The organism is Cryobacterium sp. TMT3-29-2 (assembly GCF_004564305.1).
Taxonomy (GTDB): domain Bacteria; phylum Actinomycetota; class Actinomycetes; order Actinomycetales; family Microbacteriaceae; genus Cryobacterium; species Cryobacterium sinapicolor.
Genome location: NZ_SOGK01000107.1, coordinates 1 through 46123, shown reverse-complemented (window position 1 = coordinate 46123; position 46123 = coordinate 1). Strand labels below are relative to the sequence as shown.

Annotated in this window: 48 protein-coding genes, 1 tRNA gene, 1 other RNA gene and 1 pseudogene; 22 read left to right on the top strand and 29 right to left on the bottom strand. The window is 66.9% G+C overall.

Translation table 11 applies throughout. The annotated features are described in order from the left end of the window. Positions 1-1054 (top strand): 2-oxoglutarate dehydrogenase, E2 component, dihydrolipoamide succinyltransferase (gene sucB / locus E3O67_RS12110; RefSeq protein WP_135102810.1); only part of this gene is annotated, 1054 nt, incomplete at its 5' end. 29 nt (positions 1055-1083) lie between these two features. Here the strand turns inward: sucB and E3O67_RS12105 are convergent. Then, a complete protein-coding gene (locus E3O67_RS12105) occupies positions 1084-2622 on the bottom strand; it encodes a protein kinase (protein ID WP_167726613.1) in 1539 nt (512 codons plus the stop codon). A 220-nt stretch (positions 2623-2842) separates the two neighbouring features. Here E3O67_RS12105 and lipB point away from each other — a divergent pair, with 220 nt between their 5' ends. Genes lipB through E3O67_RS12090 form a run of 3 tightly spaced genes read left to right on the top strand, consistent with a single transcriptional unit; the run spans position 2843 to position 5223 of the window. Beyond that, a complete protein-coding gene (gene lipB, locus E3O67_RS12100) occupies positions 2843-3478 on the top strand; it encodes a lipoyl(octanoyl) transferase LipB (RefSeq protein WP_134429208.1) in 636 nt (211 codons plus the stop codon). Then, on the top strand, positions 3475-4464 hold the full coding sequence (lipA, locus tag E3O67_RS12095; protein WP_134429206.1) for a lipoyl synthase: 990 nt from the start codon (positions 3475-3477) through the stop codon (positions 4462-4464). Before lipB ends, lipA begins: the two co-directional genes overlap by 4 nt. Positions 4465-4512: 48 nt before the next feature. After that, on the top strand, positions 4513-5223 hold the full coding sequence (locus E3O67_RS12090) for a DUF4191 domain-containing protein (RefSeq protein WP_134429204.1): 711 nt from the start codon (positions 4513-4515) through the stop codon (positions 5221-5223). A 39-nt stretch (positions 5224-5262) separates the two neighbouring features. Here the strand turns inward: E3O67_RS12090 and E3O67_RS12085 are convergent, their stop codons facing one another. After that, a complete protein-coding gene (locus E3O67_RS12085; protein ID WP_134429202.1) occupies positions 5263-5703 on the bottom strand; it encodes an RDD family protein in 441 nt (146 codons plus the stop codon). Positions 5704-5846: 143 nt separating this feature from the next. Here E3O67_RS12085 and glnA point away from each other — a divergent pair, with 143 nt between their 5' ends. Beyond that, positions 5847-7271, top strand: a complete 1425-nt coding sequence (glnA, locus tag E3O67_RS12080; RefSeq protein ID WP_134429200.1) for a type I glutamate--ammonia ligase — start codon at positions 5847-5849, stop codon at positions 7269-7271. A gap of 104 nt (positions 7272-7375) precedes the next feature. Here the strand turns inward: glnA and E3O67_RS12075 are convergent, their stop codons facing one another. Then, positions 7376-10411, bottom strand: a complete 3036-nt coding sequence (locus tag E3O67_RS12075) for a bifunctional [glutamine synthetase] adenylyltransferase/[glutamine synthetase]-adenylyl-L-tyrosine phosphorylase (protein ID WP_135102808.1) — start codon at positions 10409-10411, stop codon at positions 7376-7378. Positions 10412-10431: 20 nt separating this feature from the next. Continuing rightward, on the bottom strand, positions 10432-11769 hold the full coding sequence (locus E3O67_RS12070; protein ID WP_134363788.1) for a glutamine synthetase family protein: 1338 nt from the start codon (positions 11767-11769) through the stop codon (positions 10432-10434). A gap of 101 nt (positions 11770-11870) precedes the next feature. Between E3O67_RS12070 and panB the strand changes: the two genes are divergently transcribed. Continuing rightward, positions 11871-12743, top strand: coding sequence for a 3-methyl-2-oxobutanoate hydroxymethyltransferase (gene panB / locus E3O67_RS12065; RefSeq protein ID WP_135102807.1), 873 nt, complete (start codon positions 11871-11873; stop codon positions 12741-12743). An 18-nt stretch (positions 12744-12761) separates the two neighbouring features. Here the strand turns inward: panB and E3O67_RS12060 are convergent, their stop codons facing one another. After that, entirely contained in the window at positions 12762-12950 is a 189-nt protein-coding gene (locus E3O67_RS12060) for an SPOR domain-containing protein (RefSeq protein WP_134429194.1), read from the bottom strand. 12 nt (positions 12951-12962) lie between these two features. On the opposite strand from E3O67_RS12060, the gene map reads away from it, so the two are divergent. Both map and ppgK read left to right on the top strand, forming a co-directional pair. Then, positions 12963-13829: a type I methionyl aminopeptidase gene (gene map, locus E3O67_RS12055; RefSeq protein WP_134429192.1), complete on the top strand. Its 867-nt coding sequence runs from the start codon at positions 12963-12965 to the stop codon at positions 13827-13829. 19 nt (positions 13830-13848) lie between these two features. Then, positions 13849-14613, top strand: a complete 765-nt coding sequence (ppgK, locus tag E3O67_RS12050; RefSeq protein ID WP_134429190.1) for a polyphosphate--glucose phosphotransferase — start codon at positions 13849-13851, stop codon at positions 14611-14613. 50 nt (positions 14614-14663) lie between these two features. Here the strand turns inward: ppgK and rnpB are convergent. The 7 genes from rnpB to E3O67_RS12015 all read right to left on the bottom strand — a co-directional run bounded on the left by rnpB (position 14664) and on the right by E3O67_RS12015 (position 20093). Next, positions 14664-15041: RNase P RNA component class A (gene rnpB / locus E3O67_RS12045), an RNA gene on the bottom strand. Positions 15042-15085: 44 nt separating this feature from the next. Next, positions 15086-15823: a zinc ribbon domain-containing protein gene (locus E3O67_RS12040; protein ID WP_135102806.1), complete on the bottom strand. Its 738-nt coding sequence runs from the start codon at positions 15821-15823 to the stop codon at positions 15086-15088. Between the two features lie 68 nt (positions 15824-15891). Next, positions 15892-16713, bottom strand: a complete 822-nt coding sequence (locus E3O67_RS12035; protein ID WP_134429186.1) for a Nif3-like dinuclear metal center hexameric protein — start codon at positions 16711-16713, stop codon at positions 15892-15894. A gap of 44 nt (positions 16714-16757) precedes the next feature. After that, positions 16758-17672, bottom strand: a complete 915-nt coding sequence (locus E3O67_RS12030) for a DMT family transporter (RefSeq protein ID WP_241982156.1) — start codon at positions 17670-17672, stop codon at positions 16758-16760. Continuing rightward, positions 17669-18172, bottom strand: a complete 504-nt coding sequence (locus tag E3O67_RS12025; protein ID WP_135102805.1) for a DUF427 domain-containing protein — start codon at positions 18170-18172, stop codon at positions 17669-17671. Before E3O67_RS12025 ends, E3O67_RS12030 begins: the two co-directional genes overlap by 4 nt. After that, positions 18169-18852, bottom strand: a complete 684-nt coding sequence (locus tag E3O67_RS12020; protein WP_135102804.1) for a response regulator transcription factor — start codon at positions 18850-18852, stop codon at positions 18169-18171. The genes E3O67_RS12025 and E3O67_RS12020 overlap by 4 nt, the downstream gene beginning before the upstream one ends. Next, a complete protein-coding gene (locus E3O67_RS12015; RefSeq protein WP_134429180.1) occupies positions 18849-20093 on the bottom strand; it encodes a sensor histidine kinase in 1245 nt (414 codons plus the stop codon). Before E3O67_RS12015 ends, E3O67_RS12020 begins: the two co-directional genes overlap by 4 nt. 141 nt (positions 20094-20234) lie before the next feature. Here E3O67_RS12015 and E3O67_RS12010 point away from each other — a divergent pair, with 141 nt between their 5' ends. Next, positions 20235-21149, top strand: coding sequence for a universal stress protein (locus E3O67_RS12010; RefSeq protein WP_135102803.1), 915 nt, complete (start codon positions 20235-20237; stop codon positions 21147-21149). Here the strand turns inward: E3O67_RS12010 and E3O67_RS12005 are convergent. The 8 genes from E3O67_RS12005 to E3O67_RS11970 all read right to left on the bottom strand — a co-directional run bounded on the left by E3O67_RS12005 (position 21127) and on the right by E3O67_RS11970 (position 25677). Then, positions 21127-21645, bottom strand: coding sequence for a hypothetical protein (locus tag E3O67_RS12005; protein WP_135102802.1), 519 nt, complete (start codon positions 21643-21645; stop codon positions 21127-21129). The two genes, E3O67_RS12010 and E3O67_RS12005, sit on opposite strands and share 23 nt — an antisense overlap. A gap of 41 nt (positions 21646-21686) precedes the next feature. After that, complete coding sequence (locus tag E3O67_RS12000; RefSeq protein ID WP_134429174.1) at positions 21687-22079, bottom strand: hypothetical protein; 393 nt, start codon at positions 22077-22079, stop codon at positions 21687-21689. A 25-nt stretch (positions 22080-22104) separates the two neighbouring features. Further along, entirely contained in the window at positions 22105-22821 is a 717-nt protein-coding gene (locus E3O67_RS11995) for a GAF and ANTAR domain-containing protein (RefSeq protein ID WP_135102801.1), read from the bottom strand. Between the two features lie 9 nt (positions 22822-22830). Further along, a complete protein-coding gene (locus E3O67_RS11990; protein WP_134429170.1) occupies positions 22831-23541 on the bottom strand; it encodes a GAF and ANTAR domain-containing protein in 711 nt (236 codons plus the stop codon). A 249-nt stretch (positions 23542-23790) separates the two neighbouring features. Further along, positions 23791-24525 (bottom strand): 5'-methylthioadenosine/S-adenosylhomocysteine nucleosidase, encoded by a 735-nt coding sequence (gene mtnN, locus E3O67_RS11985; RefSeq protein WP_134429168.1) that lies wholly within the window; start codon positions 24523-24525, stop codon positions 23791-23793. After that, entirely contained in the window at positions 24522-24974 is a 453-nt protein-coding gene (locus tag E3O67_RS11980) for an S-ribosylhomocysteine lyase (protein WP_134429273.1), read from the bottom strand. The genes mtnN and E3O67_RS11980 overlap by 4 nt, the downstream gene beginning before the upstream one ends. 91 nt (positions 24975-25065) lie before the next feature. Then, positions 25066-25138: transfer RNA gene (locus tag E3O67_RS11975), tRNA-Val, on the bottom strand. A 71-nt stretch (positions 25139-25209) separates the two neighbouring features. Continuing rightward, positions 25210-25677: a peroxiredoxin gene (locus E3O67_RS11970; protein ID WP_134429166.1), complete on the bottom strand. Its 468-nt coding sequence runs from the start codon at positions 25675-25677 to the stop codon at positions 25210-25212. A 255-nt stretch (positions 25678-25932) separates the two neighbouring features. Here E3O67_RS11970 and aceE point away from each other — a divergent pair, with 255 nt between their 5' ends. From aceE to E3O67_RS11940, 6 genes are all read left to right on the top strand, one after another. Continuing rightward, positions 25933-28659 carry a pyruvate dehydrogenase (acetyl-transferring), homodimeric type gene (gene aceE / locus E3O67_RS11965; RefSeq protein WP_135102800.1) on the top strand — a complete coding sequence of 909 codons (2727 nt, stop codon included), beginning with the start codon at positions 25933-25935 and terminating at the stop codon, positions 28657-28659. An 8-nt stretch (positions 28660-28667) separates the two neighbouring features. Beyond that, on the top strand, positions 28668-29873 hold the full coding sequence (locus E3O67_RS11960) for a CdaR family transcriptional regulator (RefSeq protein ID WP_134429162.1): 1206 nt from the start codon (positions 28668-28670) through the stop codon (positions 29871-29873). 105 nt (positions 29874-29978) lie between these two features. After that, a complete protein-coding gene (locus E3O67_RS11955; RefSeq protein WP_135102799.1) occupies positions 29979-30905 on the top strand; it encodes an ACP S-malonyltransferase in 927 nt (308 codons plus the stop codon). Between the two features lie 12 nt (positions 30906-30917). After that, on the top strand, positions 30918-31922 hold the full coding sequence (locus E3O67_RS11950) for a beta-ketoacyl-ACP synthase III (RefSeq protein ID WP_134429158.1): 1005 nt from the start codon (positions 30918-30920) through the stop codon (positions 31920-31922). Positions 31923-31985: 63 nt separating this feature from the next. Then, positions 31986-32234 (top strand): acyl carrier protein, encoded by a 249-nt coding sequence (locus E3O67_RS11945; protein WP_134429156.1) that lies wholly within the window; start codon positions 31986-31988, stop codon positions 32232-32234. A gap of 90 nt (positions 32235-32324) precedes the next feature. After that, a complete protein-coding gene (locus E3O67_RS11940) occupies positions 32325-33560 on the top strand; it encodes a beta-ketoacyl synthase (RefSeq protein ID WP_135102798.1) in 1236 nt (411 codons plus the stop codon). Between the two features lie 86 nt (positions 33561-33646). Here the strand turns inward: E3O67_RS11940 and E3O67_RS11935 are convergent, their stop codons facing one another. After that, entirely contained in the window at positions 33647-34168 is a 522-nt protein-coding gene (locus tag E3O67_RS11935) for a DUF3145 domain-containing protein (protein ID WP_134429152.1), read from the bottom strand. A gap of 229 nt (positions 34169-34397) precedes the next feature. Here E3O67_RS11935 and E3O67_RS11930 point away from each other — a divergent pair, with 229 nt between their 5' ends. Beyond that, positions 34398-35012 (top strand): PadR family transcriptional regulator, encoded by a 615-nt coding sequence (locus tag E3O67_RS11930; protein ID WP_135102797.1) that lies wholly within the window; start codon positions 34398-34400, stop codon positions 35010-35012. A gap of 43 nt (positions 35013-35055) precedes the next feature. On the opposite strand, the gene E3O67_RS11925 is transcribed toward E3O67_RS11930, so the two are convergent. Together E3O67_RS11925 and E3O67_RS11920 are read right to left on the bottom strand one after the other, a co-directional pair. Beyond that, positions 35056-36795 (bottom strand): bifunctional 3'-5' exonuclease/DNA polymerase, encoded by a 1740-nt coding sequence (locus E3O67_RS11925; RefSeq protein WP_135102796.1) that lies wholly within the window; start codon positions 36793-36795, stop codon positions 35056-35058. Between the two features lie 58 nt (positions 36796-36853). Continuing rightward, the gene (locus E3O67_RS11920; protein WP_135102795.1) at positions 36854-37543 is read right to left on the bottom strand and encodes a phosphoribosyltransferase; all 690 of its coding nucleotides are present in this window, start codon (positions 37541-37543) and stop codon (positions 36854-36856) included. 68 nt (positions 37544-37611) lie between these two features. Between E3O67_RS11920 and E3O67_RS17265 the strand changes: the two genes are divergently transcribed. Then, the gene (locus E3O67_RS17265) at positions 37612-37818 is read left to right on the top strand and encodes a hypothetical protein (RefSeq protein WP_206750566.1); all 207 of its coding nucleotides are present in this window, start codon (positions 37612-37614) and stop codon (positions 37816-37818) included. 393 nt (positions 37819-38211) lie between these two features. Here E3O67_RS17265 and E3O67_RS11915 read toward each other — a convergent pair whose 3' ends face one another. Further along, the gene (locus E3O67_RS11915) at positions 38212-39165 is read right to left on the bottom strand and encodes a hypothetical protein (RefSeq protein WP_135102794.1); all 954 of its coding nucleotides are present in this window, start codon (positions 39163-39165) and stop codon (positions 38212-38214) included. A 285-nt stretch (positions 39166-39450) separates the two neighbouring features. Here E3O67_RS11915 and E3O67_RS11910 point away from each other — a divergent pair, with 285 nt between their 5' ends. After that, positions 39451-40386: a 5'-3' exonuclease gene (locus E3O67_RS11910; RefSeq protein WP_134429271.1), complete on the top strand. Its 936-nt coding sequence runs from the start codon at positions 39451-39453 to the stop codon at positions 40384-40386. Between the two features lie 56 nt (positions 40387-40442). Here the strand turns inward: E3O67_RS11910 and E3O67_RS11905 are convergent. Continuing rightward, a pseudogene (locus E3O67_RS11905) lies at positions 40443-40894 on the bottom strand (DUF2252 family protein); the annotation flags it as partial. A gap of 363 nt (positions 40895-41257) precedes the next feature. Here E3O67_RS11905 and E3O67_RS11900 point away from each other — a divergent pair. After that, complete coding sequence (locus E3O67_RS11900; RefSeq protein ID WP_134429142.1) at positions 41258-42016, top strand: hypothetical protein; 759 nt, start codon at positions 41258-41260, stop codon at positions 42014-42016. Between the two features lie 222 nt (positions 42017-42238). Here E3O67_RS11900 and E3O67_RS11895 read toward each other — a convergent pair whose 3' ends face one another. The 4 genes from E3O67_RS11895 to E3O67_RS11880 form a co-directional block, all read right to left on the bottom strand. Then, positions 42239-42361 carry a sigma-70 domain-containing protein gene (locus E3O67_RS11895; protein WP_166786951.1) on the bottom strand — a complete coding sequence of 41 codons (123 nt, stop codon included), beginning with the start codon at positions 42359-42361 and terminating at the stop codon, positions 42239-42241. 35 nt (positions 42362-42396) lie between these two features. After that, positions 42397-42591, bottom strand: a complete 195-nt coding sequence (locus E3O67_RS11890; protein WP_241979209.1) for a three-helix bundle dimerization domain-containing protein — start codon at positions 42589-42591, stop codon at positions 42397-42399. 149 nt (positions 42592-42740) lie between these two features. Continuing rightward, positions 42741-44534, bottom strand: coding sequence for a bifunctional diguanylate cyclase/phosphodiesterase (locus E3O67_RS11885; protein WP_135102793.1), 1794 nt, complete (start codon positions 44532-44534; stop codon positions 42741-42743). 167 nt (positions 44535-44701) lie between these two features. Beyond that, a complete protein-coding gene (locus E3O67_RS11880; RefSeq protein ID WP_134429134.1) occupies positions 44702-44899 on the bottom strand; it encodes a hypothetical protein in 198 nt (65 codons plus the stop codon). Between the two features lie 100 nt (positions 44900-44999). On the opposite strand from E3O67_RS11880, the gene E3O67_RS17635 reads away from it, so the two are divergent. The 3 genes from E3O67_RS17635 (at position 45000) to E3O67_RS11875 (ending at position 46011) form a co-directional block, all read left to right on the top strand. Further along, positions 45000-45122 (top strand): hypothetical protein, encoded by a 123-nt coding sequence (locus tag E3O67_RS17635; protein ID WP_255575864.1) that lies wholly within the window; start codon positions 45000-45002, stop codon positions 45120-45122. A gap of 319 nt (positions 45123-45441) precedes the next feature. Next, entirely contained in the window at positions 45442-45582 is a 141-nt protein-coding gene (locus E3O67_RS17495; protein ID WP_241982154.1) for a hypothetical protein, read from the top strand. A 27-nt stretch (positions 45583-45609) separates the two neighbouring features. Then, positions 45610-46011 carry an isochorismatase family protein gene (locus E3O67_RS11875; RefSeq protein WP_241982152.1) on the top strand — a complete coding sequence of 134 codons (402 nt, stop codon included), beginning with the start codon at positions 45610-45612 and terminating at the stop codon, positions 46009-46011. Positions 46012-46123 lie beyond the last annotated feature (112 nt).

Below are 46123 nucleotides of genomic sequence, written 5' to 3'. Positions count from 1 at the left end.
CGCCCCCGCACCCGTCGCAGCCCCCGCACCCGTCGCGGCACCCGTGTTCGCGCCGGCACCGGTCGCGGCACCCGTCGCCGCCCCGGCACCCGTTGCAGCCCCGGTTGCAGCCCCCGTTGCGGCGCCGGAACCGGCCGTCGCCCGAGGATCGCACGCGGGGACATCCGGCTACGTCACCCCCATCGTCCGCAAGCTCGCGAACGAGGCTGGCGTTGATCTCTCCACCGTGGTCGGAACCGGTGTCGGTGGACGCATCCGCAAGGAGGATATCGCGCTCGCCCAGGCCGGCGCTCCCGCCGGCACGCCTGCAGCAGCGGCTCCGGCCGTGGAGGTCTCCGCCCTGCGCGGGACCACCCAGCCCATGTCCCGTCTGCGCAAGGTCGTTGCCGAGCGAGCCGTCATCTCGATGCAGTCGTCCGCTCAGCTGACCACCGTGGTCGAGGTCGATGTCACCCGGGTCGCGATCCTGCGCGACGCGGTGAAGGCCGAATTCCATGCCAAGACGGGCAACAAGCTGTCCTTCCTGCCGTTCTTCGCTCTCGCCGCCGCCGAGGCGCTCCAGGCCAACCCGATCATCAACGCCACCATTGACGGTGACACGATCGTGTACCCGAGCCAGGAGAACATCAGCATCGCGGTCGACACCGAGCGCGGCCTGTTGACCCCCGTGGTGCGCAACGCGGGCGACCTCGATCTGGCCGGCTTCGCCGCTCAGATCGCCGACCTCGCCCAGCGCACCCGCGACAACAAGCTCAAGCCCGACGAACTATCCGGTGGCACATTCACGCTCACCAACACCGGTTCGCGCGGCGCACTCTTCGACACCCCGGTCGTCTTCCTGCCGCAGAGCGCCATCCTCGGCACCGGTGTCGTCTACAAAAAGCCCATCGTCGTCAGCCAGGGTGGACTCGATGCGATCGCGATCCGCTCGACCGTGTTCCTTGCGCTGTCCTACGACCACCGCATCATCGACGGAGCGGATGCGTCACGTTTCCTCGTCACGATGAAGCAGCGTCTCGAGGAAGGTGCCTTCGAGGCAAACCTCGGTCTCTAGTCGATATCACCAGACGACGGACGCTGTGACTAGTAGTCGAAAATCTCCCTGATTCGCCAGCCGGCCTCGCCCTTGACCACAAGGACCGAGGCCGGCTGTCGTTCTAGGTCGTGGGCCTGGAGCGATACGAGCGCGACGTCCCCCGTGCGCTCCACCAAGACCGCCGACCACAACGAGACGTCCTCGGCTTCGGGGGCGTCGCCGCCCTGGTGCATCATTCGCAGGGTGTGGCTGTCGGCGGTCAGGGCCGCCGATTGCGACTGGTGCACAGCATCAAGACAGACCACCGAGACCTCGTCCAGGCACCAGGCCCGGAGCCGCAGAAGAGCCGGAACCGCTGTCGCCGGGTCGTCACTGGCCGTTGCGGCTCTATCGGCGTCACGGTCGCCGGCACCTGATGCGTCCGACTTCGCCGGGTCGGACGACGGCAGGGCGGTGGCTCCGGCCGGCGCAGTGGAGGTTTCCGGCCGCACTCCCGCAGTCACCGCGGATCCACCCGGACCCCGTGCATTCAACGCGAGTCCGGTGCTCGCCACGGCGAAAATAGCGGCAAGGAGCAGCGCTCCACGGCGGACGCGGAACCGCCTGCTCAGCACAGCTTTCAGCCCACCGGCTGGGTGGACTCCCCGCAGTCGACGGACCCCTGCAGATGTGCGGGACGCTAGAGTGCCGAGCAGTCGTTGGGCCCGCACCTCCCCCGAGGCGACGCGAACCGTCAGCGCGGCTGCGCGCCCGGAGGGATCGTCCGGAACAGGTCGCCTGAGCCAGTCGCCGGCCGTTTGCGGACCCCTGCCGTCGTCGCCGGTCCGGCTGAACGTCACCGGTTCGGCCTCGGCCCAGGCGAACAGGAAGTGCTCGAGCTGGCTTGGGGCTGTGGCCGCCGGCCGGGCGGACCGCCCCGCGCACCACCGGTCCAGGTCACGGAGGGCCGCCTGAGCCGGCACAACCGGATCGACTTGATCGAGCACCGCTCGGACGACCTGCGCGAGTCTGTCGTGCATCATGGCGAGGGCCTCGGTTCGCCCACGACCGGCGTCGGGGAGCTCTTGGAGCTCCCCCAGTCCGGTCAGGACCGGGCGCCCGAAGGAGTCGAAAAGAATGGTCGATAGGCTCACGGCCGGATGCACCAGGCCGATGGTCTGCAGTTCCGCCAGCGCGGCCGCGACGGGGGCCAGGATCGTGACCGCCTCCCCGGGAGGGAGATGCCGGCGGTTCTTCAGGAAGCCGCTCAGCGCCCCACCCGTCAGCTGTTCCAGGACAAGGCAGGTGCGGCCATCAGGCAGGGTGCCGACATCGACGAGCATGGTCAGTCGTCCGGGAGTCAGAGCGGTCAGGGCACGAACTTCGCGTTCAACCGCCAGGTCCTCCGTTCCCGGACGGAAAACCTTGAGCACAACGGATGTCCCGGAGAAACCAGGCACCTTGCCGTGGACCTCACTCTCGGGTGAGGTCGACAGTGCCGGAGCCACGCCCACGTACAGGTCCGCCCGGTCACTCGACGCCAGGCGCCGCAGAACCCGGTACCCGGCGATCAATGCCTGGCCGCCGCCGACGGGCACTGGTGCCATCGACAGCACAGGTTCCGTCGACAGCACAGGTTCCGTCGACAGCACAGGTTCCGTCGACGGCAGCAGGGATACCGGCTCCGGATCCCGAACGCGTCGACCGCGACTTCTCATGTCGCCAATGCTGGCCGGGCCGCCCTCGTCCGGGCCGCCCGGGTTGCGGTTCGGGGACAACCAGTCCGGCATCCCCCTGGGGAGGAACGCCGGGGTTTAGGATGGCAACATGCTCGACTTTGTCGTCGCGGGGCTAAGCGCCAACTCCGTGCCGTATGTTGAGGGCCTTGAGCTCCAACGCGCAGTCCACCGTTCCGTCGTCTCCGGGGAGAGGCCGGACACCGTCATCTTCCTCGAACATCCGAGTGTGTACACCGCCGGGAAGCGCACAGCTCCCGAGGAGCGGCCCAGCAACGGAACCCCCGTGATCGACGCGGACCGAGGCGGGAAGATCACCTGGCACGGCCCCGGCCAACTGGTCGGGTATCCGATCACTCGTCTTCACGAGCCCGTGGACGTGGTCGGCTACGTGCGCCTGCTCGAGGGGATCATCATCGACGCCCTGCTCGGCTTCGGCATCGTCGGTTTTCGGGTCCCGGGCCGTTCCGGAGTCTGGGTCGGCCCGGACGGCCACGTAGACAAAATCGCTGCCATCGGAATCCGCGTCGCGGAAGGAGTGACCATGCACGGCTTCGCCCTCAACTGCAACAACTCGCTCGAGCCCTATGACCACATCATCGCCTGCGGGATCAGGGATGCCGGCGTCACCACCATGTCGAGGATGGTCGGTCGCGACGTTACCCCGGCCGATCTCATTGCGCCCATCACGGCCCAGTTCGAGACCGCCTGGGCGGTGTCCGTATGAGTGCGGCACCCGAGGGGCGGAAGATGCTGCGCCTCGAGATACGCAACATGGAGACCCCGATCGAACGAAAGCCCGCCTGGATCAAGACGGTGGCGAAAATGGGACCGGAGTACCGCAAGCTCCAGAACCTGGTGAAGGGCGAAAACCTGCACACGGTATGCCAGGAGGCCGGCTGCCCCAACATCTTCGAATGCTGGGAAGACCGTGAGGCGACCTTCTTGATCGGCGGGTCGCAATGCACCAGGCGGTGCGACTTCTGCCAGATCGATACCGGCAAACCCGCCGAGTACGACACTGACGAGCCGCGCCGGGTCGCTGAATCCGTTGTCAAGATGAATCTTCGTTACGCCACGGTGACGGGCGTCGCCCGCGACGATCTGCCCGACGAGGGCTCCTGGCTCTACGCGGAGACTATCCGGCAGATTCATCAGCAGAGCCCCGGGACAGGTGTCGAGATCCTGGTCCCGGACTTCTCCGGCAACCCGGACCACCTCGGCGAGGTCTTCTCCGCCCGGCCCGAGGTCTTCGGCCACAACGTGGAGACCGTCCCCCGCATCTTCAAGCGAATCCGGCCGGCATTCCGCTACGAACGTTCCCTCGACGTGCTCACGCAGGGACGGGATGCCGGATTGATCACGAAGTCGAACCTGATCCTGGGCATGGGTGAGGAGCGTGCGGAGATCAGCCAGGCGCTTCAGGACCTTCACGACGCCGGGACCGACATTGTTACGATCACCCAGTATTTGCGACCGAGCGCACGGCACCTGCCCGTGGCCCGCTGGGTGAAGCCGGAGGAGTTCGTCGAGCTCAAGGACGAGGCCGAGGCCATCGGTTTCCTCGGTGTGCTCTCCGGCCCGCTCGTGCGTTCGTCGTACCGGGCCGGCCGACTGTGGGCTCAGTCCATGCTGGCGACCGGTCGCGAGGTTCCGCCGCAACTGCGCCACCTGGCGGATGCCTCGCTCGGGTTCGCGCAGGCGGTCTCCTGATCAAAAATCGGTCACGAGACATTCAGGTGACTCGGTAGTCTTGGAACTATGGCACGCAGCAAGGACAAGACTCCCCGCCCCCCCAAGAAGCCCGGCCGCATGAAGCAAATGTGGCAGGTGTTCCAGATGACACGTCGCTACGACAAGAAGATCGTGTTGTTCATGGTTCTCGGCTTCGTGGTGCCCGTCGCCGTCGCCCTGGGCCTGGCCCTCCTGTTGTCCCCCGGGAGCATCCTCAACCTTGTGTTGTGGACGATCTCGGGCGTGCTCGCCGGCATCCTCGCCATGCTCATCATCCTGGGCCAGCGGGCCGAGAAGGCCGCGTACACGCAGATCGAGGGCCAGCCCGGCGCCGTAGGCGCCGTGCTGCGCGGTTCGCTCAAGCGCGGGTGGGTGGGCAGCGAAATGCCCGTCGCCGTCAACGGCAAGACTCAGGATGCCGTCTACCGAGCCGTCGGTCGCGGTGGCGTCGTCCTGATCAGCGAGGGGCCGCGCACTCGCACGGCCCGCATGCTCGAGGAAGAGCGCCGGATGGTGACCAGGCTCGGCGGAAGTATCGCCGTCACGATCATCAGTGTCGGCCCGGACGCCGACGCCGTGCCGCTGCACAAATTGGCTCGGCGCCTCACCCGGATCAAGCCCACCCTGACCAAGGCCGAGGTGCTCGCCGTGAACAACCGGTTGAACTCCATGACCAAGAAGCTGCCGATCCCCAAGGGCGTCGACCCGATGAAGGCCCGCCCACAGCGCGGAAACTAGCCGTTCAGCCACGCCGGACAGGCCGGCCTGCCGAACAGGCTAGCTGCGGATGAGGACGGTTCCCGCGACCTTGTCGTGGAAACCGCGCTGGTCCGAGTCCCAGACCAGCGCGGGGACCGCCAGGCCCAGCAGCAGGGACCGCACGACGGGGCGCCACAGCCCGACCCAGCCCGGCTGGAGCGGGACGACGCGAAGCCCGACCAGGCGATGCCCGATGCTGCCGCCGATCGTCGGGACGAACACGATCTGGAGCCCCACGAAAATGGCTGTCACCGCGAAACCGTTGATGACGCCGTCCGTGCTGAAGAACAGCGCCGCCGCCCCGTAGGCCAGTGCCCAGTCCAGCGCGAGGGCGCCGATTCGGCGTCCGACGCGCCCCACGGACCGAGGCCCCTCATTCGGCAGACCGAGGCGCTCCCCCGGCCAACGGCTCGGCGGAAGCTGTCCGAAGGGGATTGAATTCGAGGCTGCGGCAGGCACGGAGTGAGTCTACCGAGCGGGCCCCGCTGTAACATGTGTGAAACATAAGCGTCACTGCCGGGTAACGGTGCCCCAGTAGCCTCAATGGAGCCGCAGTGCGCGACTCACAGTTCTACCCCCACGTCGTTTGGAGAAAACACCGCATGTTCCGCGATTCGTCAGAAGTGCTCAAGTTCATCAAGGACACCGACGTCAAGTTCCTTGACATCCGTTTCACCGATTTGCCGGGTGTGCAGCAGCACTTCAACATCCCCGCGTCGACGGTCGATGAGGAGTTCTTCACGGTCGGGCAGATGTTCGACGGTTCGTCGATCCGCGGCTTCGCGTCGATCCACGAGTCCGACATGCAGCTGATCCCGGACGTGACCACGGCTTACGTCGACGCGTTCCGCACGGAACGCACCCTCATCATGCTCTTCGACATCTACAACCCGCGTAACGGCGAGATCTACTCCAAGGACCCGCGCCAGGTTGCCAAGAAGGCCGAGAAGTACCTGGCTTCGACCGGGATCGCAGACACCGCCTTCTTCGCTCCCGAAGCCGAGTTCTACATCTTCGACGATGTTCGCTACGAAGTGAACCAGCACTCCAGCTTCTACTCCGTCGACTCCAGCGAGGGTGCCTGGAACTCCGGAAAGGAAGAGGTCGGCGGCAACCTCGCCAACAAGACCCCGTTCAAGGGCGGCTACTTCCCCGTCAGCCCGGTCGACCAGCACGCCGACCTGCGCGATGACATCTGCCTCAAGCTGATCGACGCCGGACTCATCCTGGAGCGCAGCCACCACGAGGTCGGCACCGGCGGCCAGGGCGAGATCAACTACCGCTTCGACACCATGGTGCACGCGGCCGACGACCTGCTCAAGTTCAAGTACATCGTCAAGAACACCTCGGCCGAGTGGGGAAAGACCGCCACCTTCATGCCGAAGCCGCTGTTCGGCGACAACGGTTCCGGCATGCACACCCACCAGTCCCTGTGGGCCGACGGGAAGCCCCTCTTCTACGATGAGGCCGGCTACGGCGGTCTGTCCGACGTCGCCCGCTGGTACATCGGCGGTCTCCTCAAGCACGCGCCCGCCGTGCTCGCGTTCACGAATCCGAGCGTCAACTCCTACCACCGCCTGGTGCCCGGCTTCGAGGCTCCCGTGAACCTGGTCTACTCGGCCGGCAACCGTTCGGCATCCATCCGCATCCCGATCACGGGCACGAACCCGAAGGCGAAGCGCATCGAGTTCCGAGCCCCGGATGCCTCGGGCAACCCGTACCTCGCCTTCGCCGCCCAGCTGATGGCCGGCCTGGACGGGATCAAGAACCGGATCGAACCGCACGAGCCGGTCGACAAGGACCTCTACGAGCTGCCGCCCGAAGAAGCCAAGAACATCCCGCAGGTTCCCGCGTCGCTCGGCGAGGCCCTCGTGGCTCTCGAGAACGACCACGACTTCCTGCTGGCCGGCAACGTCTTCACGCCCGAACTGATCGAAACCTGGATCGACTACAAGCGCGAGATGGAGATCAAGCCGTTGGCGCAGCGTCCGCACCCGTTCGAGTTCGAGCTCTACTACGGCGTCTAGGCCGTCAGGCACCCCGGCAGCCACTCGGCCACCGACGATAGGACCGCAGCCCCCATGGGGATGCGGTCCTGTCGTGTTCGTGCCCGCCCGCGATCGAGCCGTGCCTAGCCGCCGAACGGGCCGGAGCGTTCCACCGGACCGTAGAATAGCCGCTCGAACACCGCCCGGGATCGGCGGGTCACCGACAGGTACTCCTCTTCCAGCTGATTGGCGGAGCCCGGCGGGTACTCCAGCACCCGGGCGACACCCTCGAGTTGCACGCGGTCCGTCGGGAGGACATCCGCGGTCTTGTTGGTCCAGAGGGTGATCGCGGACCGGCAGCGAGACGCGAAGAGCCAGGCCGAGCTGAGCGTGTCGGCATCCGACTGGCTCACCAGCCCTGCGGCGACGGAGGCGCGGAGTGCTCCGAGCGTCGACGAGGTGCGCAGCGCGGGAATGTCAGCCGCGTGCTGCAACTGCAGCAGCTGAACGAACCACTCCACATCGCTCAGGGACCCGCGACCCAGCTTGAGGTGACGGTTCGGATCTGCCCCCTGCGGCAGCCGTTCGTTCTCGACCCGGGCCTTGATCCGCTTGACCTCACGGATCGCCTGCTCGCTGATGGAGGACGGATACCGCACCGCGTCGGCGACGGCCTCGAAGTCGGCCAGGAGCAGGGTGTCACCGGCGACGCCTCTCCCCCGCAACAGCGCCTGCGCCTCCCAGGTGAGCGACCAGCGCCGGTAATAGGCCTCGTACGACTCGAGGGATCGGGCGACGGAGCCGTTCTTACCCTCCGGGCGCAGCCCGATGTCCAGATCGAGGGGCAATCGGTTGTCATCGGTGAGCCGGGACAGCTCCCGCACGATGAACTTCGCCCGGTCGTGGGCAGCCTCTCCGGTGAGTCCGCCGGGGCGGAAGACGTACATCACGTCGGCATCCGAGCCGAACCCCAGTTCCGCGCCACCGAACCGGCCCATGCCGATCACGGCGAACTCGATCCCGTCGGTCGTTCGGCCGTCCTCGGCGCCGTCGAGCGTGGTGCCACGGATGGCGGCGAGCACCCCGTCAATGATGGTGGCGGTGACGTCGGTGAGTCCCGTCGCCAGCTCGTCGATGCTGACCTGCCCCAGAATCGCCGAGAAAGCCAGCCTCAGCATCTCCCGGCGCCGGGCCGTGCGCAGGATGGAGGCGGCGGCATCCGGGCTCTCATGCCGTGCCAGCACGGCGCGAGCCTCCTCCCGGAGGGTGGCCGCGCTGCGCGGCCGCAGATCGTCCTCGTCTTCCAACCAGGCGACGGATTCGGGGATCGTCTCCAGGAGCTCTCCGACGAACCTGGACGAGGACAGTACCCGGGTGAGTCGTTCGGCGGCACCGGACGAATCGCGGAGCATGCGCAGGAACCAGTAGGTGGTGCCGAGGCTGTCACTCAGACGCCGGAACGCGAGCAACCCGTAGTCGGGGTCGGCTCCCTCGGAGAACCACTGCAGCAGCACGGGCAGCAGATTGCGCTGAATCGTGGCCCGCCGGGACACTCCGCCGGTCAGGGCGGCGATGTGGCCGAGAGCGCCCTTCGTGTTGCGGAATCCGATAGCCGCGAGTCGGGCCTCGGCCTGGGCGCTGGTGAGATTCAGTCCTTCCGCCGGCAGTGCGGCCACCGCGGACAGGAGAGGTCGGTAGAACAGGCGCTCGTGCAGGCCACGCACCCGGTGCTTGGTGTTCAACCAGCGCACGGTCAGCTGGGCGGCATTCGGGGCGAGCCCTGTCGCCCGGGCAAGGACGCGCAGGCTCGACTCGTCGCGCGGCACGAGGTGGGTGCGGCGGAGCTTCTCCAGCTGCAGGCGGTGCTCCATCAGCCTCAGAATGCGGTATTCCTGAGCGAACTCGGCCGCTTCCGCGCGCCCGACGTAGCCGCTCTCCGCCAGCGCAGTCAGCGCAGGGAGGGTTCCCGCCTGCCGAACTGCCGGATCCGCCTGTCCGTGCACGAGCTGCAGCAGCTGCACAGTGAACTCGATGTCGCGGAGGCCGCCGGGGCCGAGCTTCAGCTGCACGGCGACTTCGTCCTCCGGAATGTTCTTGGTGACGCGCTCTCGCATCCGTTGCACGGATTCGACGAAGTTCTCCCGGCTGGCGCTGGTCCACACCTTCGGGGACACCGCGGCCACGTATCGTCCGCCAAGCTCGAGGTCACCGGCCAAGGGTCTGGCCTTCAGCAGCGCCTGGAACTCCCAGCTCTTCGCCCAGCGCTCGTAGTAGGCCAAGTGAGACTCGAGGGAGCGCACCAGGGCGCCCGACTTGCCCTCGGGACGGAGGTTCGGGTCCACTTCCCAGAGCTCGGGTTCCACGGCCGGTTGGTTCAGGCCGCGCATCAGGAGGATCGCCAGCCGGGTGGCGATGTCGACCGCGCGCGGCGCTTCCAGGCCGGCGTCCGGGTCTCCTTCGGCGACGAAGATGACATCGACGTCGCTCACGTAGTTGAGTTCGCCGGCGCCGGCCTTGCCCATTCCGATCACGGCGAGCCGGGTGGCACGCACCTCGTCTTCGGGGAAGACGCCCCGCCCCGCGACCAGCCCGGTGGACATGCTTCGAGCAACGGCCAGGGACGCCTCCAGGGCCGCCGCGGCCAGGTCGGCGAGCGTGCGGGCGACGGCGTCCAGTCCCGCGACCGGGTCGGCCTGCTCGAGGTCGTAGGCGGCCAGCTGCGCCAGGCGGCGCCGATAGCGCACCCGCAGGGCGACCCAGCCCTCGTCGTCGACGAGGCTGGCGAACCCGTCCGTGCTACCGACCGACTCGAGCAGGTCCTTGCGCAGCTCCGGCAGGTCGGGCAGGACAGGGAGCGGTTTGGCAAGAACCGACAATTCCTCCGGATGCCGCAGGAAGAACTCGGTCAGTCCGCTTGACGCCCCGACGACCCGGAGCAGCCGCTGGGTTGGGTCGGGGTGCAGGAGCAATGCCCGCACCTCGTTCGGCGCCTGCCGCAGCAGGGACACGAGCGCCATGAGGGCGGCGTCCGGGTCGGCCGTCTTGCCGAGCAGCGGGAGCAGGGCGGCCGGTTCGGGGCCGCCCAGGTCACCGACCTCGTCCAGCCGGATCCGCACCTCGCGCAGCTCGACGAAACCTACCCGGGCGAGTTCGGTCAGAGTCAGCTGTTCCCGTGCCATCGGGTCTCGTCTCCCGGTCGTCAGAGCATCTCGAGGTTCTTGTCGAGCTCGAAGGGAGTGACCTGCGAGCGGTACTCCTTCCACTCCTGGCGCTTGTTGAGCAGCACGTAGTTGAACACGTGCTCGCCCAGCGTCTCGGCGACCAGCTCGGACTCCTCCATGTATTGGATCGCGTGGTCGAGGCTGGCCGGGAGCTGCCGGTAGCCGAGAGCGCGACGCTCCGTGTCGCTCAAACCCCACACATTGTCTTCGGCCTCGGGGGGAAGCTCGTAGCCCTCTTCGATCCCCTTGAGCCCGGCGGCCAGCATGAGCGAGTACGCGAGGTACGGGTTTGCGGCCGAGTCGATGGCCCGATATTCGACGCGGGCGCTCTGCCCCTTGTTGGGCTTGTAGAGCGGCACTCGGATCAGGGCCGACCGGTTGTTGTGGCCCCAGCAGACGAAGCTGGGGGCCTCGTCCCCGCCCCACAGCCGCTTGTAGGAGTTGACGAACTGGTTCGTGACAGCGGTGATCTCCGGGGCGTGCTTGAGCAGCCCGGCGATGAACTGGCGGCCCGTCTTGGAGAGCTGGTACTGGGCGCCCGCCTCGTAGAACGCGTTGGTGTCACCCTCGAACAGGGACAGGTGCGTGTGCATTCCTGACCCGGGGTGCTCCGACATCGGCTTCGGCATGAACGTTGCGTAGACGCCCTGCTCGATGGCGACCTCCTTGATGACGGTGCGGAAGGTCATGATGTTGTCCGCCGTGGTCAAAGCGTCCGCGTAGCGCAGGTCGATCTCGTTCTGCCCGGGACCGGCTTCGTGGTGGCTGAATTCCACCGAGATGCCGAGGTCTTCAAGCATCCGCACCGACCGGCGCCGGAAGTCATGAGCCGTGCCGCCGGGAACATTGTCGAAGTAGCCGGCATGGTCGACCGGCACGGGACCGTTCTTGCCGTACTTGGAAGACTTGAGTAGATAGAACTCGATCTCGGGGTGGGTGTAGAACGTGAAGCCGCGATCGGCCGCCTTGGCCAGGGTGCGCTTGAGCACATTCCGTGGATCGGCGACGGCCGGCTGCCCGTCGGGCGTCATGATGTCACAGAACATGCGGGCGGTCGGGTCGATTTCACCGCGCCAGGGCAGGATCTGGAACGTGGTCGGGTCCGGGTGCGCGAGCACATCCGCCTCGAACGAGCGGGTGAGACCCTCGATCGCCGAACCGTCGAAACCGAGACCCTCGGCGAATGCGCCCTCCACCTCCGCGGGCGCGATGGCCACCGATTTGAGGGTGCCGACGACATCCGTGAACCAGAGTCGGATGAACTTGATTCCCCGCTCCTCGATGGTCCGGAGAACGAAGTCGCGCTGCTTGTCCATTCACGCCCTTTCTTGTCGCTCCCTAGGCTACTGTCTGGCGTCGTCTCTCAGGCGAAACAGGCCGCCGATCGGCGTGAACGCCGCTTGGCTACACTTGAGGCATGCCAGAGTCGACCGTTCCGGATGTCCCCCAGCCCGTCAGTGAGCGCAATCCATACGTTTCCGCGCAGTCCGGACCCAAACGGGTGCGCACGCGCCATTTCCACAACGCCAAGCAGCAGGGCATCCCGATCACGGGGCTCACCAGCTATGACATGCTCACGGCGCAGATCTTCGACCAGGCGGGCATCGATTTCCTGCTCGTGGGCGATTCGGCCGGGAACAATGTGTTCGGCTACGAGACCACGCTCCCCGTGACGGTCGATGAACTCATCCCGCTCACTCGGGCCGTCGCGCGCGCCGTCACCCGCGCCCTCGTCGTCGCGGACATGCCGTTCGGTTCATACGAGACTGGTCAGAGCGAGGCCCTGCACACCGCCGTACGCTTCATGAAGGAAGCGCAGGCCCACGCGGTCAAGCTCGAGGGCGGGGTGCGCAGCCACAAGCAGATCAGACGCATCGTGTCGTCGGGGATCCCCGTGATGGCTCACATCGGCTTCACTCCGCAGAGCGAGCACGGCCTGGGCGGACACATGATCCAGGGCCGTGGCGCTGCCGCTGATCAGTTGATCGACGACGCCCTCGCGGTGCAGGACGCCGGCGCCTTCGCGGTCGTGCTTGAGATGGTTCCCGCCACGGTGGCGGCCCTGGTCACCGCTCGGCTGGAGATCCCCACGATCGGCGTGGGTGCGGGTCCCGACGTCGACGGGCAGCTGCTGGTCTGGACGGACTTCGCCGGCATGACCGAGGGACGGGTGCCCCGGTTCGTCCGCCAGTACGCCAATCTGCGGGGGGTTCTGACGGATGCCGTGCACCGATTCAAGGACGACGTCGACTCCGGCGCCTACCCCGGGCCGGAGCACAGCTACGAGTAAACCCCGCGGCTCGCGAGACTAGCGGTCGTTCTCCGCCTCGTCGGCGGCCCATTTGGCGCTGTTCGCGCGCAGCTTCTCCAGCGCGTGGAGGGCCTCGTCCCGGGTGGCGAAGGGCCCGACGCGGTCCGTGGAGGGAGACTGCATCCCCTGCTCGACCGCGCCCGTGCGCATGTTGTACCAGAACTGGTGATCGGTGTCTTCGGACATATGGTTGATCCTATGCCTAAGGATTCCGTCGGTCACCTCCTTCCGGGAGCGGTTTCTCCGCTCCGCTCCGTTCCCCGCCACATCGTGCGCCCGGAGTACGTCGGGAAGGAGATGCCCTCGCCCTTCACGGGATCGGATGTCTACTCCCCCGACCGCATCGAGCTGATCCGCCAATCCGGCCGGATCGCCGCGGGGGCCATCGACGCGGTCGCCCAGGCCATCCGTCCCGGTGTGACGACAGAGGAACTCGACCGGATCGGCCACGAGTTCATGCTCGAGCGTGACGCCTACCCGTCGACTCTCGGCTACCGCGGGTTCCCCAAATCGTTGTGCAGTTCCGTGAATGAGGTCATCTGCCACGGCATCCCCGACGATACCGTGCTTGAAAACGGCGACATCGTCAACATCGACATCACCGCCTACAAGAACGGGGTGCACGGCGACACGAACGCCACCTTCATCGTCGGTGAAGCCCGGGACGAGGTCAGGCTCCTCGTCGAACGCACCCGGGAGGCGCTCGCCCGCGGCATCAAGGCCGTTGCTCCCGGGCGCCAGGTGAACGTGATCGGCCGCACCATCGAGTCCTACGCCAAGAGGTTCGGCTACGGGGTCGTGCGCGACTTCACCGGCCACGGCGTCGGTGACGCCTTCCACTCCGGCCTGATCATCCCGCACTACGACTCGGCGCCCGTCTACGACACCGTGATGGAGGTGGGCATGGTCTTCACGATCGAACCGATGCTCACCCTGGGCGGAACCGACTGGGATATGTGGGCGGATGACTGGACGGTGACGACCAGGGACAAAAGCATCACGGCCCAGTTCGAACACACCCTCGTGGTGACCGAGCGGGGCGCCGAGATCCTCACCCTCTCCTGACTACCGGTAGGTTTTGACTATGAGTTCAACCATGGCCATCGGCATTGACATTGGCGGCACCGGGATCAAGGGAGCGGTGGTCGACCTGTCGACCGGCAAGCTCCTGTCGGATCGCGTGAAGCTGCCCACGCCCAAGGGCGGCCGCCCGGCCGACATTATTGAAACGACCAGGACCCTTCTGGAGACGGTGTCCGCTGTGGACGGAGCCGGTGCGCTGCCGGTGGGCATCTGCTTCCCTGCCGTCGTGAAGAACGGCCACACCATGTCGGCCGCCAACGTCTCGGACAAGTGGATCGGCCTCGCTGCCGAGAAGCTCTTCGAGAAGGGCCTCGGCCAGCCCATTCACTTCGTGAACGACGCGGATGCCGCCGGCTACGCGGAGTCGCAGTTCGGCGCGGCGAAGGGGGTGAGCGGAGTGGTCATCATGACCACCCTCGGCACCGGCATCGGGACCGCGCTGCTCAATGACGGAGTGCTGGTCCCGAACACCGAACTGGGGCACCTGCAGATCGACGGCGTCGACTACGAGACCAAGGCCGCATACTCAGCCAAGGAGCGGGAGAACCTGAGCTGGGAGAAATGGGCCGGTCGTCTGCAGAGGTACTACTCGACCGTGGAGGCCCTGTTCTCGCCGGACCTTTTCATCGTCGGCGGCGGAGTGTCCAAGCACCACCAGGAATTCTTGCCCCTGCTGCGGCTGAAGACAGCCATCATCCCGGCCGTGCACCGCAACAATGCGGGAATCCTCGGGGCCGCCGCTCTCGCCGTCAAGCATCAGGTCTGACCTGCCCGGGGCGCCCGTGCGCCCCGGCGCCGGCCGCTGAGACGGAAGGTGGAATGGGCCGGCTATTACGCCGGGTTCTGTCCCGGTGCCGAAGCACCCTGGACGGCCATCTATCTCGGGACTACGTTGCCGCAGCCCTCTAGCGGTCTACCCGGAAACTCGGCGAGCCGCCTTGACGTTTCCTGTCTGACCTTGCTCCGGACGAGGTTTACCTAGCCGACCAGGTCGCCCTGGCCGCTGGTGGTCTCTTACACCACCGTTTCACCCTTACCGCCGGCCGAAACCGGAGGCGGTCTACTTTCTGTGGCACTGTCTCGCGGGTTACCCCGGGTGGGTGTTACCCACCATCCTGCTCTGCGGAGCCCGGACGTTCCTCGGCATCCGCCGACCCGAAGGACAACGGATGACGCGACCGTCTTGCCGACCCATTCCACTGACCAGAATACAGGCAGCGGGACGGGGCGGGCTCCACCTAGATCCCGGACTCCTCCGTGCGAACCAGGATCGCCCCGCAGTCAGGGCAGAACAGGACCTCGTCGGCTGGCGAGGAACGCACGGCGTCGAGATCGCTGCCGGTGAGCGTCATGGTGCAGCCGCTGCAGGTGCGCGCGCGCAACAGGGCTGCGGCGTTGCCCCGGCCCGTCACGAAACGCTTCTCATAGAGGGCGGAGAGTTCCTCGGTGACACTGCCGGCGACGGCGGCCCGGTCCCGGCGGAGTTCGCCGAGCTGCCGGTTCAGATCGGCCAAGCTCTCGTCGCGGGACTGCTCGGCCTCATGGATCCGGACCGCGATCCCATCCCGCTCCGCCTCCACCGCGGCGACGGCAGCGTCGCTCTCCTCGAGCCGCTCCATGACCGCAATCTCGATCTCTTCGAGTGCCAGGAGGCGCTTGCGCAGCGCCGCGAGCTCCGTCTCCAGGGCCTGCACGTCTTTCACCGAGGAGGTGTGCTGCACCCGGTCGGTGTCCCGCGCGATGCGCTTCTCGACCACGTCGACGTCGGATTCGATCCGTGCCAGCTCGGTACGCACGTCATCGCGTTCCCCGGCACGGGTGCTCAGGGCCATCCGGGTGCCGTCGAACATCGTGGTGAGTTCCCGGAGCTCGGTGTGCTGCGGAAGAGCCTTCGTCTGGTGCTCGACCTGCTGCAGCCTGATGTCGAGGGCCTGAAGCCGGAGAAGCTCCTTCTGTTCTACTGGAGATGCCTTCACGATGTCCTGACCTTTGCGAGTAGTGAAAATGAGCGAGCGTTGGAGGTGGGTCCGCGTCCTTCGGCAGGTTACTGCACGATCGCGAAGTCCCAGGGATCCGTGCGCAGGGAACTGCTGGTGATGCGCACACCGGGCAGGAGCGCGCGTAACTGGTCGGCGGCCGGCTCGATCCAGAGCCATTCGCTGGCCCAGTGCGACACGTCTATCAGGGCAGGTGCGCCGCCCGTCAGCCCGGCCTGCTCACGGGCCTCCGACGCCGGGTGGTGGCGCAGATCGGAGGTGATGTACACATCGGAGTCCAGGACGGCGGGGTGTCCGAGGAGAGAATCGCCGGCGCCGCCGCAGAGTGAGACAGTCTCGACGACAGCGCCGTACTCCCCCGACACCCGCACGCCGACGGCCGTTGCCGGCAAGAGTTCGGCGAGACGGTGGGCCAATTGCCCCAGGGTGCTCGGGTGAGCCAGCCGCCCGACCCGGCCGATCCCTGTTCCCGGCACGGAGCCCGCCGTGATGGGGGCCGCGTCGACGAGGCCGAGGCGGGTGGCGAGGATGTCTGAGATGCCGTCCACGACGACATCCGCGTTGGTGTGCGCCGCGATGAGAGCACAGTCAGCCCGGATCAGACGACCGAGCAGGGCACCCTTGTAACGGTCTTCGGCGACCGACGTGACGCCGCGCAGGAGCAACGGATGGTGGACTAGGAGCAGGTCTGCGCCGTGTCCGATCGCCTCGTCCACGGTCGCGGAAACCGCGTCCACGGCGAGGTGGATGGATTCGACCGGTCGGCCGGGGTTGCCGCAGACCAGTCCGGGGGCGTCCCAGGCTTCGGCACCGGACAACGGCCACAATCCATGGATGATCCGAGTTACATCGGCGAGCGAGACTGACACCTCGCAAGCCTACCGGTGACGAAGCGGCTCGGGCGCGGGCCGCTCTAGCGATGCAGCTTCGCCCGTGCCCCGGGAATGCTCACCAGCGCCGTCACCGCCACCAGAACCAGTCCGAGCCCGGCCCAGCCCGACGGGGGCAGCCGCTCGCCGACGATCAGGACCGCCAGCAGAGTCGCAACGAGCGGTTCGACCAGGGTGATGCTGGTCGCCGTGCTGCCGCGAACCGTGCGCAGGCCACGGCCGAAAAGCAGATAGGCCACGAACATGGGTCCGAGGGCGAGGTAAGCGGTGATGCCCAGGCTGCCGCCGCTCTGGAGCAGGGGCGCCCCCGTGGCCCCGAGCACCGGGACCAGGCACAGCGCGCCGAGGCCGAAAAGTGCCCCCATCGCGGCCCGTGGAGCGTGCCCGGCCGCGATCACCCGGTGGGACGCGTGGGTGTAGAGCGCGTAGCTGAGTCCGGCCGACAGCCCGAGCAGAACGCCCAGTGGAGCGGGCCCGGCGGCCGGGTCGGACTGCTGGCCGGCGACCATCAGACCCGTACCGACCAGAGCGACCAGGGTGCACAGAGCCCAGAGCCGCGTGATCGCCCGACGCTCCGCCAGGAACTCGATCCCCGCGGCGAAGACCGGCGCGGACCCGAGCGACACGACCGTGCCGACGGCCACGCCGGCCAGGTTCATGGCGCTGTAGAACGCAAGCGGATAGACGACGATGCCGGCAACCCCGGCCAGCAACCAGCGGCGAACGGAGCGGTCCCGGAGGGTTGCCCGGGCGCTCCGGGCGGAGACGGTGAAAAGCAGCGCTCCGCCGACGGCCATCGTGGCGGCTCCGGTCGCCAGCGGGCTGACGTTGCCGGGCAGGAAGTGCGCCGCCGTGCCCGTCGTGCCCCAGAGCAGAGCGGCGAGAAGGATGGGGACCATCCCCGTCCGGTGCGCGGCGGCCCGCGGCAGCGCCGTCACCAGCCGAGACTGCCGGGAGCCCCCTTGAACGGTCCGACCACCCGGGAGGTGATCCAACCGCCGTAGAAGTCGCCCGGCTGCGGCAGAACCGTTTCCCCGTTCACGGTGACGAGGTCCATCCGTCCGGGGTACAGCGCGACGCGATCGCGGAGCTCCTCGAAGCCGCGGGCCGGCGACGGGTAGTACCACCCGGCCGACTGAGCCCGGCGCCCCGGGGCGACCACGCTCAGATACGACGCCTCACCCTTGTACTCGCAGGAGGAGCGTCCGGCGGCCGGTTCGAGGCTCCCCTCCCGGAACGCGGAGCGCGGCAGATAGTAGACCGGCGGATGGCTGGTCTCGAGCACCCGGATGGCGTCGTCGGTGTCGACGATGACCAGACCGCCGAGGGTGACGACGACCCGGTCGGCACTCTTTTCCACGCGCGGCGGGCGCGGGTAGTCCCAGACCGATTCCTGGCCGGATTCGGGCACGACCCTGTTGATGCGATGCGGATTCATCCGGCCAGCGTACCGGCTGAGCCCGGAGGAATTCGAATGGCGGACTCCCCCTCCCGGCGGTGCAGCTCCGCCCCGAAGACGGCAGCCTGGGTTCGGCGCTCCATGCCGAGCTTGCCGAGCACCCCCGACACGTAGTTCTTCACCGTCTTCTCCGCCAGGTCGAGGTGCTCGCCGATCTGCCGGTTGGTGAGCCCCCGGGAGATCAGATCGAGGACTTGGCGTTCCCTCGTCGTCAGAGCCCGGGCGGCAGGGTCGCCACGGTCCAGCCCGACTGCGGTTGTCAGCCGGCCGGCCCGCAGCGGGGTGAGCAGTGAATCTCCGCGTGCCACCCGCCGGATTCCATCGACCAGGCGGTCACCGCGCAGGTTCTTCAGCACATACCCGGACGCGCCGGCCAGGACGGCGGCGCGGACGGCGGCGGCGTCGTCGTACGCCGAGAGCATGAGGCACCGGATGTCGGGATCCCTCGAGCGGATGTCCCGGCAGGCGTCGATGCCGCTCCCATCGGGCAGCCGTACATCCAGGACCACGACGTCCGGCCGGGTGGCGGCGACCCTGTCCACGGCCTGACGCCTCGTCGCTGCCTCTCCCACCACCTCGAGGTCCACTTCGGCGTTGATCAGGCCGGCCAGTCCGAGGCGGACGACCTCGTGGTCGTCGACGACGAAAACGCGCGTCATCGGTGCGCCCCCTCGGGGGCGTCGGTCAGGCACGCCGTCCAGTGCAGCAGTGTGCCGCGGTGCTCCCGGTCGGTGAGCGACAGCATCCCCTGCCAGCGCTGTGACCGGGCCGAGAGGTTGGCGATTCCGCTGCGCCGCCCGGAACCGGACAGGCCGACGCCGTCGTCGCTGATCTCGATCGTGAGCGCGTCCGCAAGGACGGCCACCCTCACCTCCGTGTCCCGGGGGCGCGCGTGCCGGACGACGTTGGTCAGCCCCTCCCTCACGACGGCCACGACATCGTCGGCCAGTGCGGCGCTCACGAGCAGATCGATCGCACCGGAGAAGACCACCCGCGGCGGGTGCGGGAAGAGAGGGCCGAGCTCGTCGAGCAGGTCGAGTAGGCGGCGACAGACGCCGGGCCGGTCAGGGTGCGACTGCGTCAACGCGAAGATCGCGGTGCGCAGATCCGCGATGACCGCGTCGAGGGCTCCCACCTCGTCGACCAGGCGCCGCCCGAGCACGGGGTCTGTGGTCATCCCGCCGAGTGCCTGCATGGTGAGCCCGGCGGCGAAGATCCGCTGGATCACCCGGTCGTGCAGTTCACGCGCGATCCGGCCACGATCGGTGAGCACCGCCAGCCGCACCCGGTCCCGGCTGCTCCGCTCGAGGTCCAGGCCCGCGCGCGCCAGCCAGGCGAAATCCTGGGCCGCCTCGAGGTCCGCGGCCGTGAAGGGAGGTCCCTCGGCGGGCCGGGAGGCAGTGAGGACCAATACGGGCCGGCCGGATTGTCCGGTTCCCGCCACCGGGACGACCAGGGTTCGCCCAGGCATCAGGAGCGACTCGGGGCCCGCAGCCGGTCGGTCTCCCCCGCCGACGAGGGCAGGCCGGCCGGAGGCGACCGCCCGGCCGCACACGCTCCCCGTCGCACGGAAGGCCAGGCCGACCAGCCGCCGGGCGCATCCGTCGTGCGCCGCGTGGACGACGAACGACTCTTCGGCGCCCGCGTCGCCGCCCGCAACCTCACCGGGCGGCCCGACGACACAGCCCAGTTCTGCGTCCGCCGCCATCGCAACGGCCTCTGCCAGCAGTACCAGCGGGTCACCGGCCCGCACGCTCCGCAGAGCGTCGATGAAGTCGGCGGATGCGGCCGCCCACCGCGGTCGTCCGTGCCTGGGCAGGTCGGCCAGGGCACTGCGCACCGTCTCCGGGGAGGCCTCGGGGTGTTCGGTCGGGGTGAGCGGGATACGTTCGTGGGGCATGGCCGGGGACCGCCTCTCATCTGGTAGCGGGGATACTACCCGCACGGGACCTTCGGCCCTGTCCCGGCACTGCCGACGCTGCGACCCTGACGAGGATCGGACTGTCCGGTGCGATTCCACCCCAGAGCAGGAGTCACATCCATGGTTGAAAAAGTGATCGTCGCCATTGACGGCGGGGCGGCCAGCAAGGTGGCCCTCGAGTGGGCCCTCGACCGGGTCGTGATGCTCGAACGGATGCAGGGCACTCCGGTACAACTCGAACTCACCACGGTGGTGGAACTGGGCTGGTACCCCGCCGAGGGATCGGATTACTCCAGTCAGCCTGCCTACGAGCGCGCGCTCGCGGAAGCCATTCGACGGGTCGAAAAGGTAGCTCCGTCCTGTCGGAAAACGAGCTACATCCGTCACGGCGTCCCGGTGCAGGAGCTGACCCGGGCGTCGGCGACCGCAGACCTCCTCGTCGTCGGCACGCAGAAGACGGGTGTCCTCGCGGGAACGGTCTTCGGCACCCTCCCCCTCCGGCTCGCAGCCCACTCCCGGAGCCCTGTCGTCGTCGTCCCCGTCAACTGGCAGGGGGGTGGCAGCAGCATCGTCGTGGGCATGGAGGACGACGTCACGGCCCTGGTCGCCGTGGACTTCGCGGCCCGCGAAGCCGAGCGTTTCAAACTCCCTCTCGAGATCGTCCACGCCTGGATGATCCCGGCGACGGTGGCCGTCGAGTACGGCGCCACCCTGCCCTACGAGGAGATGCGAGACGCTCACGCACGCATCCTGGCGGGGGCCACGAGGAGGGTCCGCGATGCGCATCCGTCGCTGCATATCACCGAGGTCCTGAAGCAGGGCACGGCGGCATCAGTCCTCGTTGCCGCATCCCGGGCGGCGTCCCTCGTCGTCGTCGGCACGCACGGCCGAGGTGCCGTCGGCAGCCTCTTCCTTGGTTCGGTCAGCCACGACGTGCTGCTGAATCTGCCCTGCCCGGTGGCCGTGGTCCCCCGCCCGGCCGGTGAACGTGCCGAGTCCCGACCGGACTCCACTACAGAAACGGAGAAGCGGTGAGCACCTGCCTCGGCGGATTCGACGGCCCCGACCCGAGCCGCAGGTCGAGCTCCAGGTCCGGGTAGCGTTCGGCCAGGCCGGCCACCGCCTCGGCGGGAACCAAACCGGCCGCCTCGTCGGGCTCCATCGGCCAGTCGATCATGGTGCGGTCCTCGGTCCAGGGCGCCGGTGCACTCCAGCAGTACCGGGACGTCAAGCGCTCACCCAGGCGATCCGACTGCTCTGCGGCGAGGTGCACGGCGGCGAGGGATGCCCCGGAACCGTCTACCCCGACGACGACATCGGTCCCGCACTGTTCCTCCCGCTCAATCACGACAGCGTCCGGTCCGGCGGCGTGAGCCGCGATCTGTGCGGCGTTGATGCTGACGACTAAGTCCTGAAACCAGGCCAGGGTATGCGAACCCACAACCAGGAGTTCCTCACCCACGGCCCCGTCGGTGAGCGCCTTGATGGGCGAGCCGTCGAAAACCGTCGTGCGAAGGGTCAGGCGCAACACCGCGCGCCTCCTCAGCCTCACGGGCGAGCAGCAGTTCGGAGTCAGTAGTCGAACTCGTCGAACTGAGGCGAGTCCAGGCCGTCGCCCGTCCACGAGGCCCGGCCCGAGGCCGTTCCGGCCAGAGCCTTGTGGCGGAGGGTGTCCACCGTCTCCGGCTCCAGTAACTCCGACTGTGCCGAAATGTCGGTGACGCAGACTAGTTGGCCGGATCCACCGATCAGGATCTGGATGCGTCCCAGCAGGCCGGTTTCTTCAACGATCGGAATGTCGACGACATCGACCTGAGGGCGGAGACTGAGCGCCTCCGCGTAGTGCATAACGGCATCCGCCAGGTCATCTCCGGTGATGACCGATCCGCCGGGGTGAAAAATGCGCTTCATGGTAGACCCCTGATTGTTCACGAGAAGGACAGGTGCAGCCAGGGTCTGGGGCATTCGATCATTATAGACCTTGTGGGGTCTAAAGGGCGAGGGTACGATTCACCACATTTTGGGCCACCTCGACCAGCGGCTGGCCGTTGTTGCGGGCATACTGACGCAGCAACGCGAAGGCCTCCTCCATGTCGAGGGTGTGGGTGAAAGCGACAACGCCCTTGGCCTGCTCGATCAGAACGCGGCCACTGAGCGCACGCTGCAACTGCGCTCGAGCCACGTCGCTCTCCCGGATGGCGCGCTCCTGCAGGATGCCGATCGTCGCGGTGTCGGCCAACGCCTGAACGGTGGGCAGGTCTTCCGCACTCAAACCGCCGAGGCGATCCCAGAAGAGGTTAAGCGACCCGATCGTCGTCGCGCGCAACCGCAGTGGAACGGAGTGCATCGACTTGAAGCCGAGTTCGAGTGCTCCCGCCCGAAACCTGGGCCACGCCGGGGCGAGGACGTCGAGATCGGGGATGGCCACCGGTTTGCCCGTCGTGTAGCACTCGACGCACGGCCCGTTGCCGGCCCGCAACTGCAGGATCTCGATCAGCCGGCTGCGTTCGTTCGTCGAGGCCACGACCTCGAGGTCATTGTCGTTGCCGGCAGAGAGGATGATCCCGACCGCGGACGCCCCGAAGAGGGTCGCGCACGTTTCAACGAGCGTGTGCAGCAGATCGACGACGTCGTACCCGACGACAAGCGTGTCTGCCAGCGTGACAAAGGTCTCAACCAACTGACCTTCACGTGTTCTGGTCACCATATTTCCATCCTAAGACCCGTCCAATTCTGAAGCGAAATCAAGTTCGCGCGCCACCACGTCTTCCGCCACCTCGCGGACGGTGCGCGCGTGAGAGAACGCATAGCCCTGCAGGATCAGCAGGGCATCCGAGGCTCCCACGTCCAGCTGGGCGAGCACCATGCCGGTCGCCTGGTGCACGACGCGTCGAGAATAGCCTTCGTCGGCGTCAGGGTCAGGCTTTATCGTGTGCGTGAGCAGGACGCGCCGAAGCACCTGCCGAGCGGCGATCCCGACCAGCATCGTGGCATCGGCGATCTGCAGCCCGGTCAGGGTGCGGGGGCGGCGGGAATACAGATCGACGGCACCGATGTCCAGCGACCCGACGACCATCGGGAACGCGAACAGCCCACCCACATCGGTGTCGTCAATCGTCTGCGAGAAAACGGGCCAGGCCGAGTTGCCGTGGTGACGGATGTCGCTGTTCAGCACCGGGCGACGCGTCGTCAGGGCATCCCAACACGGACCTTCACCGAGGTCGAACTGCAGTTCGTCGATCCGGGCAGCGGACGCGTCGCTCGCGCACACGGTTTCGGTGCCGAAGGGGGCGCCGAGAGTGGAGATCGACACACCCGTGACGGGCAGCACCCGCAGGAACGGAGAGCACAGGTCGGTACTGTTCAGGTGTGCGGTGGACAATTCCTCGACGGCGAGGCCGAAGGATCGACGGTCAGACCGGGACATGACGACGTTCTCCCCCCGTGGCATCCGCGACGCCGGTCGAAGTCGCTCGCGCATCCGTCTGCACCGTGACTTCACGACCTCTCGGCTCCGCGGAAGAGCCACACGTCTCCGCGGTGGGCAACGACTTCCGAAACCGCGCCACTTTCAGCGTATCGCGCGGAACGTCGATCCGTGCAGCGACCGGCGCTCCCACGCCGGTCGCGCCGCTTCTCCGAAAGCGTGATCACGGCCGGATCGGTGCCGGCCGAGTCAGCCGAGGCCGTCGGTGAGCCTGCCCAACATTGCCAGCACGACTGCGGCGGAGCGGTCGGCCGCGTCGTCGACATGGGCGAGGTGATCGTCGATCGGTCCGCACAGGTCAGAGATGCCGCGGATCGCCAGGAACGGCACATCGTGCGCGAAACAGGTCTGGGCTGCGCCGACGGATTCCATGTCGGTGGAGAGAACGCCGGGGAACAGAACGCGGAGGTTCTCGGCGCGTTCCACACTCACGAAGGTGTCGTTGGAGACCATCAGGCCGCGGTGCACGACCAGCGCCGAACCGTCAGCCATCCAGGCCGGGGACCCGGCGATCCGTAGCGCCGTGGGAGCACCCTCATAGCGGGCCGGCATGCCGGGCACCTGGCCGAGAGCGTACCCGAATGCACGTGCATCGGCGTCGCTGTTCAGGTACTCGCTGCCGATGACGACCTCGCCCACCTGCACCTGCGCACCGACCCCGCCGGCCGAACCCGCACTGATCACCAGCGGCGTCGCCTGGGGGTCATCGGCCCGCACTGACAGGAGAGCGGATGTCGTCGCACCGGCCGCGTTGACCAGCCCGATGCCGCTTTGCACGAGCAGCACTTCGTGGCCGGCCAGCGTGAGACGGTGGCGGCGGGCCTTGCCGACGGTGATCGGCGCGGCGGACGCGGTGGCCGCAGCCAAGAACGGAGCGGCTTCTTCCTCCATCGCGACGAGGATGATCGCGCCGAAGGGTGTCATTCGGTGACAGTGGCCCAGTCGGCGCGGGCGGTCAGGAAGACCTTCACCGCGTCCTGGGCGGCCGTCAGCGAGTGGTTGGCTCCCCAGCCGCACTGCACCTCGTTGGCAGCGGGCACCGCCGTGGCGCTGAGGATGTCGGTCATGGTGCCCTCGATCAGCTCGAGAACCTCGGCGTAATCCGGCTGCCCCTGCAGGATGAGGTAGAAGCCGGTCTGGCAGCCCATCGGCGAGAAGTCGATCACGCGGGTGGAGTGGTTGCGGGAATGCTCGGCGAAAAGGTGCTCGATCGAGTGCACCGCCGGCATCTCCAGGTGCGCCAGGTTGGGCTGGGTGAAGCGCACGTCGTACTTCACGATGGTGTCGCCCTGCGGCAACACCTTGGTGTCGGCCAGACGCACGTAGGGTGCGACGACCGTGCGGTGGTCGAGGTTGAACGATTCGACGTTCATGCGTGGCTGGTTCACGTGGTCTCCCTGAAAGCTGTCTTGGCGCTCGGCTTTGGGCTCATCGCACGGACGTGATCAGGGGGTGATGATTATGTGGGCCCTACCGGGCTCGAACCGATGACATCCACGGTGTAAACGTGGCGCTCTACCAACTGAGCTAAAGGCCCCTGACACAACGGCCGGTGAAGGCCGAGCACCATCATACAGATTCTGTGGCACCGGTGAAGCGCCGCAGGGTTCATACCGGCTGGAGCTCGCCGATCGCGGCCCGGTAGGCATCCAGTGACCGAGGCTCTCCCGGCGCGGTGATGAAACTGGCCCGGATGATCCCCTCGGGGTCGATCACAAACGTGGCGCGGTTGGCGAAGCCCTTCTGCTCAAGGAAGACCCCGTATTCCTTCGCGACCGCGCCGTGCGGCCAGAAATCGGCGAGGAGGTCGAAAGTGTACTTTTCCTGTTCTCCCCAGGCGCGCAGGGCGTGACGGGAATCGACGGAGATACCGAGCACTTCCACCTCGTTCGCGGTGAACAACGACAGGTTGTCCCGCAACTCGCACAGCTCGCCGCTGCAGATCCCGGAGAAGGCGAGGGGGAAGAAGACCAGGGCGACCGACTTCTCCCCACGGAACTCGCTGAGCTGCACCCGCTCGCCGAACTGGTTGAACAGCTCGAAATCCGGAGCCTGGGTGTCATTTTCCAACGCCATGGAGCGCTTCCTCTCGTGCGCCCACTGGAGCCGTGCAAGGCGACGCCACAGCCTAGCCCTGCCGCCTGCGGGACGCCAAGATGAGCGTCCCGAGGACCAGGAATACTGGCCCGACCGGCGCTCACCGGTCGTGCACATACCCAAGGCATAATCTGTAGGCTTGCGTGGTGCCACCGGTCGTGACCCGACCGTCAACCGGCACCGCTAACCCGGCAGATTCGTTCTTATGGTCTGCCCAACAGAGAGAGGTCGAGTGTGACTGTCAACGACCAGGACCCGTATTCGGTTAACAGCACGGATGCCGACCCGGAGGAAACCGCCGAATGGTCGGAATCGCTGGACGCGCTCGTCTCGGCCCACGGCCACCAGCGTGGCCGGGAGATCATGCTGACCCTCCTGAAACGCTCCAAGGAGCTGCACCTCGGCGTGCCCATGGTGCCGACCACGGACTACATCAACACCATCGCCGCCGGCAATGAGCCCGACTTCCCCGGCGACGAAGACATCGAGCGCCGCTACCGCGCCTGGATCCGCTGGAACGCCGCCGTTCTCGTGCACCGGGCCCAGCGCCCCGGGATCTCCGTCGGTGGCCACATCTCGACCTACGCATCGTCCGCCGCTCTCTACGAGGTCGGCTTCAACCACTTCTTCCGCGGCCAGGACCACCCGGGCGGCGGAGACCAGATCTTCATCCAGGGTCACGCCTCCCCCGGCACCTACGCGCGCGCTTTCCTCGAGGGCCGGCTGACCGCCGACCAGCTCGACGGATTCCGCCAGGAGAAGTCCCACGGCCCCAACGGGCTGTCCTCCTACCCGCACCCGCGCCTGATGCCCGAATTCTGGCAGTTCCCGACCGTATCAATGGGACTCGGCCCGATCAACGCCATCTACCAGGCGCAGACCAATCGGTACCTCACCAACCGCGGGATCAAGGACGCCAGCGACCAGCAGGTCTGGGCATTCCTCGGCGACGGCGAGATGGACGAGGTCGAGAGCCGCGGGCAGCTGCAGGTTGCCGCCAACGAGGGCCTCGACAACCTCAACTTCATCGTCAACTGCAACCTCCAGCGCCTAGACGGCCCGGTGCGCGGCAACGGCAAGATCATCCAGGAGCTGGAGAGCTTCTTCCGAGGCGCCGGCTGGAACGTCATCAAGGTCGTCTGGGGCCGCGAGTGGGACGAGCTGCTCGCCCGCGACACCGACGGCGCACTCCGTGACCTGATGAACGCCACCCCCGACGGCGATTATCAGACGTACAAGGCCGAAAGCGGAGCTTACGTGCGGGAGCACTTCTTCGGCCGGGACCCCCGCGCTCTCAAGCTCGTCGAGGGCTACACCGATGACGACATCTGGAACCTCAAGCGCGGCGGCCATGACTACCGCAAGGTGTACGCGGCGTTCAAGGCGGCATCCGAGCACAAGGGTCAGCCCACCGTCATCCTGGCGAAGACGGTCAAGGGCTACGCCCTCGGCCCGAGTTTCGAGGGCCGCAACGCGACCCACCAGATGAAGAAGTTCACCCTCGACAACCTCAAGACCTTCCGCGACAGCACGCACATGCCGATCACGGATGCCCAGCTCGAGAAGAACCCCTACCTTCCGCCGTACTTCAAGCCCGACGAGAACGATGAGGCGATCCAGTACCTGCACGAGCGTCGCCGCGCGCTGGGCGGATACGTGCCGGAGCGTCGCAGCAAGTACACCCAGATCAACCTGCCCGACGACGCGACCTACGCCCCCACCAAGAAGGGGTCCGGCACGCAGGAGATCGCGACCACGATGGCGTTCGTGCGACTGCTCAAGGAGCTGTTGCGCGCCAAGGACTTCGGAAACCGCATTGTGCCGATCATCCCGGACGAGGCCCGCACCTTCGGCATTGACGCGTTCTTCCCGAACGCCAAGATCTACAACCCCAGCGGCCAGCAGTACACCTCGGTCGACCACGCACAGCTCCTGGCGTACAAGGAGAGCCCGCAGGGCCAGATCCTGCACGTGGGGATCAACGAGGCCGGCGCGATGGCCGCCTTCACCAACGTGGGCACCTCCTACGCCACGCAGGGTGAGCCGCTCATCCCGATCTACGTGTTCTACTCCATGTTCGGCTTCCAGCGCACGGGCGACGCCATGTGGGCCGCGGGCGATCAGATGACTCGCGGGTTCATGATCGGCGCCACCGCCGGCCGAACCACCCTCACCGGTGAAGGCCTGCAGCACGCCGACGGCCACTCGCCGCTGCTGGCCTCGACGAACCCTGCCGTGGTGTCGTACGACCCGGCCTACGGCTACGAGATCGGGCACATCGTACGCTCGGGTCTCGAGCGGATGTACGGCGGAACGCACAGCGACCCCAACGTCATGTACTACATCACCGTTTACAACGAGCCGCAGGTGCAGCCGCGCGAACCCGATGACGTGGACGTGGACGGCATCGTGCGCGGCATCCACCGCGTGAGCGTGTCCGATGTGGCCGGTCCGAAGGCGCAGCTCCTGGCCTCCGGCGTTTCCGTACCGTGGGCGCTCGAGGCCCAGGCCCTGCTGGCCGAGGACTGGGGGGTGTCCGCCGACGTCTGGTCGGTCACCTCGTGGGCCGAGCTGCGTCGTGACGGCATCGCCGTCGAAGAACACAACTTCCTGTACCCGGACGACGCACCGCGCATCCCGTATGTGACGGAGAAGCTGGCCGGCACCGCCGGGCCGTTCATCGCCGTCACCGACTTCATGCACGCGGTGCCGGACCAGATCCGGCAGTTCGTGCCCGGCGACTTCGCGACCCTCGGTGCCGACGGGTTCGGTTTCTCCGACACCCGCCCGGCAGCCCGCCGCTTCTTCAAGATCGACGGACCGTCGATGGCGGTGCGCGCACTCGAATTGCTCGCCCGCCGCGGTGAGGTCGACCGCAGCGTCGTCGGCCAGGCCATCACCAAGTACCGGTTGCATGACGTGACGGCGGGAACCACCGGTTCCGCCGGGGGCGAGAGCTAGCCGCCCCCGTGGCACCCACACCGAAGACGAAAGAACAGACGCTCAGCTGGCTGCGAACGATTTCCGGCGAGCTGTCCACGGCGACCCTGAAACGTCTCGAGGACACGCTGCCCTGGTACGGCGACATGCCGCCAGGGCGGCGGTCCGCCGTGGGTCTGGTCGCCCAGGCCGGCATCACGTCGTTCATCTCATGGTTCGACGATCCCCGGTCCACGCCCTGGATCGCGGCCGACGTCTTCGGTGCAGCCCCGCGTGAACTCCTGCGCTCGATCAGCCTGCAACAGACCCTGCAGCTGATCCGCGTCACCGTCGAGGTGGTGGAGGAGCGAGTCAAGGACGGCGGGGAGATGCTGCGGGAGGCCATCCTGCTGTACTCGCGCGAAATCGCCTTCGGTGCGGCGGATGTCTATGCCCGGGCGGCCGAGGCGCGCGGCCTCTGGGACGTGCGCCTCGAGGCTCTCGTCGTCGACTCGATCCTGAGCGGCGAATACGACGATGAATTGCCCAGCCGGATCGCCGCCCTCGGCTGGCACGGGCACGGCGAGGTTTGCGTGCTCGTGGGCACGACGCCGAAGATGCTCGACGTCGATCAACTGCGTCGCTCGGCCCGCCACATGGCCGCCGACGTGCTGATCGGGGTACAGGGCAACCGGCTGGTCCTGGTCATCGGCCGGGCTCACCCCACCCCGACAGACCCGGATGACGCGATCGGCACGGCCTCCGCCCTCAGCTTCATGGAGATCGCCGTGCAGCTCGAGCCGAGCTTCGGCGCCGGCCACCTGGTGCTCGGCCACGAGGTGCCGAATCTGGTCGACGCGTCCAAGAGCGCCAAGGCCGCCCTGGCCGGCTTCGCCGTGGCCCGGTCCTGGCGCAATGCCCCCCGTCCGGTGCAGGCCGATGACCTGCTCCCCGAGCGGGCCCTGGCCGGCGATCCGCTCGCTCGCGCCACACTGATCCACCGGATCTACCGACCGCTGCAGGCGCATTCGACCGAACTGCTCACCACGCTCTGGTGTTACCTGGACAACGGCCGCTCCCTGGAAGCCACCGCGCGGGAACTCTTCGTACATCCGAACACCGTGCGCTACCGCCTGAAGCGGGTGTCGGAGGTCATCGGCTACGACGCCACCGGCGCCCGCGAGGCGCTCATCCTGCAGGCCGCCCTCATCATCGGGTCGATCAGCGACCACGACGGCTCCGCACGCCGGCGGTAGCGTCGCCAGCGAGGGCGCCGAACTAGCGTGATTCGACAAACACTCCCCGAATAGTTGGTGGATCATCGACACGCCCGCGGCAATCGAGCTTGGGAGACTAGACCAATGATTGTTGTCGTCTGCCCCGGTCAGGGCTCACAAACCCCCGGTTTCCTCGAGCCCTGGCTTCGGGATCCCACCTTCATCGCCGGCCTGGATGAGATCTCCGAGGCCTGTGGAATCGACCTTCTGCGCCACGGAACCGTGAGTGACGCCGACACCATCCGGGACACCCGGATCGCCCAGCCGCTGATCGTGGCCGCCGGGCTCCTCACCCTGGGTGTGCTCCTGGCCGACGGTCGACGTGAGCGCATCGCCGGCATTGCCGGCCACTCGGTGGGCGAGATCACGGCCGCCGCCGGCGCCGGCATCCTCAGCGCTGCGGACGCCGTTCGATTCGTGCGCGAGCGCGGCAACGCCATGGCGGAGGCGGCGGCGCTGGAGCCGTCCGGCATGAGCGCGGTGCTGGGCGGGGACGAAGCCGAACTCCTGGCTCGCCTCGACGAGCTCGACCTTGCACCGGCCAACTTCAACGGCGGCGGTCAGGTCGTCGTCGCCGGCTCCCTCGCGGCCCTGGCCGTTCTCGGGGAGAACCCCACCCCGCGCACGCGGGTGATCCCACTGCAAGTGGCCGGAGCATTCCACACGCGGTATATGCAGCCGGCCGTGCAGCACCTCGCCCAGGTTGCCGCACAGGTACTGCCTGCCGATCCCTCGATTCCGATCTGGACGAACCGTGACGGCAACCGGGTCACCAGCGGGACCCGCTTCATGGAGTTACTGGTTGATCAGGTGTCCTCGCCGGTACGGTGGGACCTGTGCATGCGTTCATTCGCGGAGGCCGGCGTGACCGGAATCATCGAGGTCGCACCGGCTGGGGCCCTTGTCGGCCTCGCCAAACGTGCCCTCAAGGGTGTGCCCAGTGTCGCGATCAAGACACCGGACGACCTGCCCGCTGCGTTCGACCTGATCGACCAGCAGAACCTAGTCTGACCGAAAGAGAATATGTCCAAGCCAACACTCCAGCAGTCGCACGGTCCCCAGTACACCCGGATCCTCTCGATCGGTGCCGCCCGCGGCGATCTCGTCGTACCCAACGACGACCTGGTCGGACCGATCGACTCGTCCGATGAATGGATCCAGCAGCGCACCGGCATCATCACCCGGACCCGGGCGAGCGCGGACATCCAGGCCGTCGACCTTGCAACGGATGCTGCACGGGAGGCCATCGAGCGGTCCGGCATCGAGCCGCACCTGATCGACGCCGTCATCGTGGCCACCATCAGCAACAGCCGTCAGACCCCGTCCATCGCCGCCGTGGTGGCCGACCGGGTCGGCGCCAACCCCGCGGCCGCCTATGACGTCAACGCCGCCTGCGCCGGCTACACCTACGCCGTCGCGCAGGCCGACTCTCTGATCCGCACGGGCACAGCCCACTATGCGCTGGTGATCGGCGCGGAGAAGCTGTCCGACCTCGTCGACCCCACGGACCGCAGCATCTCGTTCCTGCTCGGCGACGGCGCGGGCGCCGTCGTCATCGGCCCGAGCGACTACCCGGGGATCGCACCCACCGTCTGGGGATCCGACGGGTCCAAGGCCGATGCCATCACCATGAACCACACCCTGCAGGAGTACCGCCGCGGCGAATCCGAATGGCCCACCCTCCGCCAGGAAGGCCAGACGGTCTTCCGCTGGGCGGTCTGGAACATGGCGAAGGTGGCCAAGGAAGCTCTCCAGGTCGCGGGAATCGAGAGCGACCAGCTTGCCGCCTTCATCCCGCACCAGGCCAATATGCGCATCATCGACGAATTCGCCAAGCAGCTGAAGCTTCCTGAATCCGTCGTGATCGCCCGCGACGTGGCCACCACCGGTAACACCTCTTCGGCGTCGATCCCCTTGGCCACCCACCGACTGCTCGAAGATCACCCCGAGCTCAGCGGAGGCCTCGCCCTCCAGATCGGCTTCGGCGCCGGGCTCGTGTTCGGCGCGCAGGTCGTCGTGCTTCCCTAGATTTCACTCAACCCCCTCTAAACTGAGTCTCGGTCATACGAGACACCCCCAAGGAGAAATAACATGGCACTGTCCACCGAAGAAGTTCTGACCGGCCTGGCCGAGCTCATCAACGACGAGACCGGCATCTCGGCCGACACGGTTGAGATGGGGAAGTCATTCACCGATGATCTGGACATCGATTCCATCTCGATGATGACCATCGTCGTCAACGCCGAAGAGAAGTTCGACGTCAAGATCCCCGACGAAGAGGTCAAGAACCTCAAGTCCGTCGGCGACGCCGTCGATTTCATCGTCAAGGCTCAGGTCTAATCCACAACTGAACAGGCCGGTCGGCATCTGCCGACCGGCCTGATCTGTGGGTGACGCCCACGTTTGCACGCCTCACGGAGAGTTAACGTCATGACCAAAAAAATCGTTATCACCGGCATCGGTGCGACCTCCCCTCTCGGCGGCACGGCCGCCGACAGCTGGTCTGCCCTGCTCGCCGGCGAATCGGGGACGAGCCCGCTCGACCACGAATGGGTGGCCCGGACTCAGCTTCCGGTGACCTTCGCCGCTCAGGCCAGGGTTCCGTCCATCGACGTCCTGGCCCGCCACGAGACGAAGCGCCTCGACCCGTCCAGCCAATTCGCGCTGATCGCCGGGCGTGAAGCCTGGGCGGATGCCGGCTCCCCCGAGGCAGACCCCGAGCGCCTGGCCGTCGATTGGGCGACCGGCATCGGCGGAGTCTGGACCCTCCTCGACGCGTGGGATACCCTCCGCGAACGCGGTCCGCGCCGCGTCCTGCCGATGACCGTGCCCATGCTCATGCCGAACGGTCCGGGAGCGGCCATCGGAATGGACCTTCACGCCCGTGCCGGCATCACCACGGTCGTGTCCGCGTGCGCCTCGAGCACCGAATCGCTCGTGAACGCCTACAACCGGCTGCAGGCCGGGCTCGCCGACATCGTCATCGCCGGCGGTTCGGAGGCCGCGATCCACCCGCTGCCGATCGCATCCTTCGCTGCCATGCAGGCTTTGTCCAAGCGCAACGACGACCCGGCAACGGCGTCACGGCCCTACGACATCACCCGTGACGGCTTCGTGCTCGGGGAGGGCGCCGCGGCGCTCGTCGTCGAGACGGAAGAACACGCCAAGGCCCGTGGTGCGCGCATCTACGCCGAGCTCCTCGGCGGCGCCGTGACCAGCGACGCTTACCACATCACCGCGCCGGACCCTGAGGGGACGGCGGCGGCCCGCGCGATGATCACCGCGATCAAGAACGCCGGCGCGAGCCTCGCGGATGTCTCGCACATCAACGCTCATGCGACCAGCACACCGGTCGGCGACATCGCCGAGTACAACGCCCTGCGCCGGGTGTTCGGCGACCTGCTCGACGGTATCCCGGTGTCGGCGACCAAGGCGTCCACCGGTCATCTCCTCGGTGGTGCCGGGGCGATCGAGGCCCTGTTCACGGTTCTCGCTTTGGCCGAGCGCATGGCCCCGCCGACCATCAACCTGCTGAACCAGGATCCGAGCATCCCGCTCGACGTCGTGACCATGCCGCGCACGTTGCCGTCCGGCGACCTGCTGGCCATCAGCAACTCGTTCGGGTTCGGCGGCCACAACGCCGTCGTCGCCTTCCGGTCGATTTAGCTCCACCCTGCGGGACCAGCGCCATACGCGGAAGACCCCGGCCGCCATCGGTCAGGGTCTTCCGCGTTCGGAGGAACAGTCACCCGTCACCCCACCTGGTGCAGCCAGACCACGGCATTGAAATCGCCGGCGTGCCGGAACGGCTCGAGTTCATCGTCCCAGGACTGCCCGAGCGCACAGCGCAGCTGCCGGTGAAGCTCCAGGGCGTTCGTCCCGGCCATTTCCATTGCGTGGCGCAGCCGGTCCTCCGGGATCACGACGTTGCCAGCCGTATCCGTTTGGGCGAAGAAGACCCCCAAATCGGGAGTGTGCAGCCAACGCCCCCCATCGGTGCCGAGACTGGCGTCCTCGGTGACCTCGAAGCGAAGGTGCTCCCAGCCACGGAGAGCCGACGCGATCTGTGCGCCTGTGCCGCGGGCACCCTCCCAGTAATACTCGGCACGCTGCGCACCGCGGAGCACGGGCTGCTCCGACCAGTCGAAACTGACGGGCTCGCCTACGACGCGACCCACGGCCCATTCCACATGGGCACTCAACGCCCGAGGCGAAGAATGCACGTAAATTACACCTCGCGCAGTCGCTGCCTGCCGAGCTTGTGTAGCCACCATCGTTTCTCCCGTTCTGTGAGGTGCGTCTTCCCCAACGACCTCTGAACGAAACAATGCGGCGTGCTGTGAACTTGTGAAGGGTGGTGATCTTTTCCCGTAGTGTCAAGGCACAGCGTCAGGCGCCGCCCCACTGAATTATGCCTCAGTGACCCGTGCGATCACAAGGCGCGATCCCGGTCCTCCCGTTGGCTATACTCAGTATGGTTTTACTCTCACCACCGGAGGTCCCATGTCTGTGCGCAGCTGCTTGTTGGCGATTCTCACGATCGGTCCCGCGTACGGTTTCCAGCTGCACGGAGAGTTGGAGTCCAGAACCGCCGGCCGGCGAGCTGTCAACGTCGGGCAGATCTACGGCACACTCGAGCGCCTGGTGAAGCAGGAGGCCGTCGAGTCGGCCGGCAGAACCCCGGACGGGCTGCCGCTGTACCGGATCACGGCGCTCGGTCGGGCCGAGGCGTTGCAGTGGCTGTCCGGCACCGAGAGCACCCCCGACGACGAGTGGAACGACATGGTCGACCGGGTCCTGATCGCAGCCTCCCTACCTGACCCCCACGCTCTGGGCATCGACGCGCGCGAGGTCGTTGCCGGCTATCGGCAGCGGTGGCAGTCGGTCGCCGAGCTCGCAGCCGTGGTCGCCGCAGGCACGGACTTTGAGAGTGTGGACACCGCGGGCACGGGCGCGGAGCGGCTGGCGGGCGCCGCCCGGGTGACACTGGCCGCCGCCGCCCTGGCCTGGCTCCGGGACGTCGATACGCTGCTCGCCGACGGCCCCACAGAGGCCTTCCAACACGGACTGAACGACGTGCGGCCGAAGCGCGGGCGACGGCCGGCATCCGTCGCCTGACCGGCAGGCGCCGGCACCCCCATCGCCCTTCCCGGCGGCGCCGCTATTTCGCCTGCGCGTAGCTGTCGACCGTCGCGACGGTGAGCAGGAAGTCCACCGGGAAATCGGCGAACAGGTGTCGGCCGGCGGTGTCCGCCGCGCGCCGGATGATCCCCTCGACGGTGGCGGCCAGCGCGGCCGGTGTGTGCACCATGACCTCGTCGTGCAGGAAGAAGACTAGGTGCGGGGCCTGATCGAATTCCGACCCGGAAGCGGCCGGGGTGCACGGCGACAGCATCCGCAGTTCCCGGCGCACCTCCGCCATCCAGCACAGCGCCCATTCCGCGGCACTGCCCTGCACGATGAAATTACGGGTGAAACGGCCCCAGTCGCGTGCCTGGCTGCGGGCGCGGCGCTCGTCGGCATCCGTTGCCCCGGGGTCGTAGGCCTGCGCCTGGGTCGCCAGCCAGCGTTCCCCGGGTCGCGGGGAGGAGCGCCCGAGCCGCGTCGTCACGCTCTCTCCGCGCTCCCCGGCCCGCGCCGCCGTCTCGGTGAGGGCCAAGGCGCGCGGGAAGGCCTTCGCGAGCCGCGGCAGCAGTCGCCCGCTCTCCCCGCTGGTGGCGCCGTACATCGCCCCGAGCATGGCGACCTTGGCGTGTTCACGGGTCTCCACGACACCCCCGGCGACGATCCCGGCGTACAGGTCCGTCCCCCGGCCGGCCTGAGCCATGGCAGTGTCGCCCGAGAGGGCGGCCAGGATGCGCGGCTCCAACTGTGCGGCATCCGCGACCACCAGCTTCCAGTCGGCATCGGCGACGACGGCCCCGCGCACCTGTTTGGGCAGCTGCAGGGCTCCCCCGCCCCGGGTGGCCCAGCGTCCGGTCACCACCCCGCCGGGGATGTACTCGGGATGGAACCGGCCATTCACGATCCAGGTGTCCATCCAGTACCAGCCGTTCGCGCTGAGCAGCCGGGACAACTTCTTGTACTCGAGCAACGGCTCGATCACGGGGTGGGTGAATTCCTTGAGCTCCCAGGCACGGGTAGACGTCACCCTCAGGCCGGCCTTCTGCAGGGCCCGCATCAGGTCGGGTTGCGAGTCCGGATTGAGACCGGGCTCGCCAAGGGCGTCTCGGATGCGCCGGGCGAGGTTCTCGAGGCGCTCGGGCCGGATGCCTGGGGCCACGCGGGCGCCGAGCTCGCGGGTCAGCAGGGCGTCATGCACGTCGGTGCGCCACGGCAGTCCGGCGAATTGCATCTCGGCGGCGATCAGGGCACCGGCGGATTCCGCGGCGAGCAGCAGCCGAAGCCGGCCGGGCTCCGTGGAGGCGCGGACCGCGTCGAGTTGACGCCGGAATTCCGCCTGCGGGCCGGCACCGGCAGCGGTGTCGGTGCCGCCCTCGGCGGGGCCCTCAGCACCAGCACCAGTGTCACCGTCGAACAGGTCGAAGAGCGTCACCCCGGATGCGACCGCGTCCGGTTGGAGAGCCGGCGCCCGATCCCACTGACTCGGCTCGGCCCGGGCCAATGAGCTAGCCTGAGTGAGGGACGACAGGCGCAGAATCGTATGGCACAGGCGCAGGTCGTGCGCGCGGTGCACCCGGACCCCGGCTTTCAGCAGCAGCGGGTAGATGCGGGCCGTGTCCTCCCACACCCACCGAGGCCGGTCAGCCTCCTGATCGCACACATAGCCAGGGAAGTCGCGGGAAGTCAAACGGAGTGCGGGCCCCGAAACCTCGCCCTCCGGGCCGAGCGGCAGAACGAGGAGCTCCCCGTTACCCGTTCGACTCACCAGAAGATACACCTCACCATTCTGCCGGTTCGGCACCGGACCGGAGAAACGGGCAGCCGTCGCGACACCGTCAGGTCGTCACGTCGTCGGTCGGCGGGGAGGCGTCGGCCGCAACCCACGCGTCCTGGAGCAGGGTCACCGTCTCATCGTCGGACAGCTGGTGGAAGTCGGTGTAGCACGGACCGATCGCCCAGAATTCCTGCAGGGCGTTCAGCACAACGACGACATCCGCGTACTGCCTCATATCTTCGATCAGGTCCGTAGGTGCGACCGGGACAGCGAGCACCGTGAGGGCGGCACCCAGCCGTCTCAGGGCCGTGAGGGCCGCCTTGGCCGAGGCTCCCGTGGCGAGACCGTCGTCCACGATCACGGCGACTCGGCCCCGCGGACTGATCGGCTGCCGATCACCGAGATAGAGGATGCGACGTCGTTCGATTTCGGACAGCTCGCGACGGCGGGCCCTAGCCAGACCCACCGAGTCGCCACCGGTCGCGGCGAACACATCCTCGTTGACGATCGTCTGCGGACTTGGGCCGTTGACGACCGCCCCCAGCGCGACCTCCGGATAGCCCGGCGCCCCGATCTTGCGCACCAGGATGAGGTCCAGCGGTGCGTGCAGGCACCGGGCGACCTCGACCGCCACCGGCACGCCGCCTCGTGGGAGGGCGTAGACCACCGGGTCGTGTGCCTCCAGCTCGGTCAGGCGTTCGGCCAGTCGCGCGGCCAGCTGCACACCGGCATCACTCCGATTCGTGAACATGCGGCTCCCGCCCGGCGGATACCTCGTGCGGGAACCGCCTCGCCCGATTCTGCCGCCGGGCCTTGCCTTTGTCGAGAGCCGTCCGGGATTCAGGCGCGGCGGCCCGATTCGAGCCGACGCGCGCAGGAGACGCAGAGTTCGGATGCCGGGCGCGCATCCAGCCGTTCCTCGCCGAGGCGTCCGCGTCGGGTTTGCTCGCCGCGATCGTCGCCTTCCCCTTGGTGTCGGTTCGGCCGTTCTTCCTCGCCCGACGGCGGCCGTCCGCCCTCGGCTGATCCGCACGGGCACGACGAATATGAAGACCATGACCGCCACCGGAGGCTTCCGCACCTCCACGTCGCCAGCACCTACTCAACCCACGACGGGATGACCATGCCGGACACTCTCGGCGACCAGGCCGCCGCGCAGGTCTGTACGGGGCGGTCGAAGAGTTCCGGCCGCTGTCGGGCGAGGCCATCGACCTCGACCGGATCCCGCCTGCTCGAGGTTGCACGTCGAAGTCAGGCTGGCCGAAGTCAGTCGAGTACGGGCGGCTCCGGCGCCACGCAGCTCGGTACGCTTCTCGCGTCCGCCCCCGTGCTTACCCGGTTCGAGATCGCCGCCGACATCTGATGGAAGTCGACGTCCGCACCCGGTGACCGGGCGGGTCTACTCAAGTCCCAATCCGGTCAGTACCAGTTATTCGACTCGGAGTGCGCCCAGGCGCCGCACGGGCTACCGTACCCGGCCTGGATGTAACCGAGGCCCCAGGAAATCTGGGTGGTCGCGTTCGTGGCCCAGTCCGATCCCGCGGTCGCCATCTTGCTTCCGGGCAGAGCCTGCGGGATGCCGGTTGCTCCGCTGGAGTTGTAGGCCGAGTACGACCAGCCGGATTCCTTGGTCCAGAGCTGCACGAGGCAGGAAAACTCCGACTCGCCCCAACCGTACGTCGAAGCGGCCATCGCTCGGGCCGTCGCTTTCGCCTCCGCGGGCGAGTTGCCGCCGGCGGCGGCCTGAGGTGCAGCTGGCGCAGCGGAATCTCGTGCGGCCTCGGCCTCGGCCGCAGCCGCAGCCTCGGCAGCAGCCGCAGCCTCGGCAGCAGCCGCAGCCTGGGCGGAAGCCTCAGCTTGGGCGCGGGCCGCTTCCGCGGCGGCCGCCGCTGCGGCCTCGGCGGCAACGCGGTCGACCTCGGCCACGGCTGACCGTGCCGCGGCAGCCGCCTCCTGAGTCTGTCCGGTCAACGCGATCACGGTGTCCGTCTCCAGCGTCTTGTAGTCCCCGAGCGCGGCAACGGATGACGCCAGCGGGGTCGAATCCACCTTGTTCGCCATTGCCGTAATCACCGTTCCGGCGTCGCTGAGGGTGCTCTCCGCGCGATCATGGGCTGTCTTCGTCGCGATGGCGGAGTAGACGCTGAGCTGCTCGTGTCGGAGTCCGGTGCTCTCGGAAAGCTCGGTCGTCGCGGCAATGCTGGCGGTACTTGCTGCGGATGCCTGTGACACCGCGCCGATCCCGGTGATCAAGGCGATGAGGCCGAGCGACGCTCCGGCCCCGAGAGCGACGGACCGAGTGCGTGAACGCTTACGTTTGGCGTTGATTTCACGGCGGGCGGACACAGGTGAACTGGGTGAAGCAAAGCGCATGACTTCCAAAAGCGGTACGACCGGGCTACACGATCCTCGGCGCACCTTGATCGGTGGACTCACGGCCAGATGCGGCCGCGCGGGCGAAGTTTCCATCATGCACGTGCATTCTGGACAGATGCTCAGTTGTAGCTGGCAAAGTCATCCGTACTCACGGTGCCCACGCCCGAACCGAAAGCGACAGAGTCCTCCCCGACCGATGCGGATGCGGATTGGCGCTGAGCGTCGCGGCCTGACTGGCCCGTGTGGGAGGATGCCGCCGTGACCGAACCACGTGAATGCCTGATGCTCCTCGATACGGCCGGCCTCTACTTCCGAGCCTTCCACGCGGTTCCGGACACCATTCGCGCGTCCAACGGGATACCCGTGAACGCCGTCCGCGGGCTGCTTGACATGATCGCGCGGCTCGTCGCCGAGTTCCAGCCGAGCGAGATCGTGGCCTGCTGGGACGATGACTGGCGGCCGCAGTGGCGCGTGGACCTGATCCCCACCTACAAGTCCCACCGGGTCGCCGCTGACCAGCCGAGGGTGAGCAACTTTCCGGTCGAGGCGATGCCAGCCCTGCTCAGCGCACAGGTCCCGCTCATCCGCGAGGTGCTCGGCGCGCTCGGCATCCCGGTGATCGGCGCCCCACAACACGAGGCAGACGATGTCATCGGCACCCTGGCCTCGCACGCGACGATCCCCGTGGATGTCGTCACCGGCGACCGTGACCTCTTCCAACTCATCGACGACACCCGCGGGGTGCGGGTCGTCTACACCGGGCGAGGCATGGCTCGGCTTGAGATTCTGACGGATGCCGCACTCGAGGCCAAATACGGAGTGCTCCCGGTTCAGTACGCGGACTTCGCAGTGCTTCGCGGCGACGCCTCAGACGGCCTGCCCGGAGTGCCCGGGGTGGGCGAGAAGACGTCGGCCACGCTGCTCCGCACCTACGGTGACCTTGCCGGGATCGTCGCAGCGGCCGCACACCCCGAATCCGCGCTGGCATTGAGCGCGCGGGCCAGGCTCCTCGCCGCCACCGATTACCTGAAGGTGGCCCCGGCGGTGGTGAGGGTAGTGCGCGACCTGGCGCTGCCCGGCTACGACGCCCGAATCCGAGTGAGCACTCGCGGCCAAGCGGTGCACCTGGATCGCCTGGCCGTCGAATGGGGACTGGGGGCCTCATTGGAACGTGCGCGCCGGGCCTTGCATGCGCCGGACTCCCCCGGCTGGTTGTAACGCCTCTTCGGCAGGTGGTCTTCCAGAACGGATGACGTGGCCTCCTTGACCTGGAGGAACACCGGGTCATGCTCGTCTCGTCCCTCGAGCAGGGCGATGCAGGCGCGGGTTCCGACGCTGCCGACCCGACGACTTTGCGGGCCACGTCGACGACCCGGACGCGCTCGAGAAGGAAACGACGGTCCTCTTGCAAGTGTGTCCCGATACGAGCCCAACTGTGCGTTGAGCGCGTCCCAGGTCTCGTCGGCAGACAGCCCGAACGTGTCATAGGGTTCACGGACGGGAACAAGACCGGCGGCTGGCTGACGATCCGGTAGTGCCCGTCCACGTACTCGGCCAGCTTGGAGAGCGCCTGCATGCTGTTGCGGGTTCGGGCTTTCTCGGCCCACCGCTGTGCTTTCCTACCGACGACCTTCGCGACCTTCCGCTGCCTTTGAGCCGCTCGAGTTGCTCGGCTTAGTCCTTCAGCTGGCCAGCATCTGGAGTAATGGCACGCCCTTGTCCACAGCGCTGGCCCCTAGATATTCCCGCGCCCAGCGTAGGCAGCTGGTCGTGGATGCCGTCGCGGCCCTCGTAGAGTAAATCGGCCCCCTGTCGGCTGAGGCTGACGTAGGACTCTCAACCGTCCCGGCGCCCCGAGTAAACGGAACGTTCGCTCGTAGAAGTCCAGATTGGCCGGCCGCCTACTGGTTCTGTCCGGACTGGCCTAGCGTCGCGAGACCGCGGTTCACCTAGCAGGAACGCTACGGAGGGGATCAATCGTCGCCCGTCGAACGCATTTCGCTCAGCCGCCCTTGCGAGTACCATTCTGTGCATCTCTGAACCGTGACCGGTTCGCCCTAACTGCCAGCGCCCCACAAGGGAGTGCACCATGAGTGCAATCAGCGAACATGACCGCAGAACCGCGTCGGCGAAGGCGTCGGCCGAGACCACCAATCGGGCAGCGTTACGTGCCGGTGGAACAGCGGCCGTCGTTGCCGGGCTCGGAGGCATCACATGGTTCACGCTTGAGCTCCTGCCGCCAGTTCTCGGTTTCGACGACACAGACGACCCCGCAGCGAGCCTCGACTATCTGCGCCAGTATCCGCAGTTGTACCCTGTCGCAGGGGTTGCGCTTTTCACCATGGCCATCGCTTTCGTCGTGGCGAGTTTCGCCGTCTCCGATGTGCTTGCACCACGCACAAGCAGCATCACTCGCCGGAGCCTGAGCGCACTCGGTCTCATGTCGGCCACATTCCTGTTCATGCACGGGGTCTTGCGCTCGTCCGTGGGACCGTTGCTCTACATCGACGGGATCAACAGCAGATGGGGCGAGTCCGCATACGTCAGCATTCAAATGCTGGGAACCCACGGTTTTGCCCAAGCGAGCCTCCTCACGCTCTCCGTTTGGGTCGTGGGCATCAGTGTCGCCGGGGCACGCTCCCACGCCCTGCCGATCTGGATATGCGTTCTCGGAGTCGTCACAGGCCTCCGGCTCGTGATGCTGATCGCTGGCCCCCTCCTGACGGCGACCAATATCGATTTGCCCGAGGTGATCTGGCTTTCCTCAGTGGCACTGATCCCGCTGGGTATGCTGTGGTGGCTCGGACTCGGCATTGTGTTGCTGGTCAAGTCCCACCGCGACGGTTAGTCGCCGTTGAGCCCGAACCGTGCCTCCTNACCGTGCCTCCTGGATCATCCGCTCCCGTGTGGGCAGCGCGTCGAGATGAAAGGTGATGTCAGAGCGGCGCAGGGCAAGCGCCGCGTACTCCTCCGGCTGGGGCAGATCATCGTCCATGATCAGCTCGGAGATGTCGGCCAAGCCCTCGCCGAGTGGGGTCTGATACGAGATCGGTTCGACGTCCCAATCAAGCTAGGTCCGCACGTCGGCCATCGGAGCCCCGCAGGCCTCGGCCAGCTCCGCCAGAGTGGGTTCGCGGTACAGGCTGGCGGTGAGGTCGCGGCGGATGCGCTTGACCTTGTTGAGCTTCCCCACTGGCGGTCGAGCGCGCAAACTCACTGAACCGTCGCTCACTGTTTGCGCAAGCGCTCCTTCACCCCGTGTTCGACGAGCACGGGAACGAAGTCACGGATCGGGCGGCCGGAGAACGCTTCGTGCTCCTCACGAACAGCCCTTTCAACACGTGACCGTGGCACATCGGGGAATCGTTCCGTGAGACGATCCACTACTTTTTCGACGGCCTGCAGTTCATCGTTGAGGTTCACAAATCTCAGTCTTCCACCGTTGGGAGCTTGGTATCAAGGCGGGCGCATAGTTCTCGTCTGCATCGGCACAACAACGACCGAGAACCCGGTGTCGAGGAGGCGCGATGTCGCTTCCCTCCTCCGCACACCCTGATTCAACCGGCATCAGGTCAGCTACTTTCAATTCGTCCCTTGGGATCAAGGGGGACTGCGCGGAGGGTCGTCGAGGATGAGACCGAGCACCGTTGCGGAAGGTCCTCCGGGGCGACGGGCCGCGAAATGAGATAGCCCTGCACGGTGTCGCAGCGCAAATCACGCAGGAGCTGGAGTTGGCTCTGGCGTTCAACACCTTCGGCGGTGACCGTCAGCCCGATGGCATGAGCGGTGTCGATAATGCCGCCCACGAGCAGGGCGTCCGAGGGTGAGGAATCGATGTTGTCGACGAAGGTCTTGTCGATCTTCACCGTGGTCAGCGGCAGACTGCGCAGCAGGGCAAGGGAAGAGAAACCGGTGCCATAGTCGTCCAGGGCGATACTGATTCCGGCCTCCCGGAGCTGTTGGAGCTGGCCGATCGCCCGCGGCAGATCGGTGATCGCGGCACCCTCGGTGATTTCCACCTCGATGAGGTGTGCGGGCACCGCGTGTCGGTGGAGCGCGGACACTAGCTCGGGAACGATGGTGCGAGCCGCGAGTTGGAGTGGAGACACATTGACTGCGATCCGACGCGGTGTTCCCGCATCCAACCAAACCCTGGCCTGGGCGCAGGCCTCGTTGATGACCCGTTGCCCAATCCGGTGGATGTCGCCGGAGAGTTCCATGATCGGAATGAACTCCGCGGGCGACACGGCGCCTAACACCGGGTCGGTCCAGCGCAGCAGCGCCTCCACCGCCGAGCAGTCACCGCTGGACAGGTCCATCTGCGGTTGGTAGTGCAGGGTGAACGAGAGGGTTTCGAACGCCTTCGGCAGGCGCCGCCGAATGAGCGCATTTCGCACGATCGGGGCGGCCTCGCCGTGCCCGTCGAGACGGGCGACCTGGCGCTTCCCTGCCTGCTTTGCCTTGAGCATCGCTCCGTCGGCGTGGCGGAGAAGCACGTCAAGCCTGCTCAGTTCTCGTTCCGCTGCGACATCACCGGCCATGGCAATACCGACAGACGCCGAAACATGCAGCAGATGGCCGTCGCAGACAAACGGCACCGACGCGCCGAGCACGACCCGATCCGCGATGGCGAGGAGCTGCGCTTCATCCACGTCGACCAGCAACACCGCGAACTCGTCGCCGCCGAGGCGGGCGAGGAGATCGGTGGGTCGGACAAGGTGACGCAGCCGGTCGGCGAAGCCGATCAGAATCTCATCCCCGGCCTGATGACCGAAGGTGTCGTTGATCGCTTTGAAACCGTCGAGGTCGATGTAGAGCACCGCAATGCGGGTTATGTCCACGCTGCCCTCGATGGACGTGGCTCCGCTCTCCTCCAATTGCCGACGATTGGGTAGGCCGGTCAGGGGATCGTGCAGAGCGGCGTAACGAAATTCAGCCGACAACCGTTCAAAGATCTGTGAGACCGACACGACACGGGGACCCTCATCGGTCAGCACGAGAACGTCCCGGTACCGGTTGCCCTCCGGCAGCTCCAGGACGCGCTGCGCCGCATTCGCCAAGCTCATCTGACCGGGTAGCGCGAAAGAGTTCTCCGGCACCATCTGGATGGCCGTCGATCGGGCATGCAGGCCACGACCGTAACCCAATCGGCCGGTCAGAGTGAACTCCACCTGTTCTCGAGTCAGCAGAAAGCAGATACCGTCCTCGTGCACGACGAGCGAACGAAGCTGCTGGTCCGCACGGAATACACGGTCGATCTCCGTCACTGGCGTCGTAGCGGACACCTGTTGGACGCTGGTTGCAAGGTCAGCCAGACACCCGACCGGGTCGGCGCGGCCAAGATCGGTGTCACGGATGGAGCTCATCCTTCATGAGTACCCGCCCCTGGCCTCTGACCCAACTGGACCCGCCGTCGTTTGCCGACTATTCAGCCGCCCGACGGATTGAACCCCTCAGCCGAACAGGCCTCCCTCGTCGAGGCGGGGAATCGCCGGGGTCACTACGGCTCGCTCACAGACTAGAAGTTGACCCTTCAAGCCGCCTCGTACAGACCTTGCAGTGCGCTCGTGATGGAGTCGAAGCTACCGATCTGCTGCCTCTGGTCGTTGCGGACGACGAAGCCCCGTGGTGTGCGCTGGATGATGCCGGCCAATTCATCAGTGATCTCATGACGGACTTCCCAGACCGCAGGGCCAGCCTTAACAATTGAGAACAGTTGGCTGCAGTTCATCGAATTCCCTCACGATTCCAAGGACCCCGCGGATCTTTTCCGTGACATCAGCTTGCCGCCGGTTTAGGGTTGAGCCGGGTGTCCGATAGGAGAACAAAACATGACGATTGCCCACGCAGCGACGCCGGTGTTGCGGCGGACCTCCGGATTCCCGGCATCCGTCGCGCCACTCTCCTGGAGTCGCTACTCCGAATTCGTCCGGGACCCACCGCACTGCACCTGAACTGGCTCTGCGCCTATGACCTTGACCGACATGGCTCGGCCTCCTCCGGATCGCACCGAGACTTCGCCGACATGCAATTCGTCGTCGAGGACATCACCAGACTGCGCGCGGCTGAGACGGCGTTCTTTGCACGCGCCCGACATCCATGAATCGCCGATTGGTCAGGCGAGCGCGATCCGCAACCTCAGGCGACGGGCCCGATAGCGGCACCGTCGACAGTGCCGGCGGCCTCGGCCGCAGGTCGCCGTGATGCTGACGTCCTGGGATGCTAGATGGTGAATGAAGATCCGGCAGTGAAACAATAAAGGAGCCCCGAATCGTGATCCAACTACCCTCGATGGATGATCGCACCGCGCTGATCGTCGTCGACGCTCAGCAAGGATTTGACCAGGCCGCCTGGTGGGGACCGCGAGACAACGCTGACTGTGATCAGAACATCGCAGCGTTAGTGAACGAATGATACAGGCTTTCGCGACCGATCGTCTTCGTGCAGCACAGCTCCACTAATCCGCTCTCCCCGCTGCACCCCAGCAATCCCGGTCACGCGCTGAAAAGCTATGTGTCCGGCACCCCAGATCTATTAGTCGAAAAAACCGTCAACTCAAGTTTTCACGGCACACCCGATCTTGACCACTGGCTTCGAGAAAACGCCATCTCTACCATCGTGATCTGCGGCATCACCACCAACCACTGCTGCGAAACAACCGCACGCATTGGCGGAAACCTGGGCTACACCGTCTACTTTGCGGTGGACGCCACTCACACATTCGATAGGGCGGACCTCGAAGGCGGCACAATCAGCGCGGAGGAGCTTTCCCGAATATCCGCCATCAATCTCAACGACGAATTCGCAACCATCGTCCGCTCGCGCGACCTTCTCAACCACTGAAAACTGGGGTGACCCAGTGTTTCCGGACAGTCCTCCTGAATTCAGGATTGGATAGACAAATGGAACACGAGAAACACAAGCACTTCAGCCCGGAGTTTCGGGCTGCCGCGGT

Excerpts from the sequence above, each read along its gene's own strand:
- E3O67_RS12105 (WP_167726613.1), bottom strand. The coding sequence starts at position 2,622 with ATGGCACCAGTGCCCGTCGGCGGCGGCCAGGCATTGATCGCCGGGTAC.
- lipB (WP_134429208.1), top strand. The coding sequence starts at position 2,843 with ATGCTCGACTTTGTCGTCGCGGGGCTAAGCGCCAACTCCGTGCCGTAT.
- lipA (WP_134429206.1), top strand. The coding sequence starts at position 3,475 with ATGAGTGCGGCACCCGAGGGGCGGAAGATGCTGCGCCTCGAGATACGC.
- E3O67_RS12090 (WP_134429204.1), top strand. The coding sequence starts at position 4,513 with ATGGCACGCAGCAAGGACAAGACTCCCCGCCCCCCCAAGAAGCCCGGC.
- glnA (WP_134429200.1), top strand. The coding sequence starts at position 5,847 with ATGTTCCGCGATTCGTCAGAAGTGCTCAAGTTCATCAAGGACACCGAC.
- E3O67_RS12075 (WP_135102808.1), bottom strand. The coding sequence starts at position 10,411 with ATGGCACGGGAACAGCTGACTCTGACCGAACTCGCCCGGGTAGGTTTC.
- E3O67_RS12070 (WP_134363788.1), bottom strand. The coding sequence starts at position 11,769 with ATGGACAAGCAGCGCGACTTCGTTCTCCGGACCATCGAGGAGCGGGGA.
- panB (WP_135102807.1), top strand. The coding sequence starts at position 11,871 with ATGCCAGAGTCGACCGTTCCGGATGTCCCCCAGCCCGTCAGTGAGCGC.
- E3O67_RS12060 (WP_134429194.1), bottom strand. The coding sequence starts at position 12,950 with ATGTCCGAAGACACCGATCACCAGTTCTGGTACAACATGCGCACGGGC.
- map (WP_134429192.1), top strand. The coding sequence starts at position 12,963 with ATGCCTAAGGATTCCGTCGGTCACCTCCTTCCGGGAGCGGTTTCTCCG.
- ppgK (WP_134429190.1), top strand. The coding sequence starts at position 13,849 with ATGAGTTCAACCATGGCCATCGGCATTGACATTGGCGGCACCGGGATC.
- E3O67_RS12025 (WP_135102805.1), bottom strand. The coding sequence starts at position 18,172 with ATGAATCCGCATCGCATCAACAGGGTCGTGCCCGAATCCGGCCAGGAA.
- E3O67_RS12020 (WP_135102804.1), bottom strand. The coding sequence starts at position 18,852 with ATGACGCGCGTTTTCGTCGTCGACGACCACGAGGTCGTCCGCCTCGGA.
- E3O67_RS12015 (WP_134429180.1), bottom strand. The coding sequence starts at position 20,093 with ATGCCCCACGAACGTATCCCGCTCACCCCGACCGAACACCCCGAGGCC.
- E3O67_RS12010 (WP_135102803.1), top strand. The coding sequence starts at position 20,235 with ATGGTTGAAAAAGTGATCGTCGCCATTGACGGCGGGGCGGCCAGCAAG.
- E3O67_RS12000 (WP_134429174.1), bottom strand. The coding sequence starts at position 22,079 with ATGCCCCAGACCCTGGCTGCACCTGTCCTTCTCGTGAACAATCAGGGG.
- E3O67_RS11995 (WP_135102801.1), bottom strand. The coding sequence starts at position 22,821 with ATGGTGACCAGAACACGTGAAGGTCAGTTGGTTGAGACCTTTGTCACG.
- E3O67_RS11990 (WP_134429170.1), bottom strand. The coding sequence starts at position 23,541 with ATGTCCCGGTCTGACCGTCGATCCTTCGGCCTCGCCGTCGAGGAATTG.
- mtnN (WP_134429168.1), bottom strand. The coding sequence starts at position 24,525 with ATGACACCCTTCGGCGCGATCATCCTCGTCGCGATGGAGGAAGAAGCC.
- E3O67_RS11980 (WP_134429273.1), bottom strand. The coding sequence starts at position 24,974 with ATGAACGTCGAATCGTTCAACCTCGACCACCGCACGGTCGTCGCACCC.
- E3O67_RS11970 (WP_134429166.1), bottom strand. The coding sequence starts at position 25,677 with ATGGCGTTGGAAAATGACACCCAGGCTCCGGATTTCGAGCTGTTCAAC.
- E3O67_RS11955 (WP_135102799.1), top strand. The coding sequence starts at position 29,979 with ATGATTGTTGTCGTCTGCCCCGGTCAGGGCTCACAAACCCCCGGTTTC.
- E3O67_RS11950 (WP_134429158.1), top strand. The coding sequence starts at position 30,918 with ATGTCCAAGCCAACACTCCAGCAGTCGCACGGTCCCCAGTACACCCGG.
- E3O67_RS11945 (WP_134429156.1), top strand. The coding sequence starts at position 31,986 with ATGGCACTGTCCACCGAAGAAGTTCTGACCGGCCTGGCCGAGCTCATC.
- E3O67_RS11940 (WP_135102798.1), top strand. The coding sequence starts at position 32,325 with ATGACCAAAAAAATCGTTATCACCGGCATCGGTGCGACCTCCCCTCTC.
- E3O67_RS11935 (WP_134429152.1), bottom strand. The coding sequence starts at position 34,168 with ATGGTGGCTACACAAGCTCGGCAGGCAGCGACTGCGCGAGGTGTAATT.
- E3O67_RS11930 (WP_135102797.1), top strand. The coding sequence starts at position 34,398 with ATGTCTGTGCGCAGCTGCTTGTTGGCGATTCTCACGATCGGTCCCGCG.
- E3O67_RS11920 (WP_135102795.1), bottom strand. The coding sequence starts at position 37,543 with ATGTTCACGAATCGGAGTGATGCCGGTGTGCAGCTGGCCGCGCGACTG.
- E3O67_RS11915 (WP_135102794.1), bottom strand. The coding sequence starts at position 39,165 with ATGCGCTTTGCTTCACCCAGTTCACCTGTGTCCGCCCGCCGTGAAATC.
- E3O67_RS11910 (WP_134429271.1), top strand. The coding sequence starts at position 39,451 with ATGCTCCTCGATACGGCCGGCCTCTACTTCCGAGCCTTCCACGCGGTT.
- E3O67_RS11900 (WP_134429142.1), top strand. The coding sequence starts at position 41,258 with ATGAGTGCAATCAGCGAACATGACCGCAGAACCGCGTCGGCGAAGGCG.
- E3O67_RS11885 (WP_135102793.1), bottom strand. The coding sequence starts at position 44,534 with ATGAGCTCCATCCGTGACACCGATCTTGGCCGCGCCGACCCGGTCGGG.
- E3O67_RS11880 (WP_134429134.1), bottom strand. The coding sequence starts at position 44,899 with ATGAACTGCAGCCAACTGTTCTCAATTGTTAAGGCTGGCCCTGCGGTC.
- E3O67_RS17635 (WP_255575864.1), top strand. The coding sequence starts at position 45,000 with ATGACGATTGCCCACGCAGCGACGCCGGTGTTGCGGCGGACCTCCGGA.